Source organism: Streptomyces sp. NPDC098781, assembly GCF_044759995.1.
Taxonomy (GTDB): Bacteria; Actinomycetota; Actinomycetes; order Streptomycetales; family Streptomycetaceae; genus Streptomyces.
The window spans coordinates 994,572-1,051,230 of the sequence record NZ_JBIWAK010000001.1 but is presented as its reverse complement, the minus strand read 5'-3'; the positions used below and the strand labels follow the sequence as shown (position 1 = coordinate 1,051,230).

Here is a 56,659-nt window from a genome sequence, read left to right as displayed (position 1 = left end):
GTTCGGCGGCCGGGAGGACCTGGCCGCGAAGGGGTTCCTCCAGGAGATGAACGCGACCGTGTACCGGCGCAACCCCGGGGTCGTCACGATCGCGGAGGAGTCGACCGCGTGGGAGGGGGTGACCCGGCCGACCGACAGCGGCGGGCTGGGCTTCGGGCTGAAGTGGAACATGGGCTGGATGCACGACTCGCTCCAGTACATCGCCAAGGAGCCGGTGCACCGCAAGTACCACCACAACGAGATGACGTTCTCGATGGTGTACGCGTACAGCGAGAACTACGTCCTGCCCATCTCCCACGACGAGGTGGTGCACGGCAAGCAGGCGCTGGTCTCCAAGATGCCCGGCGACTGGTGGCAGCGCCGCGCCAACCACCGCGCCTACCTGGGCTTCATGTGGGCCCACCCGGGCAAGCAACTGCTCTTCATGGGGCAAGAGTTCGCGCAGGGCGCCGAATGGTCGGAGGCGCACGGCCCGGAGTGGTGGCTGATGGACGCCGGGTACGCGTCGGCGGGCGACCATCGGGGAGTGCAGGACCTGGTGGGCGACCTCAACATGCACTACCGGGCCACCCCGGCCCTGTGGGAGCGCGACACCGACCCCGGCGGTTTCCGGTGGGTGCTCGGGGACGCGGCCGAGGACAACGTGTTCGCCTTCCTGCGGTTCGGCGCCGAGGGCACCCCGCTGCTCTCCGTCAGCAACTTCTCCCCCGTGGTCCGCCACGACTACCGTCTCGCCGTCCCGGACCACGTCATCGCCTGGCAGGAGACCCTCAACACCGACGCCGCGCGGTACGGCGGCAGCGATGTGGTCAATGTCGATCCGGTCGCGCCGGTGGACGGGCACATCCACCTGACGCTGCCTCCGCTGGCGACGGTGTGGCTCCAGCCGTACACGATGTGACGGTCGAGTTCTCTGTTCCGGACACCATCCGGTCTCAGCTGGGCTAGATTCGGGCAGCGCCGATAACGGAACTCGTCGGTGACGTCACACCCGGTACACATCTGGAGCAGCGCATGCGCGACCACGGCCTCGCTCCCCCGACCGTCAGGCCCCTGACCGGCGGGCTCGCCGACAGTGTCTTCGAGACGGCGGCCGTCAACCCTACGCTGCCCATGCTCGCGCGCCGCCCCGGCCCCTCCTCCCTCACCTGGGAGGAGGTCACCGCCGTGGAACTGCGCGACGAGGTGACGGAACTGGCCAAGGGTCTGATCGCGTCCGGCATCTCACCCGGCCATCGCGTCGCCATCATGGCGCGCACCCGCTACGAGTGGACGGTGCTCAGCCACGCGCTGTGGGCGGTGGGCGCCGAGGTGGTCCCGATCTACCCGACGTCCTCGCGGGACCAGGTCGAGTGGATCCTGCGGGACGCCGAGTGCGTGGCCGTGGTGGTCGAGGACGAGCAGACGATCATGACGGTCGGCTCGGTGTGCGGGTCGCTGCCGCGGCTGCGCCATGTCTGGCAGCTGGACGCGGGCGGGCTCCAGCAGCTGGTGGAGCGGGGCGAGTTCGTGCCGTTGGCCACGGTGGACTCGCTGCGGCGGATCGTGTTGCCGGACTCCACCGCGGTGGTCGCCTACACGTCGGGCACGACCGGCCGGCCCCTGGGCTGCGCGCTGAGTCACCGAAACCTGGCGAGCTCCTGCGACACACTGCTCGCGGGCTGGGGCCACACGGTGGTGCCACCGGGAGGGCAGGCGAGCGTCCTCGCCTTCCTGCCCCTGTCCCATGTGTACGGCCTTCTGCTTCAGACCCTCTGCATCCGCGGCGGCATGGTGATGGGTCACGAACCCGACCTGCGCGAGGAGGCCCTGTCGGCTGCCCTGCGCACGTTCAGGCCCACCTATTTCTGCGCCGTGCCGTCGATCTTCGAGAAGATCTACAAGAACGCCCTGCGCTTCGCCCAACAGGCCGGCCGGGGTGCGCTGTTCGAGCGGGCCGCCGACACCGCGCGGGACTTCGCGGCGGCGCTGGAGCGGCAGCGGCTGGGCGGCGGACCTGGGCCCGGTTTCGATCTGCGGCTGCAACACGCCCTGTACGAACGGACGGTGTACCGCAAGTTCCGCGCCGCGCTCGGCGGCAGGGTGCTGCTCGGGACGTCCGGCGGCTCGTCCCTGAACCGTGAGCTCTCCCTGTTCTACGAGGGCGCCGGCATCTACGTGAACGACGGGTACGGCCTGACGGAGACCGGCGGCGGGGTCACGGCGCAGCCGTTGGGCCGGGAGATGTCGGGGACGGTCGGGCAGGCCCTGCCGGGCATGGACATCCGGGTGGCCGACGACGGGGAGATCCTGGTCCGCGGGCCGTCGGTGTTCCAGGGCTATGTCCACGACGAGGCGGCGACGCGGGCCGCGCTGCGCGGCGGGTGGCTGGCCACCGGGGATCTGGGGCGGCTGGACTCGGAGGGCTATCTGACGATCACCGGACGGAAGAAGGACGTGATCGTCACGAGCAGCGGCAAGAACGTCTCGCCGGCGCTGCTGGAGCAGCGGCTCAGGATGCATCCGCTGGTGCATCAGGCGGTCGTGGTGGGCGACAACCGGCCCTGTGTCGGGGCGCTGATCACCCTGGACCCCGAGTTCCTGGCCTTCTGGCGGGACTCCCTGGCGGCACGCAGCGACGCGCGCATGCGGGAGGCACGGGAGGAGAACGCGCTGCGGGAGGAGATCTCCCGGGCGGTGGCCGCCGCCAACAGCGCGGTGTCTCGGGCGGAGTCGATCCGGGTGTTCCGGGTGCTGCCGGAGGCGTTCGACATGGCCCGCGGTCTGCTGACGCCGTCGATGAAGCTGCGCCGGGACGAGATCGTGCGGCACTACGCCCTCCAGATCGACGCGATGTACCAGGCCCGGTCGCGCGCGCCGCGGGAGCAGTTGTCGGAGGAGTTCGCGCACTGGGAGGACGCGGACAACGTCTTCCGCTGACCGCGTCTACTCGCCCGTGGTGAGCCGTGCGGTGTTCGACCGCTCCCCGAGGACGAACGCGCGGACCCGGTAGACGGCGTGCCGTTCGTCGGGCAGCGGGACGAAGTCGGTGGCCTCGGTGTTCGAGGGGAGGACGGCGACGGGTTCGTAGCGGTCACCGTCCCGCTCGCGGAGCTCCAGGAGGAAGCCGTCCTCCTGGGAGGAGCGGTCGGTCCAGGTGAACCGGAGGCCGTCCGGCCGGTCGGCCCGGTGGGGACGCAGGGTGGGGCCCCGGTAGGAGCACAGCCGGTAGTAGAAGGTGGTGTGCGGCATGAGGTCGGGGTGCCGGTAGCTCGTCACCTGGGGTGCGAGGTACTTCAGGACGGTGTAGGGGCCGGCCTCCTCGGTGGCGAACTCCAGGACGTGGCCGGCGATCCCGGGCCGCTCGTCCCGCCAGTCCAGGTCGATGTCGGTGGGCGTCGTGAGGGCGCCTCGCAGCGGCTGTTCCGGCTCGGCCGAACAGGCCGGCAGCGCCAGGATCAGCGCTGCCGACACCGCGATGCGCGCCTTCCCTCGCATACGGCGGCCGCTACTTGCGCCAGAAGCGGATGTCGCTCCACTCCACGGTGGCCGTCCCGTTGCCGCTGTTGGTGCGATAGGCGCCGAACTTGTCGTAGAAGCTGCCGCCGGGGCTCGCGTAGGTGTGCTTGAGCGAGCCGTTGATGTAGGTGCGGTGCTCGGCGCCGACCTGGTGCACGGTGTTGACGCGGACCCTCGCTCCGACGGTTCCGGCGTTGGAGAGCGTGGTGCCGCCGTGCACCGCGTACAGCCTGCCGCCGCGTTCGACGGCGAGCATGAAGTAGGGGCCCGAACCGGACTCGTGGAAGGTCTGCTTGAGGCTGATCCGGGTGCCGCTGAGGCTGGTGATGCGGAAGTAGCCCTCGAACTGGCGCGTTCCGCCGGTGTAGGTGGCGTAGCGGCGTTCAGCCCGTTGGTCGCCGCTGGCGGTGGAGCAGGTGAGCCGGAAGGTCAGGCCGTCGATCTGGCCGCAGCCCCGCTCCTGCTCGGTGAAGGTGGGTGACACCGACTGCCAGCCGCCGGGCTCGACTTCGGCCAAGGCGTGCGGGGCGGCGAGCAAGGACGTGGCGCACAGCGCCGTGGTGACGGTGAGGGTGCGCAGGCCTGGGTGCATCCTGCCTCCTGTCGGATGTGGGGGGTGAATCGCGGTGGACCACACCTCACGCAGGTCATATATGTGAACTGTGGTCTCTCATATGGATGAGCGTTACGGACGTTAGGTTCAGACCAACCACCCGTCAAGAGACCGTGCGGACATGTCTTTCACTCCCGAACCGGTGTGCCCGGGCGCCGGTTGGGGCAGGGTGGCTGACGACGGGTTCATCTGCCTGCCGCGCCCGGCTGGCGGAACGACCGGTGGCGCGGTGGGATCGAGGCGTGCGAAGCAGCGATCCAGGGGCAGACGAACGTCGTCGAGGCAGACCACCTGGAGCCGCAGAAGGGATGATCACCGTGACACGACCCAGGATCCTGGTGGTTGGAGCAGGCTTCGCCGGAGTCGGATGCGTGCGCCGGCTGGAACGCAAACTCTCCCCCGACGAGGCCGAGATCACCTTGGTGACACCGTCCTCCTACCAGCTCTATCTGCCGCTGCTGCCCCAGGTCGCCTCCGGCGTCCTGACCCCCCAGTCGATCGCCGTGTCCCTGCGCCGCAGCCGCCGGTACCGCACCCGGATCATCCCGGGCGGCGCCATCGGCGTGGACCTCGCGCGCAAGGTCTGCGTGGTGCGCACCATCACCGACAAGGTCGTCAACGAGCCGTACGACTACATCGTGCTGGCCCCCGGCAGCATCACCCGCACCTTCGACATCCCGGGGCTGACCGACAACGCCTTCGGCATGAAGACGCTCGCGGAGGCCGCCTACCTGCGCGACCACGTCATCTCCCAGCTGGACCTCGCCGACGCCAGCCAGGACCCGGACGAGCGCGCCGCCCGGCTCCAGTTCGTGGTGGTGGGCGGCGGGTACGCCGGCACCGAGACGGCCGCGTGTCTACAGATGCTGACCCACAACGCGGTCAAGCGCTATCCGCGGCTCGACCCGCGTCTGATCAAGTGGCATCTGATCGACATCGCGCCGAAGCTGATGCCCGAGCTCGGCGAGAAGCTCGGCCTGGACGCCCAGGAGATCCTGCGCAAGCGCGGCATCGACATCTCCCTCGGCGTGTCCATCGCGAAGGCCGGCCCCGAGGAGGTCACCTTCACCGACGGCCGGGTGGTGCCCACCCGCACGCTGATCTGGACCGCCGGCGTGGTCGCCAGCCCCCTGATCGGCACGCTGGGCGCGGAGACGGTGCGGGGCCGGCTCGCGGTCACGGCCGAGATGAACCTGCCCGGACACGACGGTGTGTTCGCGCTCGGCGACGCCGCCGCGGTACCGGATATGGCCAAGGACGAGGAGAACGCCGTCTGCCCGCCCACCGCCCAGCACGCGATGCGGCAGGGCAAGGTCGTGGCCGACAACGTCATCTCCGCGTTGCGGGGGCAGCCGATGCGGCCGTACCGGCACAAGGACCTCGGCCTGGTCGTCGACCTCGGCGGGCGCGACGCCGTCTCCAAACCGGTCGGCGTCGAGCTGAAGGGCCTGCCCGCCGTGGCCGTCGCCCGCGGCTACCACTGGTCGGCGCTGCGCACCAACGTCGCCAAGACCCGCGTCATGACGAACTGGCTGCTCAACGCCGTGGCCGGTGACGACTTCGTGCGGACCGGGTTCCTGTCCCGCAGCCCGGCCAAGCTGAAGGACTTCGAGTTCGTCCACGCGTATCTGACACCGGAGCAGCTGCGGGCACAGATCGGCGCGAAGGCCGCGGCTGAAGCCGGCGAGGGGACGGATGGCTGAGGTGACGGCCCCGGCCGCGCCGGGGCTCAGGTCGTGAGCACGAAGAGAGCGGGAGAGAGTACGACGGCGTGAGCGCAGCGGGAGGTCCGGTCCGGCCGCGGTTGCGTGACCGCGTCGCCGCGTCCGACCCCGGGCTGCTGAGGCTGACGGCGGGCCTGCGCACGGCGGGCTCGATCGCGCTCTCCGTCGCCGTGCTCGCCCTGCTGGGCACCGACCTGACCCATCTCGTGGCGGGGGCGCTGGCGGCGATGGTCTCCACCTTCGCCATCCGGGAGAAGCAGCGCGGACGGCAGGCGGTCACGCTGGCCCTGGGTCTCCCGGTGGCGCTGGCCTCCATGACCCTGGCGGCGGCGCTGCACCGCAATGTCATCGCCGGGGACCTGGCCTTCGTCGCGCTCATCTTCTGTGCCGTCTACAGCCGACGGTTCGGCGAGCGGGGCACCACGCTCGGCCTGATCGGCTTCCAGATCTACTTCATGTCGCTCTTCGTCGGCGCCACCGTCAGCGGTCTGCCCGAACTGTTCCGCTCGGTCGCCGTGGCCTTCGGGTGCAGCGCGGTGGTGCGGTTCCTGCTCCTGCCGGAGACGCCGACGGGCGTGCTCCAGCGGCTGCGCGAGGCCTTCCGTGCCCGGCTGGCCCAGCTGCTGTCCGCCCAGTTGGACCTGCTCGACGCCGGTCCCGGGGAAGCGGACCGGGCGCTGGAGCAGGTGCGCGAGGGGACCGCGCGCCTGCATGAGACGGCGCTGCTGATCCAGGGCCGGCTCGACATCGGGGCCGCCGACGAGGCCGAGGCCCGGCTCGTCCAACGGCGCGTCGCGGACGCCGAGATCGCCGCCGAGCGGCTGGGTCTGTCGGTGCTGCGGGCACGCGGCGCCGAGCGGGTGGACACGCTGGCCATGCATCTGCCGGGCGCGCCCGTCCCGTCCGGCGGGCGGCAACCCGTACGGGACGCGGCGAGCGAGACCCTGCGCCGTGACCTCCAGGCGCTGCGCCTGCTCGTTGTGCGCCCCGTCGACCAGGCCGCCGGAGCCTCGGTGGCCCATGTGCGCAACCGGCTGCTCGGCTACCGCGACGAGGAGAACCTGCCCGCCGCCGCACCCCCCGTGCAGGATGTCTTCCGGGCCGTCGGCGAGGCCACGCGTGCCGTGCTCGGGCTGCGTATCGCGCTGGGCGGAGCCCAGGACGAGGCGGACGACTCCCCGGCGACGGCCCGCTCCCGCGAGGAGCTGGACGCGGAGGACGCGGTGCTCGACGCCGAGGAGGAGACCCCCGCCGAGGAGGCCACCGGACTGCGGCGGCCCACCACCCGGGCCGCCGTCCAGGTGGCCGTGGGGTCGGCGCTGGCCATGGTGGGCGGCGAGCTGCTGTCCAGCGACCGCTGGTACTGGGCGGTGCTGACCTGCTGGATCGTCTTCCTCAACACCGCATCCACGGGCGAGATCCTGGTCAAGGGCTACCGCCGGCTGCTCGGTACCGTGCTCGGCGTGCTGGCCGGCATCTTGCTGGCGGGCGCCGTCGGGCAGCACACCTTGACGGCGTTCGCGCTGGTGCTGCTGTTCGTCTTCGCGATGTTCTACTCGGCACCGCTGTCCTACACCCTGATGTCGTTCTTCGTGACCGCGGCCCTGGGCCTGCTGTACACGATGCTGCACACCTACAGCCTCTCGGTGCTCGTGCTGCGCATCGAGGAGACGGCGCTCGGCGCGGCGTGCGGGGTGATCGCGGCGGCCTTCGTGCTGCCGGTGCACACCGACCGCCGCACGAACGAGCTGCTCGCCACCGTGCTGGAGCGGCTCGGCGACGTCACCCGCAGCGCCGTCGACCAGCTGAGCGGCGGGCCGCCCGTCGAGCTGCTCGACGAGGCGCGTGATCTGGACAAGGCGCTGGCCGACCTGCGGGCCGCCACGCAGCCGCTCACGCATCCGGGCACACCGCTGCGGGCCCGCCGGGAGAACGCCCGCTATGTGGTGGCGCTGCTGGAGACGTGCGCGTACCACGCGCGGACCCTGGGGGCGACCGCCGAGCTGCTGCCCACGCACCCCTCGATCGCCGCGGACCCCCGGCTGCGCGGGGCCGCGGGGCGCATCGCGCACAACATCGACGCGATCGCCGCGCATGTGACCGACGAGCACGCCAAGGATGAGATCGAGACCGGCCCCAGCATCGCCTCCCTGCTGGGACCGAGCGGGCCGGGGACCCCGCGCTACGGCCGGATCACCGATCGGGTTCTGCGGCATCTGCAACGCCTGGACGAGGGCGTGACCGGTCTGGCCCGTCCCCTGGGCGTCCCGCTGCGGGCGACGGACGGCTGACCGCACGTCGGGGCGATTACTGGGTACGCGTATCTCATGACCGAAGTCGTGGACTCAGACGAACTGCTGCGGCGGATGCAGCGCGCCAGGGCCTCAGCCCGGCAGGAGGAGCGGACGTGGCGGGCACGGAGCGAGACGCTGAGGTCGACCGACCCGGAGGCGGCCCGTGACGCCGGTGTGCGGACCCTGGCCTACGAGACCGTGATCGCGGTGCTGGACGAGATCCTCACCCCGGGCAGGCACACCGGGCACCCTTGAAACCCGTGGCCGAGTGAAACCGGTCACTTACCCCGCTCTCGGTTACGCGGAACCTCCGAAAATGGTTTACGGTTCATCCATACGTGGTCTCGGGGTAGACAGTGATCGTCCCCCCTGCGCCACCACCTACGGCCCTGGCTGGCCTCCCCCGTCCAGCCAGGGCTTTTTAATGCCCAGGCGGACCCGCCGGGCGGGATTTCCCGAGGGAATCCCCCGCCGCCGAGGTGCTCAGGGCGGCGTCGGGCGCTGAAATGGACGCAGGGAACGCACCGGAACCTCAGTCGTCGGCGAGGAGCCCCGTGTCATGACCAAAGCGATCAAACTGCTCACCGCCCTTCCTCCGCCGCAACGGGGGAAACTGATGTCGCTGGCCCGGGAGGTCTCCTTCCCGGAGGACACCCGGATCTTCGAGGCGGGCGGCACGGCCGACCGCTTCTGGGTCATCCGCTCCGGCGCCGTCTCCCTCGACCAGCGCGTGTCGTCCCTTCAGCGGGTCACCGTGGCGAGCCTCGGCGCGGGCGACCTGCTCGGCTGGTCCTGGCTCTTCCCGCCCTTCGAGTGGGACTTCGGCGCGGAGGCCTTCAGCCAGGTGCGCGCCGACGAGTTCGAGGCGGCGGCGGTGCTGCGGCTGTGCGAGGAGGAGCCCGAACTGGGGATGACCCTGGTGCGCAACATCGCCGAAATCCTCGCGTACCGGCTGGAGATGACCCGGGGCAAGCTGATGGAGCAGTACCGGCAGCACCGGCGCAGTGTGCTCTGAGGGTCAGACGCGGTAGCGCCGCAGGGCGGGCACCGCGGCGGCCAAGCCCAGCATGAGGACGACGACCAGCAGGCCGCCGCCCACCGTCGCCGTGCGCGCGCCGAAGGCGGAGCCCGCCGTGCCGTGCAGGACGTCGGCGAGCCGTGGGCCGCCCGCGACGACGACCGTGAAGACGCCCTGCATCCGACCGCGCATGTCGTCGTCGGCGGCGGACAGCAGGATCGCCCCGCGGAAGACCATGGAGACCATGTCGGCGACGCCGGCGAGGGCCAGGAACGCCACCGCGAGCCACAGACTGTCGCTCAGGCCGAACCCGGTGACGGCGACGCCCCAGGCGACGACCGCGCCGATCACCATCCAGCCGTGCCGACGGGCCCGGGAGAAGGTGCCGGAGAACAGCCCGCCGGCCACGGCGCCGATCGGGATCGCCGCGAACAGCAAGCCGAGGGCGAGCCCTTCGCCGTACGACGCGTAGGTCTGGTTGGCCAGTTGGGGGAAGAGCGCGCGGGGCATGCCGAAGACCATCGCGATGATGTCGGCCAGGAAGGACAGCAACAGCACCTTGTGCAGGGCGATGTAGCGGAAGCCCGCCGCGATCTCCCGGACGCCCGCCCGGCGTCGGACGGTGGCCGCCGACGGCGGCAGGGCGGGCAGCCGCAGGACCGCCCACACCGTGACGCACAGGGCCAGCGCGTCGAGGAGGTACAGCTCGGCCAGGCCGATCACGGGGATGAGGACACCCGCCAGCAGCGGGCCCACCACCTGGCCGGTCTGCATGACGGTCGAGCCGAGCGCGTTGGCGGCGGGCAGTTCGTCGGCCGGCACCAGGCGGGCGATGGAGGCGCTTCGGGCGGGGGCGTTGATCCCCCAGAACGCCTGCTGCACGGCGAGCAGCACCATCAGCACCGGCACCGACTCCAGTCCGGTGACGGCCTGGAGCCAGAACAGCAGCGAGGTCACCGCTATGCCGCCGTTGGTGATCAGCAGCAGCTTGCGGCGGTCCATGGTGTCGGCGATGGCCCCGCCCCACAGCGCGAACACCGCGAGCGGCAGCAGTCCCGCGAGGCTCGCGGCGCCGACCCATGCCGAGGAGCCGGTGATGTCGTAGACCTGCTTGGGCACGGCGACCGCGGTGAGCTGGCTGCCGACGGCGGTGACGATGGTCGAGGACCACAGGCGCCGGTAGGCCGGGCGGCGCAGCGGCCGGGTGTCCATGGCCCAGCGGCGCCAGCCGTGGCGCGCGGGTGCCACCGCGGACGGGGTCTTCTCCTGGGACTCGGTACTGCTCTCGCTGGTGTCCACGCGCTTCCTGGATGCTCGTTACATCTTTCTCGTCGGGGATCACTATGGCAGGACCGGACGGGCGTTCGGACCGGCGTCTCAGCTTCCGGCGATGAGGGAGGCGCCGAGGGCGATCATCGTCGCGGCGATCACTCCGTCGAGCACACGCCAGGCGCCGGGCCTCGCGAGATGGCGGCTCAGCAGCCGCGCCCCGAAGCCGAGCGCGGCGAACCAGCACAGGCTGGCGAGCGCGGCGCCCAGGCCGAACGTCCAGCGCAGCGGTCCGCGGTCGGCGGCGATCGTGCCGAGCAGGAAGACGGTGTCCAGGTAGACGTGCGGGTTGAGCCAGGTCATCGCCAGGCAGGTCAGCACCGCCCGCCGGCGTGATCCCGCCGCGTCGCCGTCCGTCAGCAGCGCACCGGCCGGCTTGAACACCCGCCGTGCGGCGAGGGCGCCGTAGCAGAGCAGGAACGCCCCGCCGATCCAGGCGACCGCGGTCAGCACTCCGGGCCAGGCCACGACCACCGCGCCGACGCCGGCCACGCCCAGGGTGATCAGGAGGGCGTCGGACAGGGCGCAGATGCCGACGACGGCGAGGACCGCGTCACGGCGGATGCCCTGGCGCAGCACGAAGGCGTTCTGGGCGCCGATGGCGACGATCAGGGAGAGGCCGGTGCCGAATCCGGCGGCGGCGGTGGTCAACGCGTTTGTCATGCCATTGACGCTAGGGAAACGATCTCTTGGCGTACAGCTAAAGATTCTTACGTATCCTTAGCTGTCGTGAAGACCGAGCTGACCGAGCTTCCCCTGGACCAGGTGCGGACGCTGCTCGCGGTGGTGGACGAGGGCACCTTCGACGCGGCCGCGGCGGCGCTGCATGTGACGCCGTCGGCGGTGAGCCAGCGGGTGAAGGCGCTGGAGCAGCGCACCGGGCGGGTGCTGCTGGTGCGGACGAAACCGGTGCGGCCGACCGAGTCGGGCGCGGTCGTGGTCCGGTTCGCGCGTCAGCTGGCCCGGCTGGAGCGCGACGCGCGGGCCGAGCTGGGGCTGAGCGCGGAGGGGGAGGCGACCCGGGTGTCGATCGCGGTCAACGCCGACTCGCTGGCGACGTGGTTCATGGCGGCGCTCACCCGGGTTCCCGAGGAGCCGCGGCTCTGTTTCGAGCTGCGCCGTGAGGACGAGAGCCGTACGGCGACGCTGCTGCGGGAGGGGCTGGTGATGGCCGCGGTGACCTCCTCACCGGACGCGGTGGCGGGCTGTTCGGTGCGTCCGCTGGGCCGGATCCGCTATCTGGCGGCCGCGAGCCCGGAGTTCGCCGAGCGGCATCTCGGCGGCTCGCTGGGGGACGCGCTCGCGCGGGCGCCGGTGATGACCTTCGACCGCAGCGACGATCTCCAGGACGCCTTCGTCCGCAGGCTGAGGCACACCCGCACGGGCGCGAGTGCCGTACGGCACCACGTCCCCACCTCGGAGGGCTTCCTGTCGGCCGTGACCGCCGGCCTGGGCTGGGGTCTGATCCCCGAGACGCAGGCGGCACCGCTGCTGGAGGCGGGCCGATTGGTCCGGCTGGCGCCGGACCGGCCGGTGGACGTGCCGCTGTACTGGCAGCAATGGAAGCTGGACTCGCCGGCGCTGGTGGCGGTGACCGAGGCGGTGACGTCGGCGGCGGCGCAGGCGCTGCGCGGCTGAGTCCCGGGGCGGCGCGACGGGACCCGGGCGTCACGGCCCCGACACGGCACGGCGAGGTCAGCAGTCCAGCCGGCCGGCGACGCTGTCCAGCAGCATCTCCAGAGCGGTCGGATAGGCGCTGGTCACCATCCGGGTCGCCAGCAAGGGCGCCGCCTCGGCGATCCGGGGGTGACTGGCGCGGGGCAGCCGGGCATACGTGGAGCGCCACATGTCCTCGTCGGCGCGCAGCGACTCGCTGGGCAGCGCGAGCGACGCCGCGTCGAGCGCCGCGAAGGCCAGGGTCTGGTCGATGAAGGCGTGGTAGACGCGCACGGTGTCCGGCAGCGGGAGTCCGGCGGTGCGCAGGATCTCCAGCACGGCCTCGTCCGCGGCGAGTTCGTTGGCCCGGCCGGTGACCCGGCTGGTGGTCAGCACGGCGGCCTGCGGATGGTCCAGGTACGCGGCATGGATGCGCAGTCCGACGGCGCGCAGGTCCTGTCGCCACTCCCCCGTCGGCCGCCAGCCCTGAAGGGCCTGGCCCATGAGGGCGTCGCCGATGGCGAGGGTCAGGTCGTCCATGCCGCGGAAGTACCGGTACAGCGTGCTCGGGTCGGCGTCCAGGGCCAGCCCGAGGCGGCGGGCGGTGAGTCCGGCGCTGCCGTGTTCGCGCAGCATGCGCAGCGCCGTGTCGACTATCAGCCGCTCGGACAGCACGGTGCCGCTCTTGGTGGGGCGACGCCGACGCCGCTTTTCCTCCGGTACAACCGGTTTCGGCATCGCGTCCTCCATCCTTATGCCAACGCCATTGACCTTATGTGACGGGGCGGCGTTGTATCTCCGGCGGGGCCCCATCACGTCGTAGACCTTCAACCGAGGGAGTCTTGTCATGCGTGTACTGCTCGTGGGCGCCGGCGGGGTGGGTACCGCCGTCACCCGGATCGCCGCCCGGCGTCCGTTCTTCGAGGCGATGGTGGTCGCCGACTACGACACCGCGCGCGCCGAGGGAGCCGTGGCGGCCCTCGGCGGTGACGCCCGGTTCCGGGCGGAGCGCGTCGACGCGAACGACCGGGCGGCGGTGGCCTCGCTGCTGGAGCGGCACGCGTGCGACGTGCTCCTCAACGCCACCGACCCGCGCTTCGTGATGCCGCTGTTCGAGGCCGCGCGCTCGGCCGGGGCCACCTATGTGGACATGGCGATGTCGCTGTCGCGCCCGCATCCGGAGCGGCCGTACGAGGAGTGCGGGGTCAAGCTCGGCGACGGCCAGTTCGAGCAGGCGGCCGACTGGGAGAAGGCGGGCGCGCTGGCGCTGGTCGGCATGGGCGTGGAGCCGGGTCTGTCGGACGTCTTCGCCCGGTACGCGGCCGACGAACTGTTCGACGAGATCGAGGAGATCGGCGTCCGGGACGGAGCGAACCTCACCGTCGACGGCTACGACTTCGCGCCGTCCTTCAGCATCTGGACCACGATCGAGGAGTGCCTCAACCCGCCGGTGGTCTACGAGTCCGGGCGCGGCTGGTTCACCACGGAACCCTTCAGCGAGCCCGAGGTGTTCGACTTCCCCGAGGGCATCGGGCCGGTGGAGTGCGTGAACGTGGAGCACGAGGAGGTGCTGCTGGTCCCCCGCTGGGTCGACGCACGCCGGGTGACGTTCAAGTACGGCCTGGGCGAGGAGTTCATCGGCACCCTGAAGACGCTGCACCTGCTCGGCCTGGACAGCACCGAGCCGGTGACCGTGCCGAGCGCCGACGGGCCGGTGCGGGTCTCGCCCCGGGACGTCGTCGCCGCGTGTCTGCCCGACCCGGCGACGCTGGGCGAGCGGATGCACGGCAAGACCTGCGCGGGCACCTGGGTGCGGGGCGTGAAGGACGGGAAGCCGCGGGAGGTGTACCTGTACCACGTGGTCGACAACCAGTGGTCCATGAAGGAGTACGGCAGCCAGGCCGTGGTGTGGCAGACCGCCGTCAACCCCGTCGTCGCCCTCGAACTCCTCGCCACCGGTGCCTGGTCGGGTGCGGGCGTGCTGGGCCCGGAGGCCTTCCCGGCCCGTCCCTTCCTGGATCTGCTGACCGCCTACGGCTCCCCGTGGGGCATGCGGGAACAGTGACCGGATTCGCCGGGTTTCACTCGCGCATCGACAGGCGACTCGAAAACGAGTAATGCATCCACCGAGGGCATGTCGACGATCGCAGGTGACTTTGATGGACAACTGGCGAAACCACGCCGCCTGCCGCCATGAGGACCCCGACCTCTTCTACCCGATAGGCACGTCCGGACCGACGGTGCTACAGACGGAGCAGGCGAAGGCCGTCTGCCGGCGCTGCTCGGTCCGGGAACAGTGTCTGCGCTGGGCGCTGGAGATGGAGCAGTCCATCGGGATCTGGGGCGGCACGAGCGAGGCCGAGCGAAGGGCGCTGCGGCAGCGGGCCGGATGACCCGTGGATCAACCACTCGCGCCGCTCGGCGAGTTCGTCGGGCATCCCTGAGCCGTTCGGGGGAGGTCAGTGGGCCAACGACTCGGCGTCGCCCATGACGATGACGGGATGCCGCTCGGGATCCAGGGCCAGCAGCAGCCGCCTCATGTGCTCCCGCGCGAGACCGACACAGGCCTGGGTGGGCGCTTCGTGGTCCACGTGGAGCCAGATCCCGCCGCCCCGTCCGATGCCGAGCGGACGGGTCCGGTCCAGCGGCGAAGTGCCGGTCCTGCGGTTGTAGTCGATGGCGATCACATAGTCGAAGGAACCTGCGAGGGGTTCGCCCTCGAAGCCGGTACCACTGGCGGTGAATCCATCGGTGTAGTGGTACGACAGCCTGGTCCCGGGGTCATCGAGCAGGCCGCCGGCGTCCGTCAGGGTGAAGACCCCGATCGGTGAGCGCAGGTCGCCGGCGAGGTGGTGGTCGGTCCAGCCGCGCAGCGCGTTGCGGGCGGCCCAGCTGCCGCCCGCCTTCCAGCCGGTCACCGTGCGCTCGTACAGGACGGCGGTGGAGTGTGAGGAGTTCCGGTCACGTCCGGTCACGACGACGGCCTGCCGGGTCTGCGACGGCACCTTGGCCCAGGTCACCGGGCCCAGTCCGGGCAGCCTGCGCGCAGCGGCCCGGGCGGCGGCTTCGCTGGAGGCTCGGGCGGCGGCTCCGGCGGCGTGGGCGGCCCTGGGGGCGCGGGCGACAGCGGGCTCCCCGTCCGGCGTCGCGGCGGAACCGGCGCCGCAGCCGGTCAGCAGCAAGGAGGCGACCAGCAGTGCGACACGGGACTCTAGCGTGAACATGCATCGACCTTGACCGACACTTGTAAGGAACTTATAAGGATCCGTCGGACTCGGCGGGTCGTCACACGCTTCCGAGGAGCTCGCTCGCGGGCGTGAGCGTCCGAGAAAGGCCCGGTCATGAGCGTTCGAATCCGCCGCGTCTACGAGGCACCCGAATCCGAGGACGGCGTGCGCGTCCTGGTCGACCGGCTGTGGCCGCGGGGGGTGTCGAAGGAGGCCGCCCATGTGGACGAGTGGCCCAAGGGGCTCACCCCGTCGACCGAGCTGCGGCGCTGGTATCACGCCGACGAGGGGTCGTACGAGGAGTTCGCGCGCCGCTACGAGGCGGAGCTGGACGAACCCGAGGCGGCGGAACTCGTCGATCATGTGCGGCAGCTGGCGAGCAAGGGCGGTGTGACGCTGCTGACCGCCTCGAAGCATCCCGAGAAGAGCCACGCCGCCGTGCTGGCCCACCTCCTCGAGGCGTGAGGAGGCGGGCCGCTCGCTGCCGTCAGGCCGTCTGCCGTGCCGCCGCCCGCCCGGCGGCCCGGCCGGAGAACAGACAGCCGCCGAGGAAGGTGCCCTCCAGGGCGTTGTAGCCATGGACGCCACCGCCGCCGAACCCGGCGACCTCGCCCGCAGCGTACAGCCCGTCGACGGGCGTGCCGTCGGCATCGAGGGCGCGGGAGTCGAGGTCCGTCTGGATGCCGCCGAGCGTCTTACGGGTCAGGACGTGCAGCTTGACGCCGATCAGGGGGCCGGCCGCCGGGTCGAGGATGCGGTGCGGGGTGGCCACCCGGCCGAGGCGGTCACCGATGTAGCGGCGGGCGTTGCGGATGCCCTGCACCTGGGCGTCCTTGCTGTAGGGGTTGGCGATCTGTAGGTCGCGGGCCTCTATCTGGCGCCGGATGAACTCCGCGTCGAGGAGCGGCTTGTCCGTCGACTGGTTCATCTTGCCGACCAGTTGCTCCAGATTGGAGGCGGTCACGAAGTCCGCGCCGTTGCGCAGGAACGCCGCCACCGGTCCGGGGGCGCCCTTGCCGAGCACCCTCTCCTTGAGGAACCCGGCGCGGTCCTTGGCGGTGATGTCGGGGTTCTGCTCGGAGCCCGAGAGCGCGAACTCCTTCTCGATGATCTTCTGGGTGAGGATGAACCAGGAATGGTCGTAGCCCGCGATGTCGGCGTCGGTACGCAGGTACTTGAGGGTGCCGAGGGTGTCGTAGCCGGGCAGGCAGGGGTCGGGCAGACGGCGGCCGATGGCGTCGAACCACATGGACGACGGTCCCGGCAGGATGCGGATGCCGTGGCCGGGCCAGATCGGGTCCCAGTTCCGCAGGCCCTCGGTGTAGTGCCACATACGGTCGCGGTTGACCAGCCGTACGCCCGCCCGGTCGCTGATGTCCAGCATCCGCCCGTCGACGTAGGCGGGGACGCCGGTGACCATCTCGGCGGGCGGGGTGCCCAGGCGCTCGGGCCAGTAGCGGCGGACGATCTCGTGGTCGGCGCCGATGCCGCCGCTGGTGACGATGACGGCCTGGGCGGTCAGCTCGAACTCGCCGACGCGGTCGCGGTTGGAGGAGACGCCCCGGGGCGAGTGGTCGTCGGCCAGGACCGTGCCGCGCACGCCGCGCGCGGAGCCGTCCTCGATGACCAGCTCGTCGACCTGGTGCCGGTGGTAGAAGGTGAGCAGCCCGTCGCGCTGGGCCTGCTTGGCGTACCGCACGAACGGCTCCACCACGCCGGTGCCGGTGCCCCAGGCGATGTGGAACCGGGGCACGGAGTTGCCGTGGCCGTCGGCACGCAGGTCGCCGCGCTCGGCCCAGCCGACCGTCGGCAGGAACTTGATGCCGTGCGTGTCCAGCCAGGCCCGCTTCTCGCCGGCCGCGAACTCGACGTACGCGCGCGCCCAGCGCACCGCCCAGGAGTCCTCGTCGTCGATCCGGTCGAACCCGGCGCTGCCCTGCCAGTCGTTCCAGGCCAGGTCGAGGGAGTCCTTGATGCCCAGGCGCCGCTGCTCCGGGGAGTCGACAAGGAACAGCCCGCCGAAGGACCAGAACGCCTGCCCGCCGAGGTTGGCCGCGTTCTCCTGGTCCACCAGTGCGACCCTGCGGCCCCGGCTGGTCAGTTCGCTCGCGGCGACCAGGCCCGCGAGTCCCGCTCCGACGACGATGACGTCGGCATCCATGGCGACCGTCCCTTCCTCAAGTCCTCATCGGGTGGTGTCGCTGCCGTCGGTGAGCAGCGCGGTGAGCAGTTGACCCAGCCATTCCCGGGCGTGCTCGACGTCCTCGTCCAGCAGCAGTTGGGTGGTGACTCCGTCGTAGGCGGCGACGACCGCGTGGGCGGCGCCGTCGATGTCGCCGAGCACAGCGGGCAGTTCGGTGTGGCCCCGCGCGCGGGCGAGCCGTTCGGCGATGGCGCCGCGCAGCCGGGCGCGGTGTTCCAGCAGGGTGTGGGCGACGGCCGGGTGGCGGGCGGCGTGCACCAGGAAGTCGGTCTTGACCAGCAGCCAGTCGCGGTCCAGGAGCAGGACGTCGGTCACCCGGTCCACGGCGGCCGGCACGTCCAGGTCCGGTCCGTCGAGGGCGAGCGCGCCGGACACCTGGTCCGCGATCAGGTCCGCGCGTTGCCGGTAGAGGGCGAAGAACAGCTCGTCCAGGCTGTCGAAGTTGGAGTAGAAGGCGCCCCTGCTGTAGCCGGCCGCCTCGCAGACCTCCTCGATGGAGACGCGGCCGAACCCCTTGGCGGCGAACACGGCGAACGCGGCGTCGAGGAGGTTGGCCCGCGTGCGGACGCGGCGCTTGGTGACGCGCTTGGTCGTTTCCCGCACCGTCATGCCGGCACCTCCGTTCGATACGGGAATGTATCCGATACAGGAATGTATCCATAGGGCCGATCCGAGATTCGTGCGGAACGGACCGCGCATCGCCACGCCGGGTATCGCATCACCTCGAAGGGGAACAGATTTTCGATTAAGGGGTACGCTGGAACCATGGCCACGCACCTCCAGGGCTCCCTGTTCGACCAGACCGACGAGCTGCGGCTCGGTTCCCTCGCCGGGATCCGCCGCACCGGGCTCGCCCATGACGCCTGGATCGACGTCCTGCCCGGCTGGCTCAGCGGGGCGGACGCGCTGTTCGAACAGCTCGCCACCGAGGTCCCGTGGCGTGCCGAGCGACGCACGATGTACGACCACGTCGTCGACGTACCGCGACTGCTCTGCTTCTACGGCGCCGACGACGCGCTGCCGCACCCGGTCCTCACCGAGGCACGGGACACCCTGTCCGCGCACTATGCAGCGGAACTCGGCGAGCCCTTCACCACGGCCGGGCTCTGCTACTACCGCGACGGACGGGACAGCGTCGCCTGGCACGGGGACCGGATCGGGCGGGGTGCCCGCGAGAACACCATGGTCGCGATCCTCTCCGTGGGAGCGCCCCGGGACCTGTTGCTGCGCCCGATGCGGGGCGGCGGCGAGACGATTCGGCGTCCGCTGGGGCACGGCGACCTGATCGTGATGGGTGGCTCCTGCCAAAGGACCTGGGAACACTCGATCCCCAAGACCACACGCGCCGCGGGACCGCGCATCAGCGTGCAGTTCCGTCCGCACGGCGTGCACTGAGGCGGAGAGGCGGCCGCTTCGGGCGCACGCGGGGGCTGCCTCCGGCGGACGGTGCCGGAGGCAGCCCGTTCTCCGGACGGTGCCCCAGGTGCGACGACACACAGGTGATCTGCTTTGCTGTGTCCGACGGGCACGGACCTCACCACGCGGGACGATCATGCGGGCAGATGTGCAGCAAGTCGCGGACGGCATCCATCTGGTGCACGGCAGCAACACGAACTGGGTGATCCTCACCGACGGGGACGCGATCACGCTGATCGACACGGGATACCCCGGGGACCGGGCGAAGCTGCTCGCGTCGCTGGCGGAGGTGGGCGGTTCACCGGAGGCGGTCCAGGCCGTACTGATCACCCACGCGCACACCGACCACCTGGGCAACGCCGAGTACCTGCGCGACAAGTACGGCACGCCGGTCCATCTCCACGAGGCCGAAGTGCCGCACGCCCGGCGTGAGTTCCTGCACCAGGTGAGCGTCGGGACGGTCCTGCGGAACGGCTGGCGTCCCGGTGTGCTGCCCTGGGCGCTGCACGCCGTGCGTTCCGGAGGCACCGCGCACGTTCCGGTGACCTCCCCCGAGCCGTTCCCGTCGGCGGGCCCGCTGGACCTGCCCGGCCGCCCCGTCCCCGTGCACACGCCCGGCCACACCGACGGCCACTGCGCCTACCATCTGCCGGACGCCGGCGTGGTGATCGCGGGCGACGCCCTGGTCAGCGGGCACCCCACCTCGCGGATCAAGGGGCCGCAGCTGCTGCCGGACATGTTCCACCACGAGCGGGCCCGGGCCGTGGCCTCGCTGGCCGTACTCGAAGGACTCAAGGGCGACGTCCTCCTGCCCGGACACGGACCGCTGCACCGGGGCCCGGTGCGGGAAGCGGCTCTTCAGGCACGGGAACGCGCCCTCTAGTGTGAGCTGACGATCAGCGCGAGGCGAGGACGAACGGCCGATGGCACTCCAGATCAGCGCGACCAATCCGGAGCACCCCGTCCTGTTGCTGGAGCTGCCCTGGCACCTCCCGCTGGAGGAGTGGCCGCAGGAGGTCCTGGTCCCGCTGCCGCGTGGTATCTCCCGGCACATCGTGCGCTACGCGCGGGCCGGCGACGAGGTGATCGCCGTCAAGGAGCTCGCCGAGCGCCCGGCCCTGCGCGAGTACGAGCTGCTGCGCGACCTGGACCGGCTCGGCATCCCCGCGGTCGATCCCCTGGCCGTGGTCACCGGGCGCACGGACGCCGCCGGCGCCCCGCTGGAGTCGGTCCTGGTCACCCGGCACCTGCGCGGCTCGCAGCCGTACCGCTCCATGTTCGAGACGACGATGCGCCCGGCGACCATGCACCGGCTGATGGACGCGCTGGCCGTGCTGCTGGTCCGCCTTCACCTCGCCGGGTTCGCCTGGGGCGACTGCTCGCTGTCCAACACCCTGTTCCGGCGCGACGCGGGCGCCTATGCCGCGTACCTGGTGGACGCGGAGACCGGCGAACTGCACCCACGGCTCAGCGAGGGCCAGCGCGACTACGACCTGGACCTCGCCCGGGTCAACATCAGCGGGGAACTGCTGGACCTGGAGGCCTCCGGGGCCCTGCACCCCTCCGTCGACCCGATCGAGTTCGGCACCGAGATCTGCGCCCGCTACCAGAGCCTGTGGCAGGAGCTGACCCGCACCTCGGTGTACCCGGCGGGCAAGTACCACTACATAGAACGCCGGATACGCCGTCTGAACGAGCTCGGCTTCGACGTGGCCGAGATGCAGATCGAGCACGCCACCAACGGTGACACCGTCACTTTCGTGCCCAAGGTCGTCGACGCCGGTCACCACCAGCGCCAGCTGCTGCGGTTGACCGGCCTGGACACCGAGGAGAACCAGGCCCGGCGGCTGCTGAACGACCTGGAGAGCTGGATGGCCACCCAGGACGACTACGACCCGGGCGACCCCCTCGGCGCCCGCCCGGAGGTGCTCGCGCACCGCTGGGTGCGGGATGTCTTCCGGCCCACCGTGCGGGCCGTGCCGCCGGAACTGCGCGGGACCATGGACCCGGCCGAGATCTACCACGAACTGCTCGAACACCGCTGGTACCTGTCCGAGCGGGCGCAGCACGACATCGGCCTGGACACGGTGGTCGAGGACTACATCAGGAACATCCTGCCCACGGCCCGGGAGACGCTGCGGCCGACCGTGTCCGACTGACTCAGTCGTGCGGGACCACGGCCACCGGGCAGTCCGCGTGGTGCAGCACGCCGTGGGCCACCGAGCCGATCCGGGCGCCCACGGCCGTGCGGTGGACGCGGCGCCCCACGACCATCAGCTGGGCCCGCCCGGCGACCGACAGCAGCACCTGCCCGCCGCTGCCCATCTCGACGTGCTCGACGACGGGGACGTCCGGGAAGCGCTCCCGCCACGGCCGCAAAGCCTCGCCCAGCGCCTTCTTCTCGTAGGGCTCCAGTCCCCCGGCCTCGTCGAGGAGTTTCAGGGAGCCCGGGCTGTAGGCGAACAGCGGCGGCAGCGTCCAGGCCCGTACCGCGCGTACGGTCGCGCCGCGCGCCGCGGCCGTCTCGAACGCGAACCGCAGCACGTCCGCGCTGTCCTCCGGTTCGCCCTGCTGGCCCACGACGATCTCATGTCCGGCGACCTCGGCCGAGGGCTCGTCGCCCGCGCGCACGAGCACGACGGGCCGCGTGGCCCCGGCGATCACCTGCTGTCCGACGGAGCCCAGCAGGAACCCGACGACCCGGCCGTGGCCGCGCGATCCCAGCACCAGCATCTCGGCCTCGGCCGCGGCGGCCGTCAGGGCCTCGGCGGGCGAGTCCTCGACGACGTCGGTGGTCACCCGCAGTCCCGGGTGCTTCTCGGTGACGGTGCGGGCGGCCTGCGCCAGTCCGTCCCGCACCCACTCGGCCTGGCTGTCCGCGTCACCCGCGTCGATCGCGTCGTGCGGCTGGAACTGCCAGGCGTGCACCACCCGCAGCGCGAGCCCCCTGCGCACCGCCTCCCGGGCGGCCCAGGCCAGCCCGGCGAGGCTCTCCTCCGATCCGTCCACCCCTGCCGTGATCGGGCGCGTCATCTCCGGCTTCCTCCTCGTGCCGTGGTCATGTCGTCGCACCCAGTCTTCACTACGCTGCGGGGATGGCACTCGAATGGGAGCAAGTGATCGTGGACGCCGCCGATCCGGTGGCGCTGGGACGCTGGTGGGCCGAGGCGCTCGGCTGGGTCCTGGTGGACGAGTCGGCCGAGGAGTACGAGATCCGGCCCGCGAAGGAGCGTCTGCCGGGCCTGCTCTTCGTCCGGGTGCCGGAGGGCAAGGTCGTCAAGAACCGCCTCCACCTCGATTTCCGGCCCGACGACCAGCAGGCGGAGGTCACCCGCCTCCTCGCCCACGGGGCACGTCACGCGGACATCGGGCAGACCGGCCAGGAGCCGTGGGTCACGCTGGAGGATCCCGAAGGCAACGAGTTCTGCGTGCTCGGACCGCGCCGAGGCTGACACCGACAGGGTCCGGCACACCCGCGCGCATCAGGGCGATCGAACATACGATGGGCAGGACCGGGCCGGTGACGACGGGGACGCCGTGCCCTGACACCGGACTCTCGGGGTGGGAGACGTATGACACAGGCCGCCGAAACAGCGCGGACCGTCATCCTGACCGTGGACGACGACCCGGGAGTGTCCCGGGCGGTCGCCCGGGATCTGCGGCGGCGCTACGGCGAGTCGCACCGGATCGTGCGCGCGGAGTCCGGCCAGTCCGCGCTGGAGGCGCTGCGTGAGCTGAAGCTGCGCGGCGATCTGGTGGCGGTGATCCTGGCCGACTACCGCATGCCGCAGATGAACGGCATCGAGTTCCTCGAAGAGGCCCTCGACGTGTACCCGGGTGCCAGGCGGGTGCTGCTGACCGCGTACGCGGACACGAACGCGGCGATCGACGCGATCAACGTCGTGGACGTCGATCACTATCTGCTCAAGCCGTGGGACCCGCCGGAGGAGAAGCTCTACCCGGTCCTGGACGACCTGCTGGAGGCCTGGCGGCGCAGCGACTACCGGCCGGTGCCCAGCACCAAGGTGGTCGGGCACCGCTGGTCGGCACGCTCCTCGGAGGTGCGCGAGTTCCTGGCGCGCAACCAGGTGCCCTACCGGTGGTACTCCGCGGAGGAACCCGAGGGACAGCGGCTGCTGTCGGCCGCCGGGCACGACGGTCAGCGGCTGCCGCTCGTCGTCACCCCCGACGGCACGCCCCTGGTGGCGCCCGAGGCACCCGAGCTGGCCGCGAAGGTGGGGCTGGCCACGACCCCGACGGCCGACTTCTACGACCTGGTCGTCATCGGTGGCGGACCCGCCGGGCTCGGCGCGGCCGTGTACGGGGCGTCCGAGGGTCTGCGGACGGTGCTGGTGGAACGGTCGGCGACCGGTGGACAGGCCGGGCAGAGCTCCCGGATCGAGAACTACCTCGGCTTCCCGGACGGCGTGTCGGGCGCCCAGCTCACCGAGCGGGCCCGGCGCCAGGCGACGAAGTTCGGCGCCGAGATCCTCACCGCGCGCGAGGTGACGGGACTGGAGGCGAGCGGCGCCGCCCGGATCGTACGGTTCTCGGACGGCTCGGCGGTCGCCGCGCACAGTGTGATCCTGGCGACCGGCGTGTCCTACCGGCAGTTGCAGGCGCCGGGCTGTGCGGACCTGACCGGGGCCGGGGTGTACTACGGGTCGGCGCTGACGGAGGCGCCCGCGTGCCGTGGCCAGGACGTGTACATCGTCGGCGGCGCCAACTCCGCCGGGCAGGCGGCGATGTATCTGGCGCGGGGCGCGAAGTCGGTGACGCTGCTGGTGCGCGGGGAGTCGTTGTCGGCGTCCATGTCGTACTACCTGGTCCAGCAGATCGAGGAGGCGCCGAACATCTCGGTGCGCGCCCGGACGGCCGTCGAGTCGGCGCACGGCTCGGGCCATCTGGAGCAGCTGACGCTGCGTGACGTGGACAGCGGGCGGACCGAACTCGTCGACGCCCAGTGGATGTTCGTGTTCATCGGCGCGGCCCCGCTGACCGACTGGCTGGGCGAGACGGTCCTGCGGGACGAGCGCGGATTCATCCTCGCCGGGCCCGACCTCGCCGCCGACGGACGGCCGCCGGCCGGCTGGGAGCTGGACCGGCCGCCGTACCACCTGGAGACCAATGTGCCCGGAGTGTTCGTGGCGGGCGACGCGCGCTCCGAGTCCGCCAAGCGTGTCGCGTCCGCCGTGGGAGAGGGAGCCATGGCCGTGATGCTGGTCCATCGCTATCTGGAGCAGTCATGAGCGAGCAGTCGATCCCGTGCCGGCCCGCGGAGATCGGGTCGCTGTTCCTGTTCGAGAAGCTCACCCCCGAGCAGCTCGAACGGCTGTGCCGCGAGGGGCGGGTGGAGCAGTACGAGCCCGGTCCGGTGTACACCGAGGGCGAGCCGGCCACCTGCTTCTACGTGATGATCGAGGGCACGGTCGTGCTGTACCGGCGGGTCGCCGGGGACGACGTGGAGGTGACCCGGACCTCCCAGCGCGGGGTGTACGCCGGATCCATGCAGGCGTACCTGGGTGACCGGGTGCGGCAGGTCTACAACAACTCCATGCATGTGACCGAGCCGACGCGGTTCTTCGTGCTGCCCGCCGACACGTTCGCGGCCATCATGCAGGAGTGGTTCCCGATGGCGGTGCATCTGCTGGAAGGCCTCTTCTTCGGTTCGAAGAGCACCCAGCAGGCGGTCGGGCAGCGGGAACGGCTGCTGGCGCTCGGCTCGTTGTCCGCCGGGCTCACACACGAACTCAACAACCCCGCCGCGGCGGCCGTTCGGGCGACCGCGACGCTGCGCGAGCGGGTCGGCAAGATGCGGCACAAGCTGGCCGTCATCGCGCAGGGCTCGTACACCCCAGAGGTGATGGCGAACCTCATCGACCTCCAGGAACGCACCGCCGAGCGGGTCGCCAAGGCACCCACGCTCAGTCCGCTGGAGGCCGCCGACCGGGAGGACTCGGTCACCGACTGGCTCGACGACCACGACATCCAGGAGGGCTGGCGGATCGCGCCCACCTTCGTCCAGGCCGGTCTCGACGTGGACTGGCTGGACCAGGTCGCGGCGGCGGTGGACGAGCAGATCCTGCCGAGCGCGATCGGCTGGCTCAACTACACCGTCGAGACCGAGCTGCTGATGGACGAGATCAACGACTCGACCACCCGCGTCTCCCAACTCGTCGACGCGGCCAAGCAGTACTCCCAGCTCGACCGCGCGCCCTTCCAGAACGCCGACGTCCACGAACTCCTGGACAGCACCCTGCTGATGCTGTCGGGCAAGATCGGCCCGCGGATCGAGGTCGTCAAGGAGTACGACCGTACGCTGCCGAAGATCCCGGCGTACCCGGCGGAGCTCAACCAGGTGTGGACGAACCTGATCGACAACGCGGTCTCGGCGATCAAGAGCGCGGGCGGCGAAGGGACGTTGACCGTGCGGACGGCAGCGGACCACGACCGGCTGCTGGTGGAGTTCCGCGACACCGGGGTCGGTATTCCGGCGGAGAACCGCGGGCGGATCTTCGATCCCTTCTTCACGACCAAGCCGGTGGGCGAGGGCACCGGGCTCGGCCTCGACATCTCCTGGCGGATCGTCACCAACAAGCACCACGGCACCATCAAGGTGGAGTCCGAGCCGGGCGACACGCGTTTCCAGGTGCTGCTCCCGCTCACCTCCGAGGAGGCCTCATGACCGACATCAACGGTATCGATCCGAGCGTGCCGCCGAGCGGCAGCGGGTGCACGGAGTGCGACGCGGCCGGTGGGTGGTGGTTCCACCTGCGGCGGTGCGCGCAGTGCGGTCACGTGGGATGTTGCGACAGCTCGCCGGCGAAGCACGCGACGGCGCACTTCCGCGACACCGGGCATCCGCTGGTGCAGAGCTACGAGCCCGGCGAGGACTGGTACTGGAACTACGACACCAACGAACTGTTCGACTCCGGTCCCGAGCTGACTCCGCCGGCGAGTCATCCGGCGGACCAGCCCACGCCGGGACCGGCGGGGCGGGTCCCGGCGGACTGGGCCAAGACCGTGCGCGCCTAGGGCCTGTCACCCCGACGCGACCGAGTCGCGTATCGACAGGGCCTCACTCCCGTGAGTGCCACAGGACGACCACCGGCACCGTCGGTGCCGAGTGGCAAGATGTCTTCGTGTCGACAGCCTCCTTCAGTACTCCGCTCATCGGGCGGGACAGCGAGTTCGCCCGGCTCTCCGGGGTGCTGGAGCGTGCCCGGGGCGGCGAGGCACGGGCCGTCCTGGTCGCCGGTGACGCCGGGGTCGGCAAGACCCGGGTGCTGGACGAGGTCGCGGGGCGGGCCGGCGCGGACGGGATGACCGTGCTCACCGGGCACTGTGTCGACCTCGGCGATGTGGGGCTGCCGTATCTGCCGTTCACCGAGGTCCTGGGTGTGCTCGCCGGTGACGGGCGGTTCTCCGGCCTGCTCGACGCCCACCCCTTGGTGGGCCGGCTGCTGGGCGGCGGGACGGACGCCGTCGGCGACCGGCTGCGGTTGTTCGAGGGCATCGCGGGACTACTGGCCGACCTGTCCGACATCGCTCCGGTGCTGCTCGTGCTGGAGGACCTGCACTGGGCCGACCAGTCGTCGCGGGATCTGCTGCGGTTCCTGTTGAGCCGGGGGATCCTCCAGCGCTCGGCGAGCGGGGCGCCCACGCATCGGATCGCCGTGTTCGCGTCGTACCGCGCGGACGATCTGCACCGGCGTCATCCGCTGCGGCCGCTGCTCGCCGAGCTGGTGCGGCTGCCCGCCGTGGAGCGGCTGGAGCTGCGGCCCATGGCGGACGCCGAGGTGGCGGAGCTGGTGCGGGCCGTGCAGGAGCAGCCGCTGCCGGACACCACGGTCCGGCGGATCGTCGAGCGTGCCGAGGGCAACGCGTTCTACGCGGAGGAACTCGTCGCGGCCACGGACACCGAGGCCGGCGGGGTGCCCAGCGGGCTGGCCGACGTCCTTCTCATCCGGTTCGAGCAACTGTCCGACACCGCCCAGCAGGTGCTGCGCACGGCGGCGGTCGCGGGGCGCCGCGTCGAGCACGATCTGCTGCGGGATGCCGTGGGCATCCCGGAGGAGGAGCTGGAGTCCGCGCTGCGCGAGGCCGTCGGGCGGCAGCTGCTCGCGCCGGGTGACGGGGACACCTATGCCTTCCGGCACGCCCTCGCGCGTGAGGCGGTGTACGCCGATCTACTGCCGGGGGAACGCGGCCGGCTGCACGGCACGTTCGCCCGGCTGCTCACCGGGCGCGGACGTCCGGACGAGACGGCGGCGGAACGCGCCCACCACTACCGCGAGAGCCATGACCTGGCCGAGGCCCTGGCCGCCTCGCTGGAGGCCGCCGCGCACGCGCACGGGGTCGGCGCGCCGGCCGAGGAGCTACGGCATCTGGAGGCGGCCCTGGACCTGTGGCCGGCGGTGGAGCCGGCGGCGCGGCCCTCGGGCGAGGGCACCCACCGGGTGACCCTCACCCTGCGCGCGTCGGCGGCGGCGGCCCACGCCGGTGAGTCGCACCGGGCGGTCTCCCTCACCCGCTCCGCGCTCGCGGGCGTCGGCCAGGACGCGGACGCCGAGCTCGCGGCCCGGGTCCGCTACACGCTCGCCGGCAATCTGCTCGGCGTGGACAGCCTGACGGCCGCCTTCGCCTACAGCAGCGAGGCCCTCGCCCTGATCCCGGCGGAACCTCCGTCGCGGACCTGGGTGTGGGCGGCGGCCACCCATGTCCTCGCGGCCCGGCAGGTCGGCGAGAACGAGACGGCGCTGCGGGTCGCCCGCGAGGCCCTGCGCACGGCCGAGCGACTCCAGGTGACGGACGCCCGGGCGGATCTCCTGATCTCGCTGGCCGGACTGGAGGGCGGCGGCCGGCGCACCCCGGAGGGCCGGGAAAGGTTGCGTGAGGCACGGGAGTTGGCGCGCAGCTCGGGGAACGCGCCGGTCGAGATGCGCGCCCTGTTCAACCTCGCCGTCGGCTGCTTCGAGTCCGGTGACCTTCAGGGGTGTCTGCCCTGGCTCGCGGAGGGCCTGGACCGGGCCCGGCGTGCGGGGCTGCTGTCGTCGCCGTATCCGCTGGAGATGCGGTATCTGCAACTGCTGGTGCTGTACACGCTGGGCCGCTGGGACGAGTGCCTGACCGCCGCCGAGACCGACGCCGACGTGCTGCCCGCGGCGGGCGGCTACACGGTCGGCCCGGCGCTGTACGTCATGCTCGCGCGCGGGGACTTCGAGGGCGCCGAGCGGGCGCGTGCCCTGCTGCGGGGGCCGTTCGACTGGCTGGGCATGCTCGTCGCGGGCATCGCGCTCACCGACGCCGCCGCGCTGCGCGGTGACGCGGAGGCGGCTGTGGAGCGGATGCGGTCCACGGTCGCGGCCCTCACCGACGACGCGGGACGGCTGCCGGACGCCACGGTCCGGCTCGCCGCCCTCGCGCTGTCCGCGGTCTCCGACCGGGCCGTCGAGCTGCGCCTGGCCGGGGACGAGGCCGGGGCGGGCCGCTGGGTGGACACGGCGACCGAACTGGTCGAGGCGGCGCGGACGGCGGCGGTGCGGGGCGAGGACGCCACACCGCAGGGCCCGGAGGGCATGGCGTGGCTGGCCCGTGCGGAGGCGGAGTGGACGCGGGCCGTCACCGGGCCGGACGTCGACGCGTGGGCGAAGGCGATGGCCGCGTTCGACTACGGCGACGAGTACGAGCGGGCCCGGTGCCGGCTGCGTCACGCCGAGGCCCTGCTGGTGGCCCAGGACCGTGCGGCGGCGGCCTCCGAGGCACGGGCCGCACGGGAGACCGCGGCCCGGCTCGGCGCGACGCCGCTGCTGGAGCGGGTGGACGCCCTGGTCCGCCGTGGCCGGCTCGCGGAGACCGCGGCCGACCGCTCCTCCCCGCTGACCACGCGCGAGCAGGAGGTCCTGCGTCTCCTCGCCGTCGGCCGCAGCAACCGGCAGATCGGCGAGGAGCTGTACATCACGGGCAAGACGGCGAGTGTCCATGTCTCCAACATCCTCGCCAAGCTGGGTGCGGCGAGTCGTACGGAGGCGGTGGCCATCGCCTATCGGCAGGGCCTGATCACCCGCGAGGAGACGGTGGGCTGACGCCCCGTCATCCGCCGGCCTCGCAGTCGAGGGCGGTCAGGTCGACGGCGTCGGCCATCGCCTGCATCCCCTTGTCGTTGGGGTGTATGTGGTCGCCGCCGTCGAGGGCCGGCAGCATCCTGGCCTGGTCGTAGGGGCTGCGCAGGATGCGGTCGAAGTCGGTGACGGCGTCGAACTCGCCGCCGGAGCGGATGAAGGTGTTGACCTCCTGGCGTACGGCTTCGGCGGCCGGGTCCCATTCGTGCCAGCCCTTGAAGGGGCCCACGGTGGCGCCGACGACGCACTTGCCGGCCGCGTGCGCCCGGTCGACGATCTCGCGGTAGCCCTCGATCAGGTCGTCGGCGGTGACGCCCGAATGGGCCTTGATGTCGTTCACTCCTTGGAACAGGAACACCGTGCGCACGCCCGGCTGGGACAGCACGTCCCGGTCCAGCCGGTTCAGGGCGCTCTGGCCGGGGCCGTCCGCGAGGACCTTGTTCCCGGAGATCCCCTCGTTGGCGACGCCCTTCACCCGCGTGTCCGTCTTCTGGAGCCGGCGGGCCAGGTAGTCGGGCCAGCGGCGGTTGAGTTCGGAGGTGGACTGCCAGCCGTCGGTGATGGAGTCGCCGAGGGCGACGACCGCTCCGGTGCGTGCGGGGGCGTGCACGGAGACGGCGTCGAGGTAGAACCAGGAGCCGGTCGGGATGGTCCAGGCCTCCCCGCTGTCCTCGTCGGTGTGGTCGCCCTGGGTGGCGTACGAGGTCTGCATCGCCATCCAGTGGCCGCTCACCGGGCCGCCGGCGTTCGGGCTGTGCACGCTGACGACGAGGTTGGTCGCCGCGGGCAGCCGGCCGGGCAGCGGGTCGCTCCAGACGGTCTCGCCCGCCGGTACGGTGACCGAGCGCTCGCCGCCGAAGGCCAGCCTCCGGTTGCTGCCCGGCCGCAGCTCGGCGCCCTGCTTCTGGATGCCCGCGTAGACGCTGTCGAAGGTGATCGGCCGGTCGCCGAAGGCGTTGGAGAGCCGGACCCGGACGCCGGTGCCGCCGACACTGGTGTGCACGACGAGCCGGTAGCTGCGGCCGGCGACCCCCTCGCTCATGCGGTCTGCACTGGCTCCCCAGGTGATGACACCGCTGGCGTCGCCGGTCGCCTCGGCCGGCGCCGACTGGCAGGCGACGACCGTCAGCAGCAGGGCGGCCAGCGGAAGCGCGGCCCTCACGGGGTGAAGTCCTTCAGCGTGACGGACGTGCCGGGCCGCAGGGTGACCGTGCGGGAGACGTCGCCGTACGCGACGGTCGTGGTGCGGCCGCCGACGCTGCTGATCCGGGCCTCGGTGGGCTTCCCGTCGCGCCAGCGCAGGTCGACCTCGAAGCCGCCTCGCGCGGGGACGCCCTTGACATGGCCGGAATCGGCCCAGGCGGCGGGGAGGGCCGGAAGGAGTTCCAGGTGGCCCGGCCGGGAGTACAGCAGCATCTCCATCATCGCGGCCGGTGTACCGAAGTTGGCGTCGATCTGGAAGATGCCCCGGCCGCGCTCGACCTCGTAGATGTCGAAGAGGTTGAAGGCCGTGCCGTTGCTGCCGTCGGTCGACGGGCGGAGGTTGTTGAGGAAGAGCTGGTAGGCGTTGTCCGCGTCCTTCAGGCGGGCCCAGCACAGGCTGCGCCAGGCGTTCGCCCAGCCGAAGCTCTCCATGCCGCGCGCCTTGAGCAGGGCGGTGGCGCCGGCCACGAGGTCGGCCGGGGTGGAGCCGTCGGGGCGGATCCGGTCGCCGGGGAAGAGGTTGATGAGCGGCGACAGGTGGCGGTGCGTCGTCTCACCCAGGTTGTCGGGCGACATCCACTCCTCCAGCCAGCCGGTGGTCGGGCTGACCTGCGGCAGGTACAGCTTTCTGCGCAGTGAGGCGATCGTATCCGCGTAGTCGGTGTCCCGCCGGAGTTCGGCGGCGGCGGTGCAATAGTTCCCGAACAGTGTCCACACGACTTCCTGAGCATAGGTGATGCCCTTGGCGTCCTGCGGGCCGTGCTCGGGAGACCAGTCGCTGTCGTCCACGAGCACCTCCCTGGAGGTGCCGGGGAGGGTGATCGTGAGCAGCCGCGCCTGCCAGAACTCGCACGCGCCCTTGAGCAGCGGGTAGATCCTCTCCAGGTACTCGCGTGACCCGGTGTACTCGTAGTGCTCCCACAGGGTGGTGCACAGCCAGGCGTTGCCCGCCGGATGCCACCACCAGCCGCTGCCGCCGAAGGGGTTGGTGGAGAAGGCGACGGCCCAGCCGGCGTTCTTTCCGCTGGAGTTGCGGTAGCGGTTGCGCGGGTCGTTGTACAGGCGGCGGGTGAGGTCGTTCCAGGACGGGAGCTGGGCGACGCAGTAGTCCGTGAACGCGTCGAAGCAGGAGGACAGGCCCGTGCGGTCGGCCATCCAGTAGTTCATCTGGATGTTGATGTCGGTGTGGTAGTCGCCCATCCAGTCCGGGTCGTTGCCGTCCAGCCACAGTCCCTGTAGGCCCAGCGGCAGGCTGTCGCGTGAGCCGGAGATCATCAGGTAGCGGCCGAACTGTAGGTAGGCCGCCTCCAGTTCGGGGTCGGGTTCGGGATCGCGGGTGCGGGCGTGCAGGCGCTCCCAGGTGTCCAGGGCGCGCTGGTCGGCCGTGGAGGTGCCGAGGGAGAGGTCGAGTCGTCCGTACAGGGCGCGGTAGTCGGCGACGTGCGTGCGTCGCAGGGCGTCGGCCGGTTCCGCGGCGGCGGCTCGGACCTTCGTACGGGCGAGGCGCTCGGGGTCGAGGGCGGGATCGCGGAAGCCGGCCTCGGCGTCGGGCGCGTAGTTGGTGCCGGCGCTGACCACGACCGTGAGGCTCTTGCAGCCGGCGAAGTCGATGCGGGTGCCGTGGACGGTGACCTTGCCGCCGTCGGCGCGGGCCTTGACGGCGGCGCCGTAGCGCAGGCCGTTGGGGAGGGTCGCGCCGAAGGACTCGGCGGCGGTGGGGTTCTCGCCGTGGGTGCCGGTGAGGGTGATGGCACCGGTGTAGCGGCCGCCGCCGCTCTGGGTGAAGTGCAGGACGATGACGTCGTCGGGGTGGCTGGCGTACATCTCGCGCCGGTAGGTGACGCCGGAGCGGACGTAGGAGCTGGTGACCAGGCCCTGCGCGAGGTCGAGGGTGCGGCGGTAGCCGGTCACGGCGCCGAGGTCGTGGTCGGGGAGGTCGACGGTGAGCTTGGCGAGCAGCGTGAACGAACCGAAGTCGGAGCGGCCGTAGGGGAACTGGCCGTCCTGGTCGAGGGTGTCGTTGAGGCCGCCGGTCCACATGGTGGCGTCCGTGATCAGCAGCAGTTCGCGGCCGGGGTCGTTGCTCGCGAGGGCTCCGATGCGGCCGTTTCCGACGGGCAGGCCCTGTTCGATCAGCGAGCCCTCGTCGCCGGGTGCCTGCCACCACAGCCGGTGCCGGGCGGCGTCGGCGGGCAGCGGGACTTCGGCGGGGCGGGCGGGTGCGGCGGAGGCGGTGAAGGCGGGCAGGGCGCCGAGGGCGGCGGTGAGGCCCGCGGTGGTGGCCAGGGAGAGGACGGATCTTCTGCTCGGGTCGTTGGCGCTGGTGTCCATGTGCGGCTCCGGGTACGTCCGGGTCGGGGGGGGGGGGGGGGGCGGGGGCCCCCCCCCCCCCCGGGGCGGGGGGCGGGGGGGGGGGGGTGGGGGGGGGGGGGGGGTGGGGGGGGGGGGGGGGGGGCGGGGCGCCGCGGGGGGGGGTGTGGCCCGGGGTGGTGGCCTGGGTGTGGACGGATCTTCTGCGGGGGTGGTGGGCGGTGGTGTCCTTGTGCGGCTCGGGGTACGTCCGGGTGGGGGCCCGGCGGTACGCCGGGCCCCGACAGAAGACAGAAGGGGGTCAGAGGGACTTCGGTACGTCGATCCGGTCGATGTCCGGCGCGTATCCGGTGCCGCTGTCGAACGTGATGGTGTTGGTCCCGGCCTTGAGCTTCACCGGTACGTACACGCTGTTGACGGTCCCCCAGTCACCGGTGGACGCGAACTTGTGCGAGGTGGCGCCGCCTCCGTTGGCCGAGACCAGGGCCGAGCGGGAGTCGCCGCTGACGTAGGCGACCTTGATCTGGTAGGTCCCGGCCTTGGGCACCACGACGTCGTTCACGGTGACCTTGCCGCCCGTGTACAGGTTGCCGACCTTGCGGCCGTCGGAGCAGGCGGAGCAGTCGGCCACCGAGGCGTTCCCGCTCAGGCTGCCGGATTCGGCCTCGTGGGCGGTCCAGGCGAGGTCCGTGCCGCGCGGGGTGACGGTGAACAGACGGGAGCCGTGCGCGGGGAGCGCCTGGGTGATCTTGTCGGTGTACGAGCCGAGGTTCTCCTTGTTCCACACGTCCCGCACCGAGGCCTTGCCCTTGAAGCCGAGCGTGGACCAGTTCGCGGTGACCGAGGCGGGGGCGTCGGAGAGGTTGAACAGGGCGACGGTGTAGGTGCCGTCGGGGTTCTTCGCGGCCCAGACCTGCTGCGGGTCGGAGGCGGTGACGGGCTCGGCGGGCGGGGCGCTGCTCTGGTTGATCGCGATGACCTCGCGGTTGGTGAGCAGCGACAGGCCGTAGGAGTCGAGCTTGGTGAGGTCGTCGCCGGTGAACAGCGGGGACTTGGCGATGGCCCACAGCGTGGCGTAGCTCTGCCGCTCGGCCTTGGTGAGGCCGTCCATCTCGCCGTTGCCGACGTTGAGGGAGTCGAGGTCGTTCCAGCCGCCGGGGCCCGCGTGGTCGGTCCAGGCGGGGGTGTCGTCCCAGCGGTCGTCGACCGAGTTCTCCCAGGTGACGAGGGTGTTGCAGTAGCACTCGACGTCGGTGTCGATGCGCCAGCCGTTGGAGTACTTCTTCCAGTCGGCGACGTGTCCGTAGTCGAGGGACCAGGACAGTTCCAGGTGGATGGGGCGGCCCGCGGTGGCGATGGCCTTCTGCCAGGCGGCGACGTCGGCGACGTTGTTGTAGTTGTCGCCGTTCTTGAAGGAGCCGGGGCCGACGCCGTCGAGCTTCAGGAAGTCGTAGCCCCAGTCGGCGAACATCTGCGCCTGGGAGTCGATGTACTTCTGTGCGCAGGGGTCCGAGAAGTCGATCTTGTAGGCGCTGTCCCAGCCGTTGGTGGTGCGCAGGTCGTCGTAGACGATGTCGCCGGTGGTGCAGCCCTCGGCGTTCCAGATCGGGTTCTTCCCGTCGTTGTACGCCCCCTTCTCCAGGCCGACCGGGAGGTAGATGCCGGCCTTGAGGCCCTTGGAGTGGATGCGGTCGGCGACGGCCTTCATGCCGCTGGGGAAGCGCACCGGGTCGGCCTTCTGCCGGCCGTACTCGTCGAACTGCGACTTCCAGGACCAGTCCATCCACCAGCCGGCGTCTATGTTGACGTATTCGTAGCCGTACTTCTTCAGCTTGGCGGCCATGGCGTCGGTCTGCTTGATGACGTTCGCCTCGGACAGATAGCTGTAGTCGCCCTTGGGGTTGAGGCCCGGGTACTTGGACGACTGCATGGTCCAGCTGGTCCAGCCCATGTAGGGCTTGGCCGCCACCGGGGTGGTCGACGGGGACGGTGTCTCGGCCCGCGCGGCGGGGACGGCGGCGGGGACGGCGGCGGTGACACCGGCGGTGAGGGCCAGGACAACCATGGCTCTCAGGGCGCGTGCGGGCATGACGGAGTACGAGGATGACCGCATGGGTCGTACCTCCCTGGGTCGGTTCAGCGGTTCTGGCGCTGGTCGTCGGCTCGGATGAAGGACTGGATCGCGGTGGCGGCGGCCCCGCGCGCCCACTCCTCGAAGGGCAGTGGGCGGGTCTGTACGTCGCACCGGTCGGCGGAGCCGAACGCGGCCGAGGCGAAGGCGTCGCGGATCTGTTCGGCGAACAGGTCGTGGGCGGCGAGGCCCTCGCCGGAGATGATCACCCGCTCGGGGCCGAGCAGGTTGGCCACGGTGGCGATGCCGCGGCCGATCGCCTCGCCCGCGCGGGCGTAGGCCTCGCGGGCGCCGGCGATTCCCTGGTGGGCCAGGGCCACGGCCTCGGCGGTGTCGGCGACTTCGAGGCCGGTGGTCTCGCGGATCCGCCGCAGGATCGCGGCATCCCCGGCGATGGCTTCCACACAGCCGTGGTTGCCGCAGTGGCAGGGCGGCCCGGCCGGGTCGACGGTCACATGGCCGATCTCGCCGGCGACGCCGTGCGCACCGGCGACCACCTGCCCGTGCACCACGAGGCCGCAGCCGATGCCGGCGCCGACGGTCACCACGGCGAAGTCGGACAGTCCCACTCCGGCGCCGAACCACTGCTCGGCGACGGTGAGGGCGCGGACGTCGTTGTCGACTGTGACCGGGAGGCCGGTGGTCGCGGCGGCGAGTTCGGCGAGGGGGACGTCCCGCCACTCCAGGAAGGGCGAGTAGCGGACGACGCCGGCGCCGCGGTCCACGTCGCCGGAGACCGCGATGCCGAGGCCGAGGACCGGTATGCCCAAGTCGCCCGCCTCCGACAGCAGTTCGGCCGTCAGCTCGGCGACCGAGGCCAGCACGACCTTGGGGTCGGGGTCCGGGAGCGGGGTGTGCCGGGCGACGCGGATGCGGCAGCACAGATCGGTGAGCACGCCGATGATCTCGTCGCCGGTCACCTTGACGCCGATGAACAGCGCCCGTCCCCCGTCGACCCGTACGGGGTTGGCGGGCCGCCCCAGCGTGGGCCGGGCGGACTCGTCCACGTCCTCCACCAGGTAGCCGGCCTCGATGAGGGGCCGTACCGCCTTGGTGACGGCGGCCGGTGACAGACCCGCTCGCCGGGCCACCTCCAGACGGGTGAGGGGCCCATGGCTGAGGACCGTGGTGAAGATCTGCGAGGCGGCCGGCGTGTTCGCCGGGAACGTCTCGGTGCGGCGGAGCGAGGACATGTGCGGAACCTATGACCCTTAATTTCCGCCGTCAATAAAAGAAGCAGGATTGATTGAAGGAACACCGAAGCCGTCCCCGAGAGGACTCCCACTCAGTGATGGACGCTTGTCCAACTGTGCGTCGTCTGTGGCGATGTGACGGGATGCGAGAAGGTTGCCCCGCATCAAGCTGATCGTTCTCGTAGCAGCAGCGCATCTCGGCTGCACGTCCCGGCAGCACATCGACTCACGTGGAGGAATCCGGATGGTCTCGACAGCGGTGGTCAGAGGTACGGCGGTGGTGGCGGCCCTGGTGTCGCTCCTGGCGGTCCCCGCCCATGCCGCACCCCAGGAACCCGGCACCATCCCGCTCGCCGCCCGGGCGGACGCGCTGCCCGCCCCGGATGTCACGGGCCTGTGGAACGTCCTGCGCACGGCGAGCCGGCAGGGCGCACCCGGTGCGATGGCACGCCTCGACGACGGCGACGTGGCCCACTGGGCGGCCGTGGGCGTGGCCGACCGCAAGACCAAGAGGGCGCTCAGCAACGCCGACCGGTTCCGCATCGGCAGCGTCACCAAGATCTTCTCGGCCGTCGTCCTGCTGCAACTGGCCGATGAGAACAAGCTGAAGCTCGACACGCCGGTCAACCGCTATCTGCCGGGCCTGCTGCCCGACGACCGCATCACGGTGCGCCATGTGCTCAGCCACCGCAGCGGCCTGCACGACTACACCAACGAGATGTTCGCGCGGACGGTTCCCGGCTTCGAGGCGGTCCGCAAGAAGGTCTTCACCTACCGGCAGTTGGTGAGCCGCTCCCTGAGCAAGCCGCGCACCACCAAGCCGGGCGGCGCGTACACGTACTCCAACACCAACTTCGTGGTCGCCGGCATGCTGATCGAGAAGCTGACCGGGCACTCCGTGGCAACCGAGTACCGCGACCGGATCATCGAGCCGCTGCGGCTGGGCGACACCTTCTACGTGCACCCCGGCACGAAGATCCCCGGCCGCCATGCCCGTGGCTATCTCACCCCGGACACCGCGGGCGCGGCGCTGGTCGACGCCACCGAGCAGACGGTGTCCTGGGCGCAGAGCGCGGGCGCGGTCATCTCCAGCACGCGGGACCTCAACACCTTCCTGTCGGCCCTGCTCGGCGGCCGGCTGACCTCCCGCGCGCAGCTGACCCAGATGCAGCGGTGGGTACCGGCGGGCAGCACGCAGGCGTACGGGCTCGGGCTCAGGCGCCGTGATCTGTCGTGCGGGATCTCCGTCTACGGCCACACGGGCGCCGTACAGGGCTACTACTCCTACGCGTTCGCTTCCAAGGACGGCGGGCGCAGCCTCGCCGCGCTCGCCAACGCCTCCAACAACGGCTCGGTGCACGCCACGATGCTGAGCACGCTGGAGTCGGCGTTCTGCGGCAAGCAGACGAAGAAGTCGCGCGGTGCCGCCGGGCCCGCCGACCCGCGCGAGGACGCCGAGTCGGGGAAGGCGTCGGCCGCCGACCTGGGCTGAGGGCCGTACGACGGGTGGGAACCCCCGGGATCCGGTGGGCGTTCTCCGGATGTCCGGCCATCACGGACATCCCCACCGGATCTCGAACCACCCACCAGGACGGCGCGATGAGCGAGTTGGTCCCCGGCGGCAATCTGCCCCTTCCGGGCGGCAGCGTGACCGTCCGGGTGCCCGGCCCTTTCGACGTGTCCGCGCTCGTCACCGACGACAGCGGCAAGGTCCGGGGCGACGCCGACTTCGTGTTCTACAACCAGCCGTCCGCGCCGGGCGCCCGGCTCCAGGGCGACACCCTGACCGTCGACCCGCCACGCCTGCGCCCCGGGGCGACCCGGGTGACGGTCGTCGTCAGCCCGGCCGACCCCGGCACCCCGCTGGGCCGACTGCCCGCACCCGCGCTGCACGTCACCGACTCGGGCGGCCGCCCGATAGCCCGGTTCGCCCCGCCGCGCCCACGCGAGGAGACGGTGCTGCTGCTCCCGGAGCTCTACCGGCGGGGCGGCGGCTGGAAGCTGCGGGCCCTGGGCCAGGGGTACGCGGACGGGCTGGCGGGACTGGCCCGGGACTTCGGGGTGGACGTGATCGAGGACGCGACACCGGCTCCGGCCCACCGCACACCGGTCACGCCCACGCCCACCGTGCCCTCGATGCCCGCCGCCCGGCCGACGATGCACACCCTGGCGGGCGTCGGCGTCCCGCACATCCCCTCCCCCGATCCCGACGGCTTCCTCGGCCTGGTCAACTCCGCCCGCGCGGGCGCCGGTTCGCCGCCCGTCACCCTCGACGCACGGCTCGCCTCCGCCGCGAGGGCGCACGCCGGCGCCATGGCCTCGGCGGGACGGCTCGGCGTCGAGGGGCCGGACGGCGTCTCCGTGTACCAGCGGATCAGCGCCGCCGGATACGTCTACGTCACCGTCGGCGAGCACCTGGTGTCCGGTCCCCGCACGCCGAGCGAGTTCGTCTCGTACTGTCTGCGCACCGACCGCCCCCGCCGCATCCTGCACGATTCGTCCTTCACCCACGCCGCGCTGGCCCACGTCACGAGCGGCCGCTCGGGCGACACGTTCTGGACGGCGCTGTGGGCGAGGCCGCTCACGCCGGGCGATCTGGCCCGGACCGCCACCGAGGTCGTCGACCTGACCAACCGGGAGCGAGTGCGGGCCGGGCTGCGCCCGCTGGCCGTCGACACCGCGCTCGGCACCGCCGCACAGGCCTACAGCGCCGACATGGCGAGCCGCGCCTTCTACTCCCACACCTCGCCCGAGGGGACCCAGCCCTGGGACCGGGCGGCGGCCGCGGGCTCCCGGATGCGCACGATCGGCGAGAACATCGCGTGCGGCCAGCGCTCCCCGGCCGAGGTCATGGAGGGCTGGATGAACAGTCCGGGACATCGCGCCAACATCCTCAAACGGGACTTCACGCACATCGGCATCGGCTTCGCGGGCGGCGGCCCGGCGGGAACCTACTGGACCCAACTCTTCGGCGGCTGACGGCCCGAGAGCGCCGACACGCCGCGATCTAGGCGGAAGGGTCCCGTCCGGGACAGGATGCACGTATGAAGGGTGACCTCTTTTCCAGCGAGCACATGGTCCAGCCGGCCACGGCGCCGGGCATGACGACAGAGAACGCCAAGTGCATCAAGTACGCGGTGAACGGCGAGATGCACGCCCGTCAGGGTGCGATGGTCGCCTACCGCGGCAACCTCCAGTTCGAGCGCAAGGGCCAGGGCGTGGGCGGGATGCTCAAGCGGGCGGTGACCGGTGAGGGGCTGCCGCTGATGGCGGTGCGCGGGCAGGGCGAGGCCTGGTTCGCGCACGAGGCGCAGAACTGCTTCATCGTCGACGTCGACCCCGGCGACGAGTTCACGGTCAACGGACGCAACGTCCTGTGCTTCGACGCGACTTTGTCGTACCGGATAGCGACGGTGAAGGGGTCGGGCATCGCCGGTGGCGGTCTGTTCAACAGTGTCTTCACGGGCCAGGGCAGGCTCGGGCTGGTCTGTGACGGCAATCCGCTGGTCATCCCGGTGTCCCCCGAGTACCCGGTGTACGTCGACACGGACGCGGTGGTCGGCTGGACCGCCGGGCTCCAGACCTCGCTGCATCGCTCGCAGTCCCTCGGCTCGATGCTGCGCGGCGGTTCCGGCGAGGCCGTCCAACTGATGCTGCAAGGTCAGGGATATGTCGTCGTCCGCCCGAGCGAGGCGACACCGCAGAAGCCTCAGCAGCACTGAATCGCCGCCGTGAGGTGATCTGTGCCTCACAGGCAACCCCGTCCGCCCTGCCGACGTCTTGATCGACAACAAGTGGAGCCCTGGCCACCCCTTCCGGCCAGGGCCGGTTTTCAACGCTCTATACACGCCATGTATACCCGTCACGTATACGCACTGCGTATACACAGCGAGTAGACACGGGGTGCATATCGATCGAAAGGCTTCGATGTACGGCAAGGCATTCGCCCCGGAGTACCAGGGGGCCCTCACCACCCTGTCCGTGAACTCGTCGCTCACCGACGTACTGGCCGCCGGCACCGAGCAGTTGAGAGCTGCCGAGCGGGCCGGGCAGCACGGCGAGGCGGCGCGCTCGGGGCTCGCGGTCGCGGAGGCGCACCGCCGGCTGGGGCAGATCGGTGACGCGGACCGGGCGTGGAAGGCGAGCTATCGGGCCGCCCGGGAGGCCGACGACACCGGGGCGATGGCCTGGGCGCTGTGGAGCGGCGGCACGCTCGCCCGGCAGCGCGGGGCGTTCCCGCTGGCCCGGCGGCTCCTCCAGCTCGCGGCGGATCTCGGCGAGCGCGGCGGCGACATCGTCGTACGTGGCTATTCGCTCGCCGGTCTGGCGGAGACCGGCCGCATCCAGGGGGACTACGAGGCCGTCCACCGGCTGCACGAGCAGTTGCTGGCCGAGGCCCGGCGGCGTGGCGAGGCCCGGCACACCGTGTGGGCGCTGGAGGGCATCGCCCAGATCCATCGCAACACCGGCTCGTACGACACGGCGTTCGCGCTGTTCGAGGAGGCGGCCGAGATCGCCGCGCGGGCCGAGGACCGGCGCGGTCACGCCTGGGCGCTGCGCGGGCTCGCGGACATCGTCTCGGTGCGCGACGGCGACGTGGAGCGGGCCCTGGCCCTGCTGTCCGAGGCGGAGGCCTCCTGCCGGGCGATGAAGCTCTCCAGCGCGCTGGCGTACAACCACAAGATGCGCGGCAATGTCCTCTACCGCGCGGGGCGCTACGCCGAGGCCCGCGACCTCTACGAGCAGGCCCTCGCGGAGTTCCGTGAGATGAGCGAGCCGCGCGGGGAGGCACTCTCCCGGCTGGGGCTGGCGAAGTCGCTGGCACAGCTGGGGCGCGACCGCTCCGAGACCGCCGCCGAACTGGCCGAGCTGGCCGGGGTGCTGGAGCGGATCGGGCTGCGGCACGCGCGGGAGATGGTGGCCCGGGCGCAGCAGGAGTTCGGTGTCGACGAGAGCGCGATGGCCGGCGCCGGGGCGGTGGGCGTACGGTGACGGCGCTCCCTTCGGCGCTCCGGACTCCGTCCGACGCCCACCAGCGCGCTTCCACGGCCGCGGCTTCGAGCGACGGCCACCGGCCATCCGCCCCGGTGCGGGCCCACCCCTCGTCGCCTCACGCCCCGGGGGACGCCCGCCAAGTCCTCGAACGCTGCCGCGCCTTGGTGCGGCCCGCGCTGCGGGAGGCGGTCGGGCGGACCCATCCCTGGGTCGCGGAGATGGCCGCGTACTCCTTCGGCTGGTGCGAGGTGGGCGGCACACCGGCCGCCGGCTCCGGCGGCAAGGGTGTACGGCAGGCGCTGGCCGTGCTCGGCGCCGAGGCGGCCGGCGCCCCCGGCCGGGTCGCGGTGCCCGGGGCGGTCGCGGTGGAGCTGGTGCACGCCTTCTCCCTGCTGCACGACGACATCATGGACGGCGACGAGGCACGGCGCCGCCGCCCCACGGTGTGGAAGGCGTACGGCACCGGACCGGCCGTCCTGGCGGGCGACGCGCTCTTCGCCCTCGCCGTGGAGACGCTGGCGGCGGCTCCGAGAGGCCCCGAGGCCGTACGGCTGCTGTCGGTGGCGTTGGGGGACCTGGTGCGCGGGCAGGCGGACGACCTGCTGTTCACCACGCGTCCCTGGACGGGACCGGAGCGGGTGCGTCCGGACGCGTACCGGACCATGGCCGAGCACAAGACGGGCGCCCTGCTGGGGTGCGCCGCCGCGCTGGGCGCCCTGCTCGGCGGCGCGCCGCCCGCGACCGTGGCCGCCCTGGACCGCGCGGGCCGGCATCTGGGCGTCGCCTTCCAGATCGTGGACGACCTGCTGGGCATCTGGGGCGACCCGGCCGTCACCGGCAAGCCCGTGCACGGCGATCTGCGGGAGCGCAAGAAGACCTATCCGGTGCTGGCCGCGCTCGACTCCCCCGCCGCCGGACGGCTCTCCGCTCTCCTGACGTCATCCGCCGACCCCGGCGAGGTGGCCGCGCTGATCGAGCGGGCGGGCGGCCGCACGGCCGCGCTCGCCGAGGCACGGCGGCATCTGGGCGCCGTGGAGGAGGTTCTGGCGGACGTGGGGTTGGATCAGGGGCCGGCCGACGAGTTGCGGTCGCTGCTGGACTTCCTCGTGCGGCGCGATCTGTGAGACCGCGCCGCACGCGCACGGCAATGCCTTTCGCCGCACTCGGGTGACCGGCTTGACCGGGGACGTCTCCCGCGTCAGGGTGCCGAACGGCGCGGAACCCCGCCCCCGCGCCGGAAAGGTGACTGCCTTGATCGGGATCTCCGACGTCGAAGCCGCGGCCGGTCTCATCGCCGGACACGTGGTGCGCACCCCGACCGTGCCCAGCCCGGGCCTCACGGCCCTGCTCGGCGTTCCGGTCACCGCGAAGCTCGAACTGCTCCAGCGCACCGGGTCGTTCAAGGCCCGGGGTGCCACGGCGAAGCTGCTGTCGCTGACCGAGGCCCAGCGGGCCGCGGGGGTCGTGGCGGTCAGCGGGGGCAACCACGGGATCGCGCTGGCCATGACGGCCGCCGCCCTCGATGTGAAGGCCACGGTGGTGATGCCGCGGTCGGCGCCCGCCGGCTCCGTCCGGATCGTCGAGGACGCCGGGGCGGCGGTGCGGCTGACGGACGACATGGACGGCGCGTTCTCGCTCGTCAACCGGCTGCGGGACGAGGGTCTGACGCTCGTCCATCCCTTCGACGACGCCTTGGTGATCGCGGGGCAGGGCACCGTCGGGCTGGAGCTGGCCGAGGACGCCGGTGAGCTCACGGACGTGATCGTCAGCGTCGGGGGCGGCGGGCTCATCGCCGGTGTCGCCGTGGCGCTGAGGGCCCGCCGTCCGGGCGTGCGGATCTGGGGAGTGGAGACCGAGGGCGCCGAAGCCATGTCGCGGGCCCTGGCGGCGGGCGGGCCGGTGCCCGTGGAGCTGTCGTCCATCGTGTCCACGCTGAGCGCGCCGGCCGTGTCGCGGCTGACGTACGACCATGTGGCCGAGTTGGTCGACGAGGTGCTCGTGGTGCCGGACCGGGAGGCCGTGCGGGGCGTGCTCGACCTCGCCGAGCACGCCAAGGTGTGGACCGAACCGGCCGCCGGCTCGCTGCTGCCCGCCGCCCGCCGGGTCCTGGAGCGGGTCGGCGAGGGCGCCCGGCTCGGGCTGGTCGTGTGCGGGGGCAACGCGGCGACTTCGGATGTGCAGCGCTGGGCAGCCGATTTCGACCTTCGCTGAAGGATTCACACTCAATTTCCCTGCGCTTTTCCCGAACTTACTCCGGCGTCAGAATGCAAATGGAAAGTGGCGTCCTTTGGTTGAGGTTTTCGTTGAACACTTCCCGTCGCGCCTCTCGTACTTCCTGTGAGAAATGAGAGCCCGGTGTTCAGCGAGGGATGGCCATGGTCAAGGCGCGCGTCTCCACAGTCGAGTTGGTCGCCGGAAGGTATCGGCTCGTCGATGTCGTCCATCGCGAGACGAACCGCGTCAGCTACTACGGCGAGGACACCGAGACCCAACGCCCGTGCCTCCTCACCCAGATCGGACTGCCCGACGATCCGAGCCCGGACGACCGCCGTCGGGCCACCTCGCGGATCCTGCGCACGTCCGAACGGATCGGGCTGCTGCGGCCCGGCCGGGTGGCCACCGTGCTGGACGCCTTCGAGGAGTCCGAGAGCCTGTGGATCGTCACCGAGTGGCTCGAGGGCACGCCGCTGGGCGAACTCATTGCCCAGCAGGGCTCGTTCAACTACGTACGGGCCGCGCGGATCGGTCTCGAACTGCTCGACGTGCTGGAGGCCGCGCACGTCGCCGGCATCACGCACGGCGAACTGAGCCCCGGGCAGGTGTTCGTGGGCGACGACGGATCGGTCGTGGTCACCGGCTTCGGGCTGGCCGGCGCGACCCTCGCGGCCCGCGTTGCCGCGCCCTCGTACGCCTCGCCGGAGCAGGCCCGCGACGAGCGCATCGGGCCCGCGTCCGATCTGTGGGCGCTCGGCGCGATCCTCTACACGATGGTCGAGGGACGACCGCCGTATCGCGAACGGGACAGTCCGGAGACCACGTTGAAGGGGGTGGACCGGCTTCCGCTGCGCGCTCCGGTGCGGGCCGGCCCGCTCACCCAGGCCGTGCAGGGGCTGCTGCGCAAGGACTCCCGCGAACGCCTGAGCAGACCGGTGGTCCGTGAGGCGTTCGCGCGTGTCCTCAACGAGGACCCCGAAGCGGCCACCCAGGCGATGGATCGGCCCCGGCTGCGCGGACGTTGCGCGGTGGGACCCGCTTGGGGCAGACGCGCCATGGTCTTCGGCACGGCCCTGGCGGTGGTCACCGTCGCGGCCGCCGTCCTGGTCGTGACCACCAGCCGCGACGACGATCCGGGCCCGGCGCCGGGTGCGGCGCCCGCTCCTTCCACCTCGGCCGGGGCGTCCAACGGTGCCGCCCCCTCGGTGACGCCGAGCACGTCCCCCACCCAGGAGAGGACGGAGCCCGCGACGCCCCCCGCCTCGCCCTCGAACACGGCGCTGCCCGCCGGATACCGGACGTACAAGTCACCGGAGGGCTTCTCCGTGGCGCTGCCCGAGGGATGGAAGCCGCTGGCCACCACGCGTGCCGGGGACGTGGCGTACCGCGTCTTCCTCGGCACCGACGGCGACGACCGCCGGCTGGCGGTCACCTACAGCGAGGCGCTCGGCCCGGACCCCGTCGCCGTCTGGCGCGACGACGTCCAGCCCGACTTGGAGGAGCGCACCGGATTCCAGCGGATCGGCGACATCGAGGCGACCACGTACCAGGGATACAAGGCCGCCGACATGGAGTGGCTCTCCGACAAGGACGACGGCACCCGGTTCCGCACCTTCGGCCGCGGTTTCCTCATCGCCGAACACCGCGGCTACTCGCTGCGCTGGACGACCCCGGAGGACGACTGGAACGACGCGGCGAACCAGCAGACCCTGGACGTGTTGCTGCGGACCTTCCGGGTGCCCGGGGACTGAGTCCGGCCGGCGTGAGGGCAAGGGAATCCTGGGACGCGGTCCGCGAAGTCCGTTTCCCCCGCGGTGTTCGAGGCACTCGGTTCACCGGTGAGTACGCACCCGTCGGGGGTGATCACCAACGGTGAGATCGGGACTCCGGCGACGGGGCGGAACAGAAGGCGGCCGATGACGACGCTCGGTGTGGAAGAGGAGTACCTCCTGCTCGACCCGGTCACGGGCCTGCCCGTCCCGCTGGCCGAGAAGGTGCGCGCCGCCGTGGGACTGGCGCCGTTCGTGGCGGACGAGGAAGTGCAGAGCGAGCTGCTCCAGGCGCAGGTCGAGGTGGCCACGCCGGTGTGCGACTCGCTGGAGGAGGTCGAGGGGCATCTGCTGCGGCTGCGGCACGCCGTCGCGGCGGCCGCGGAACGGCACGGGTGCAGGCTGGCGCCCTGCGGGACGTCCCCGCTGCGTCGCAGCCGCCCCGTGGCCGTCACGGACAAGGCCCGCTACCGGGCCATGCGCTCCCAGGCACCGCAGCTGGTGGCCGAGCAGCTGGTCAACGGCATGCACATCCATGTCGCCGTGCCCGGCCGCGAGGAGGGCCTCCAGGTCATGAACCGGCTCCGTGTCTGGCTGCCGACCCTGACGGCCATGTCGGCGAATTCCCCGCTGTGGGACGGCCACGACACCGGTTTCGCCAGCTGGCGCACCGTGGTGTTCGGCCGGTGGCCGGTCAGTGGCATGCCTCCCTACTTCCAGGACGTGCCCGACTACGACCGGCGTGTGCAGCGGCTGCTGAAGAGCGGGCTGATCTCGGACATCGGGCAGTTGTACTGGTTGGCCCGGCTCTCGGCCCGGTATCCGACCATCGAGGTGCGCTGCATGGACGTCCAGCTGCGCGTCGACGACGCGGTGATGTTCGCGGGCCTGGTACGGGCCCTGGTGCGGACGGAGCTCGACGCGGTCGCGGCCGGTACCCCCGCCCCCGAATGCGCTCCCGAGCTGCTCCGGGCAGGCCTGTGGCACGCCGCCCGGCACGGTCTGAGCGACACCCTGGTCGACCTGGACGGCAACACGCGGCCCGTCGGCGAGGTGCTGGACCAGCTCATGCGGCACGTCGCTCCCGCGCTCGACGCGTTCGGAGACACCGGGCGGGTGACGTCGCTGATCCAGCGTCTCCGGCAGGAGGGAACCGGGGCGGACCGACAGCGCGCCGCCGTGGCCGAGGGTGGCTTCGGGGCGCTGAGCGACCTCATCGCGGCGAACTGAGACCGCAAGAGGCCACGCGGGACGGCCTCGACCGGAGCCCTGCGACGCCGTCCCGTTTCGCATCCGCCCCTTCCGTCCCGTTTTCACCGCCTGCCCCCGGGGACTCGGCCCGCATGGTGCAGATCGGATACACGATGATGACCGAGCAGGCCGGTCCCCGGGCACTGGTGGACCACCTGGTCCGCGCCGAGGAGGTCGGTTTCGACTTCTCCGTGACCTCGGACCACTACTTTCCGTGGCTGGACTCGCAGGGTCACGCGCCCTACGCGTGGAGTGTGCTGGGCGCGGCCGCCCAGGCGACCTCACGGATTCCGCTGATGACCTATGTGACGTGTCCGACGTTCCGCTACCACCCCGCGGTGGTGGCACAGAAGGCGGCCACGATGCAGTTGCTGTCCGAGGGCCGGTTCCGGCTGGGGCTCGGCTCGGGCGAGAACCTCAACGAGCATGTCGTGGGCGGTGGTTGGCCTTCGGTGGACGTGCGGCACGAGCGGTTCGAGGAGGCGGTGGAGATCATCCGGGCGCTGTTCGAGGGCGGCCATGTGAACCACCGCGGCACGCACTTCGACGTGGAGTCGGCCCGCCTGTGGGATCTGCCGGACCACCCGCCGCCCATCGGCATCGCCGTCTCCGGCGACCAGTCCTGCGAACTCGCGGGCCGGCTCGGCGACCTGGTGATCGCCACGGAGCCGAAGGCGGACCTGCTGGCGGCGTTCGACCGGCACGGCGGCGAGGGCAAGCCGCGCGTGGGGCAACTGCCCGTCTGCTACGACCCCGACCGGGACACCGCGATCAAGCGCGCCCACTCCCAGTTCCGCTGGTTCGGCAGCGGCTGGAAGGTCAACTCCGAGCTGCCGCACCCGGATTCCTTCGACGCGGCGACCCAGTTCGTCACGCCGGACGACGTCGCCGAGTCGATCCCGTGCGGCGCCGACCCGGACGCCTTCGTCGAGGCGGTACGCCCGTACGCCGAGGCGGGCTTCACCGAGATCGCACTGGTGCAGATCGGCGGCGAGGAGCAGCTGCCCTATCTCGACTGGGCGCAGTCCGCGATGCTGCCGGCGCTGCGGGACGCTCTGGGCTGACCGGGCGCCTGCCGGGGTGCCATAAGCTGCCGGTCGGCACTTCTGCCGTCCGAGCAGCCCTACAGGAGAGTCATCCGTGACACTGGCGTACGTCCCGTCCGAGACGTCCCCCGCGCCCCAGGCCCCGCTGTCCGATCTCGTCGCGCGGGACGCGCGTGAGTTCGGGGTCTACGCGCGGACCGGAGGCTGGGCCTTCGGTCTGATGGTGGCGCGCAGCGTGCGGCCCGGCGGCCAGGGCGCGGGTGACACACCGAAGGTGTCCGCGAAGGAGTTCGCGGAGCTCGCCGGGTGCTCCCCCGACCGTGTCATGCGCTACTACAAGGCCTGGGACCGGGCCGCGGACGACGGGCTCGTCCCGCACTTCGAGGCGCTCGCCCCGGGCCAGGAGGTGGAGCTGCCGGACGCCGACGTGTGGCTCGGCTACTACGTCTCCCGCAGCAGCGCCGGCTCCGAGCGCGGCACCGCCATCGCCGAGGCCGCCGAGGCCGAGGGCATCCGCCCGACCAAGGCCCTGGAGGTCGCCGAGAACCCCACGGCGCTGCGCGCGGCGATCCTCGCCGACCCCTCGACCGCCCGCGCCGCCCGCCAGGCCCTCCTCGACCGGGTGCGCGAGGACCCGGAGCTCCAGTCCGAGTTGGCGCGGGACGTCGTACGCACCGACGACCTGAAGAAGGCCGTCGCCTCCGAGAGCCGGGCGGCCGACCGGATCGGTTACGTCCGTCAGATCGCCGAGTCGGGCCAGATCAAGACGCCTGCCGGACAGACCGTCGACGCGCCCGTCGACCTGCGTCAGGAGGCCGAGCGGCATTTGTCGCTCATCGACGAGCTGGAGGAGGACGAGGACACCGGCGAGTGGGCGACCGACGCCTACGACAGCATGAAGTCCCTGGTCGCCGAGGCGGTGGAGGCCGACCCCGAACTGCGGGTGCAAGAACGGCGGACGAAGTTCTACAACAGCCTCCAGCGGGCGACGAAGGTCTTCGAGGAGCTGACCTTCGACGATGTGCAGGAGTTCGTCGAGGACGACATGGTCCAGCAGCTGGAGGAACTCCAGCAGGCCATCGCCACGTGCATCACGGCACTGCGCGGGGCTCGGGGAGACGAGGGTCGAGCGCAGTAAGGGAGTTCCTTCTTGACTCGTGCCGTCACCGGCCCTGGTGTGGCAGGCGGATGGCACGCTCGCCGGTGCCTGTGTGCCGCGGGGTACGGCCGCCCGAGAGTCGGGCACATACGCCGCCGACGTCTCGCCCGTGACTACGGGACGCTGTAGCCGCCGTCGACAGGCAGGGCGATGCCTGTGACGAAGCTGGACTTGTCGGAGGCGAGCCAGACGACGGCGTCGGCGATCTCCTCCGGGCGGGCGATCCGGCCCAGGGGGTGGGCGGCGCCGAACGCCTTCCGGTCCTCCGCCGGCATGTCCGCGATCATCGGGGTTTCCACCAGGCCGGGGCACACGGCGTTGATACGGATGCCCCGGGCCGCGACCTCGAGGGCCGAGCTCTTGGTCATGGCGACCTCGGCGGCCTTGGTGGCCGCGTAACCGGAGAACCCGGGGACACCCACCAGTGCCGCGCCGGAGGACATGTTCACGATCGCGCCGGAACCCTGCGCCGTCATGTGCCGCAGCTCGTACTTCATCGACAGGAACACACCGCGCACATTGAGGGCGAGCATGTGGTCGAGCATCTCGGTGGAGTAGTCCTTGGTGAGCTGGTACTCGCCGTCGTAGCCCGCGTTGTTCAGGGCGACGTCCAAGCGGCCGGTGCCCGCGGTCGCGTCCCGGACGGCGCGCTCGATCTGGGCCTCGTCGGTCATGTCCGCCACCACATGGCGGGCGGAGCCGCCGGCCGCCTCGATCAGGCGCGCCGTCTCCTTCAGGGTCTTCGCGGTGCGGCCGATGAGCGTCACCAGCGCCCCTTCCGCGGCCAGGGCCAGGGCGGATGCCCGACCGATACCGGATCCGCCGCCGGTGACCAGTGCGGTCTTGCCTGCGAACTGCTGGGTCATCTGCGTCTCATTCATTCGTCGTGTCGCGTCGCGTGCGGGTGGCGACGTGTGGTCAGTAGCGGGTGGGACTGGTCTGAAGCAGGGGCGAGACGATGGTTTCCTGGCCGTCGACCGTCGCGCCGGCGAACGCGAGCATGGCGGCGAGCGTCCTGTTGTTCTCGGCGGGGAAGTTCAAGGTGGGGGCGGAGACCTCGTCGAGGGTCGCGCGCTGGGCATCGGTGAGGGTGACGGCGAACGCGTCGAGGTTGGTCTCCAGCTGTGCCAGGCGCCGGACCCCCACCAGGGTCGAGGTGATGCCGGGGCGGTTGTTCACCCAGTTCAGGGCGACAGCGGCCGGGCTGGCGCCGACCTCGGCGGCGATCTCGTTGAGCGCGTCGATGACGACGTAGTCGTTCTGGCTAGGAGTGCCCACCAGGGCCGAGCGCGCGGTGTCGACCGGTCCGGTCCGTGCGCTGGAGTACTTGCCGGACAGGAAGCCGCTCTTGAGCGGACTCCACGGCAGCACACCCATTCCCTTGGACTGGGCCAGCGGAATCAGCTCTCCCTCCGAGGTGCGCTCGAGCAGGGAGTACTCCAGCTGAAGCGCGACGACGGGAGCCCAGCCCCGGAACTGTGCGAGGGTGACCGCCTCGGCGGTCCTCCACGCCGGCACGTCGGAGAATCCGATGTAGCGGACCTTGCCGCTCGCCACGAGATCGTCCAAGGCACGCATGGTCTCCTCGACCGGCGTCGCGGGATCGAAGTTGTGCAGCCAGTAGATGTCGACGTAGTCCGTCATCAGGCGCCGCAGCGAGTTCTCGAGCTGCTGCACGATTCCCTTGCGGCCGGCCCCGCCACCGTTGGGGTCCTTCGCGTAGAGGTTCCCGAAGAATTTGGTGCCGATCACGACGCGGTCGCGCAGCGATCCCTTCCCGGCGATGTAGTCGCCGATGATCTTCTCGGAGTGCCCGTTGGTGTAGATGTTGGCCGTGTCGATGGAATTGCCACCGCGTTCCAGATAGGCCGCGAGGATGTCCTTCGACTCCGCCGGGCTGGTGCCCCAGCCGTGGTCCTCGCCGAAGGTCATGGTGCCGAGGGTGAACGGACTGATCCTCAGCCCCGAGCGGCCGAGCGTGACGTACGAGTCCAGCGCCATGGTGCAACTCCCGATGTGTCGGATAAGGGGAACCGGCGGAACGGATCGGCCCCGCCACCAGCACTTCCATCCGAACACCGACCGCGTCCCAGCCCTAGGCCAATACGCTCAAAGCGATGCACGATCCGCTCAGGTTCGCCGGGATCGTTCGCCGCCCCGGTGTGGGCGCGTGGTGGAATGGGACGGTGGACAAGCTCGCCGAACTCTGCGCACAGATCACCCGGCTCGCGCCGCGCAACGCCCCGCCGACACGGATCGACGGAGTGCAGGTGTTCGCCACCGACCGGGTGACGGAACCGCTGGGCTCGGTCACCGAGCCGAGCCTGGTCATGGTCGCCCAGGGGGCGAAACGCTCCGTCCTCGGAGAGCGGATCTTCGACTACCGTGCCGGCCAGTACCTGGTGGTCACCCTCGACCTCCCCCTGACCTCACAGATCACGCGCGCCGACGCGGCCGAGCCCGCCCTCTTCTTCGGGCTTCGGCTCAAGCCCGCGGTCATCGCACAGCTCCTGCTCGACGCCGGCACCGCTCCCGGCACGGGAAGGGGAGACGCGGGCGGAGCCATTGCCACGAGCGACGCCGACGACGATCTGATCGACGCAGCAGTCCGACGCCTCCGGCTCATCGGCAACCCCGTCGACCAACGCGTCCTCGCACCGGCGATCGAGCGTGAGATCCATTGGCGCCTCCTGACCGGCCCCCAAGCGGCCATCGTCAGGCAGATCGGACTCGCCGACAGCAGGCACTCCCTCATTGCCCGCGCCATCCGCTGGCTCCAGGCGCACTATGCCGAAGTCATCCGCATCGACGACCTCGCCGCCGACGTCGGGCTGAGCGTTTCCTCACTCAACCGGCACTTTCGCGCCGTCACAGCCATGAGCCCGCTGCAATACCAGAAGCAGCTGCGCCTCCAAAAGGCGCGCATCCAACTCATCGCCGACTCCCACGACATCGCCGCGATCGGGCACGCCGTCGGCTACGACAGTCCGTCCCAATTCAGCCGCGAGTACAAGCGCATGTTCGGCGCACCGCCCGCCCAGGACGCGGCCAGACTCCAGGGAGTGAGCGTCGATGTGATCTGAAGAGCGTCATCGAACTATGTGGCATCAATCAGGGAGGTCCGGCTCGGCGTCATTCCGGCCGGGCGATGGCGGTAGCCGGCCCCGGCCCCCTCGGCGTGGTCCGACCGTCTCCTGCGGACGGTCGTGGACACCCACGGCCCTCACGCGTTCACGGTCACCGACGACCACCCGGGCGCTCTCATCCGGCCGGCGCGCCACCGTTCACTCCGTGTGGTGGCGGCGTGCCCACAGCGGCAGGGCGAACCAGCAGATCAGGTACCAGATGACCACGCCCGTGACCAGCCAGGGCACGAAGTCGTCGTGCGTGGCGACCCGCAGGATCAGCAGAAGCGAGCACGCCGTCGTGGCGAGCAGCAGGATCAGCCCGACGAAGGTCAGCCGGGAGGCCCACTCCACGGCCTTGGGCTTGATGCGCCGCCCGGCCACCAGACGGTGCAGCGACACGGGACCGATCAGTGCGCCGGTGGCGACGGCCCCGAGGACGACGGTCACGATGTAGATCGTCTGGTTCGTGTCGTCGAGGGTGTCGTACTTCGGCGTGAACACGACGGTGAGCAGGAAGGCGAACAGGATCTGGACGCCCATCTGGGCCACCCGGACCTCCTGGATGAGCTCGCCCCACATGCGGTCGGCCCGCTCGTCGGCGGTCTCGTCGCGTCCCGTCCGGCTTTCCACCTCGGTCATGAAGCCCCGAGTAACCCGAAGCCCGAGATCTCAAACGACGACGCTCCGGGAGCCACCTTTCGGCCACCCCCGGAGCGGTCGGCCGCTACCAGCGGCTTTCCACCTGTTCCTTGATCCGCCGGTCATAGAGGTCACGGATGGCCGTGAGCGTGTCCTCGGACAGCTCCGGCAGCGCCGCCGCGGACGCGTTGGCGCGGGCCTGCTCGGGCGAGCGGGCACCGGGGATCACCGTGGTCACGCCCGGCTGCTGGATGATCCAGCGCAGGGCCAGCTGGGCCGGAGTGAAGTCCTCGGGAGCGAGGGCGGCGAATTCGACGGCCGCCTCCACACCGGACTCGTAGTCGACGCCGGAGAAGGTCTCGCCCTGGTCGAAGGACTCGCCGTGCCGGTTGTAGGTGCGGTGGTCGTTCGCGGGGAAGACGGTGTCCTTGGTGTACTTGCCCGACAGCAGACCGGAGGCCAGCGGAACCCGGGCGATGATGCCCACGCCCGCCTCCCGGGCCGCGGGCAGCACCTCCAGGAGGGGCTTCATACGGAACGGGTTGAGGATGATCTGCACACTGGCCACACCCGGCCGGGCGATGGCGGTGAGTGCCTCGGCGCAGGTCTCCACGCTGACGCCGTAGGCCGCGATGCGCTCCTCCTCGACCAGGGTGTCCAGGGCGTCGAACACCTCGTCCGTCGAGTACACGGGCGTCGGCGGGCAGTGCAGCTGGACCAGGTCGAGCCGGTCCACCCCGAGGTTGCGCCGCGAACGGTCGTTCCAGGCGCGGAAGTTGTCCAGGACGTAGTTCTCGGGCAGCTGGTCGACGCGACGGCCCATCTTGGTGGCCACGAGGATGTCCAGCTCGGGCCGGCCGCGCAGGAAGCCGGCGATGGTCTGCTCGCTGCGCCCGTCGCCGTACACGTCGGCCGTGTCGAAGAAGGTCACCCCCGACTCGACCGCGGCGTCCAGTACCGAAAGGGCTTCCTTGTCGTCCACGTCTCCCCAGTCGGCGCCCAGCTGCCATGTACCGAGACCGACGACGGACACCCGCTGACCCGACCTACCGATTGCACGCTCGTCCATGGCGTCAGTGTGTCATTCGCCGGCGGCGGGTGCGGACCGGGCCCCCGAGCACCGCCACCTGTGAATCCTTCACTCACACGGGTGAATCGACCCCGGGGGCAAGCGGTTGCCGTCGGGCAGGTCCCTAGCTTGGGCCTGTGATCGACAGGTTCACCCGCAGGGGCTTCCTCCGCACCGCCGCCCTGGCCGCCGTACCGACGCTTCTCCCGGCGGACCCGGCCGTGGCCGCGCAGGAGTTGCCGGACTTCCCGCCGGCCGTCGCGCTGTACCGCTCGGCCTACCGCAACTGGGTGGGCGAGATCACCGCCGACGGCCTGTGGGCGTGTGCTCCGGCCGGCCCGGACCAGGTCGTCGCGGTCGTCAACTGGGCCTGGCGGCACGGCTGGAGAGTGCGCGCCCGGGGTGCCTCGCACGGCTGGTCGCCGCTGACGATCACACCGGGCACACCGTCGGACGCACCGGTCCTGCTCGTCGACACGACCGCTCATCTCACCGGCGTGTCCCTGGAGTCGCCGACTGCCGTACGCGCCGGAGCGGGCGTCACCCTGGAGGCCCTGCTCACCCACCTCGAGGAACACGGCCTCGGGGTCACGGCCTCGCCGGCGCCCGGCAACCTGACCCTGGGCGGCGCCCTGGCCATCGACGCGCACGGCACCGCAGTTCCCGCACGGGGCGAGGAGCGGCTGCCCGGTCACACGTACGGCTCACTGAGCAATCTCGTGCTGTCGCTGACGGCCGTCGTCTGGGACGAGGGCAGCGGCGCGTATGTGCTGCGCACCTATGGCCGTGACGAGGCGGACTGCGCCGCGCTGCTCACCCATCTCGGCCGGTCCTTCGTCACCGAGGTCGTGCTGCGCGTGGGCGCCGACACCAGCCTGCGGTGCGTCAGCCGTACGGACATCCCGGCCGGCGAGCTGTTCGCCGCGCCCGGCGGTGACGGCCGGACCTTGGCGAGTTTCCTGGACCGGGCGGGACGCGTGGAGGCGATCTGGTTCGCCTTCACCAAGCACCCGTGGCTGAAGGTGTGGAGCGTCTCCCCCACCCGTCCCCTGACCTCGCGGCGGGTGACGACGCCGTACAACTACCCGTTCTCCGACAACGTCCCGCCGCTGGTGGCGGACCTCGTCGGGCGCATCGTGGCGGACGGGGCCTGGTATCTGGCGCCGGTGCTCGGCAACGCGCAGTACGACGCGGCGGCACTGGGGCTGCTGGCGACGCTGTCGGCGGACATCTGGGGGCCGTCCAAGAACACGCTGCTCTATCTGCGGCCGACGACGTTGCGGATCGCCACCAACGGATACGCGGTGCTCACCGGCCGGGACCAGGTGCAGCGCGTCGTCGCGGAGTTCGCCGCCTTCTACCGGGAGCGGCTCACGGCCTACGCCGACCGGGGCCGGTTCCCGGTCAACGGGTCGGTCGAGATCCGGGTGACGGGCCTCGACGAGCCGGGTGACGTCGGGGTGGCGGGGTCGCGGGCGCCGCTGCTGTCGGCGCTCCGGCCGCGCGAGGACCGCCCCGAGTGGGACACCGCCGTGTGGCTGAACATCCTGACGCTGCCCGGGACCCCGTACGCGGAGGAGTTCCTCTGCCAGATCGAGCGGTTCCTGCTGCGTACGTTCGACGGTGAGTACGCCATGACGAGGGTCGAGTGGTCGAAGGGCTGGGCCTACACGAAGGACGCCGCCTGGGCGGACGGCGAGGTGCTGGGGCATGTCGTGCCCGGCGGCTTCGGGCACGACATGTGGGGGCAGGCCGACGCGACGCTGGAGCGGCTCGACCCGCACCGGGTGTTCGGCAACACCTTTCTGGACCGGTTGTTCGAGTGAGGTCCGCTCACTCGCCGGACGTCCTGGCGTGCACGGCGCGCGCAACCCTCGGTCCGAGCCAGCGCTTGACCCGGAGCAGCGTCTGCGAGCGCGTGGCGGCCCGGTCGACGCGGTAGTACAGCTGGGGCGGTACGTGGGGCAGCAGCGGCGAGTGGCGCTGGCCGAGCAGGGCGAACATCTGTTGCGGGGGCAGCTGGATGTAGCGGGGCAGGTTCTCGTACCAGCGGGCGCTGTGGCGGGCCGCGCTCTGGACGGACAACAGGGCCCGTCTGCGCTCGTGTTCGTAGCGGGCGAGGGCCCGCGGGAGGGCGGGTTCCTCGTGCAGGGCGCCGGCCAGCGCGATGGCGTCCTCCAGGGCGAGCGTCGTGCCGGCGCCGATGGAGTAGTGGGTGGTGTGCGCGGCGTCGCCGATCAGGACCAGGTTGCCGTGGTGCCAGGTGCGGTTGGTGAGGGTGCGGAAGTTCCGCCACTGGGCGCCGCCGCCGGCGGAGGAGTGGCCGAGGAGGGGGTGGCCGTCCAGGACACCGGCGAAGAGCTTCTCCAGCAGGGCGAGTCCGTCGGCCTCGTTCGCGGTGTCGAGGCCGAGACCGGTCCAGGTCTCGGGGGCGCATTCGACGACGCAGGTGCTCGACTCGGGGCCGTAGCCATAGCCGTAGCACCAGATCCAGCCGTGGTCGGTCTCGACGAAGGCGAAGGTGAAGGCGTCGAAGACCTTGCTGGTACCGAGCCAGATGTAGCGGTTGCGGCCGGTGTCGATCCGGGTGCCGAAGTGGTCGGCGTGCCGGGTGCGCAGGGCGCTGTGCACGCCGTCGGCCGCCACGACCAGGTCGGCGGCGGGCAGGTCGTCCGGTGTGACGCCGTGCTCGAACGCCAGGCGGACGCCCAGTGAGCGGGCCCGTTCGGCGAGGATCTCCAGCAGCCGGTGGCGGCCGATGCCGTGGCCCTCGTCGCCCGCCTGGCGGGTCGTCAGTTCTCGTACGTGCGCGACGCCTTCGCTCCAGCGGACCGAGCCGGACTCGACGGCGCGCGCCGACTCGGGGTCGTGCTCGTGCAGTCTGTCGAGCAGTGCGCGCCAGTACGTGACGCCCCAGCCGTAGGTGGACCCCTCGGGATCGCGTTCGTGGACGGTGATGTCGTGGGACGGGTCCCGCAGCTTGAGCAGGATCGACAGATACAGACCGGCGGGCCCGCCGCCGACGCAGACGACCTTCACGCAAACCCCTATGAATTACCCGATCCAGGTTATTTCGGATCCGCAGATTAGCAGGGCGCGGCCGCCCCTACGTGGTGTTCGTGATCGCGCCAGTTTCGCCGGGTGAGACACACCACTGGTGACGCGCCCGCCCGCGAAGGATCACCGGAAAAGCCGCCTCCGGGAGAAGGAACTCCCTGTTCCGGCGATAAGGGGACACCAACCGAGCAAGATCGTCTTTGTTCAACTCTGCATGACATGTGGCTACTTGTCCGGATCGCGGCCAACCACTCCGGATCGATTTCGCCCGCTCTCGGCGGGCCCGGTAGGCATACGGAGCCAGCAACCGAACAAACCACCGAAGAGACCCAGGAGGTCCGTATGCCGGAACTCACTCGACGCCGCGCGCTCACCGCCGCGGCAGCCCTCGCCACC

Annotated in this window: 49 protein-coding genes (2 of these 49 only partly in view); 31 read left to right on the top strand and 18 right to left on the bottom strand. The window is 71.4% G+C overall.

Translation table 11 applies throughout. The annotated features are described in order from the left end of the window. Window positions 1–901: the 3' portion of a 1,4-alpha-glucan branching enzyme gene (gene glgB, locus ACIQWG_RS04515; RefSeq protein WP_404090080.1), read on the top strand. Its footprint begins 1,316 nt before the window's first position; the window shows 901 of its 2,217 coding nt (coding positions 1,317–2,217); its start codon lies beyond the left edge, outside the window; the stop codon is at window positions 899–901. A 113-nt stretch (window positions 902–1,014) separates the two neighbouring features. Next, window positions 1,015–2,919: an AMP-dependent synthetase/ligase gene (locus tag ACIQWG_RS04510; protein ID WP_404090078.1), complete on the top strand. Its 1,905-nt coding sequence runs from the start codon at window positions 1,015–1,017 to the stop codon at window positions 2,917–2,919. 6 nt (window positions 2,920–2,925) lie between these two features. Here the strand turns inward: ACIQWG_RS04510 and ACIQWG_RS04505 are convergent, their stop codons facing one another. Together ACIQWG_RS04505 and ACIQWG_RS04500 are read right to left on the bottom strand one after the other, a co-directional pair. Next, window positions 2,926–3,477, bottom strand: coding sequence for a hypothetical protein (locus tag ACIQWG_RS04505; RefSeq protein ID WP_404090076.1), 552 nt, complete (start codon window positions 3,475–3,477; stop codon window positions 2,926–2,928). 10 nt (window positions 3,478–3,487) lie between these two features. Beyond that, window positions 3,488–4,090, bottom strand: a complete 603-nt coding sequence (locus ACIQWG_RS04500; RefSeq protein WP_404090074.1) for a hypothetical protein — start codon at window positions 4,088–4,090, stop codon at window positions 3,488–3,490. Window positions 4,091–4,419: 329 nt separating this feature from the next. Here ACIQWG_RS04500 and ACIQWG_RS04495 point away from each other — a divergent pair, with 329 nt between their 5' ends. The 4 genes from ACIQWG_RS04495 (at window position 4,420) to ACIQWG_RS04480 (ending at window position 9,144) form a co-directional block, all read left to right on the top strand. Further along, complete coding sequence (locus ACIQWG_RS04495; RefSeq protein WP_404090072.1) at window positions 4,420–5,814, top strand: NAD(P)/FAD-dependent oxidoreductase; 1,395 nt, start codon at window positions 4,420–4,422, stop codon at window positions 5,812–5,814. Between the two features lie 68 nt (window positions 5,815–5,882). Then, window positions 5,883–8,126 (top strand): FUSC family protein, encoded by a 2,244-nt coding sequence (locus ACIQWG_RS04490; RefSeq protein ID WP_404090070.1) that lies wholly within the window; start codon window positions 5,883–5,885, stop codon window positions 8,124–8,126. A gap of 36 nt (window positions 8,127–8,162) precedes the next feature. Continuing rightward, window positions 8,163–8,384: a hypothetical protein gene (locus ACIQWG_RS04485; protein ID WP_404090068.1), complete on the top strand. Its 222-nt coding sequence runs from the start codon at window positions 8,163–8,165 to the stop codon at window positions 8,382–8,384. Window positions 8,385–8,688: 304 nt separating this feature from the next. Next, the gene (locus tag ACIQWG_RS04480; protein WP_404090066.1) at window positions 8,689–9,144 is read left to right on the top strand and encodes a cyclic nucleotide-binding domain-containing protein; all 456 of its coding nucleotides are present in this window, start codon (window positions 8,689–8,691) and stop codon (window positions 9,142–9,144) included. A gap of 3 nt (window positions 9,145–9,147) precedes the next feature. Here the strand turns inward: ACIQWG_RS04480 and ACIQWG_RS04475 are convergent, their stop codons facing one another. Then, window positions 9,148–10,446, bottom strand: a complete 1,299-nt coding sequence (locus tag ACIQWG_RS04475) for an MFS transporter (protein WP_404090064.1) — start codon at window positions 10,444–10,446, stop codon at window positions 9,148–9,150. A gap of 78 nt (window positions 10,447–10,524) precedes the next feature. Then, the gene (locus ACIQWG_RS04470) at window positions 10,525–11,139 is read right to left on the bottom strand and encodes a LysE/ArgO family amino acid transporter (RefSeq protein WP_404090062.1); all 615 of its coding nucleotides are present in this window, start codon (window positions 11,137–11,139) and stop codon (window positions 10,525–10,527) included. Window positions 11,140–11,205: 66 nt separating this feature from the next. Between ACIQWG_RS04470 and ACIQWG_RS04465 the strand changes: the two genes are divergently transcribed. Beyond that, window positions 11,206–12,114, top strand: coding sequence for a LysR family transcriptional regulator ArgP (locus tag ACIQWG_RS04465; RefSeq protein WP_404090060.1), 909 nt, complete (start codon window positions 11,206–11,208; stop codon window positions 12,112–12,114). A gap of 57 nt (window positions 12,115–12,171) precedes the next feature. Here ACIQWG_RS04465 and ACIQWG_RS04460 read toward each other — a convergent pair whose 3' ends face one another. Then, entirely contained in the window at window positions 12,172–12,870 is a 699-nt protein-coding gene (locus ACIQWG_RS04460) for a TetR/AcrR family transcriptional regulator (protein ID WP_404090058.1), read from the bottom strand. A gap of 109 nt (window positions 12,871–12,979) precedes the next feature. On the opposite strand from ACIQWG_RS04460, the gene ACIQWG_RS04455 reads away from it, so the two are divergent. Both ACIQWG_RS04455 and ACIQWG_RS04450 read left to right on the top strand, forming a co-directional pair. Further along, window positions 12,980–14,197 (top strand): saccharopine dehydrogenase family protein, encoded by a 1,218-nt coding sequence (locus tag ACIQWG_RS04455; protein ID WP_404090056.1) that lies wholly within the window; start codon window positions 12,980–12,982, stop codon window positions 14,195–14,197. Window positions 14,198–14,291: 94 nt separating this feature from the next. Beyond that, the gene (locus ACIQWG_RS04450; RefSeq protein ID WP_404090054.1) at window positions 14,292–14,525 is read left to right on the top strand and encodes a WhiB family transcriptional regulator; all 234 of its coding nucleotides are present in this window, start codon (window positions 14,292–14,294) and stop codon (window positions 14,523–14,525) included. Between the two features lie 66 nt (window positions 14,526–14,591). Here ACIQWG_RS04450 and ACIQWG_RS04445 read toward each other — a convergent pair whose 3' ends face one another. After that, entirely contained in the window at window positions 14,592–15,356 is a 765-nt protein-coding gene (locus ACIQWG_RS04445; protein WP_404090053.1) for a hypothetical protein, read from the bottom strand. Between the two features lie 117 nt (window positions 15,357–15,473). Here ACIQWG_RS04445 and ACIQWG_RS04440 point away from each other — a divergent pair, with 117 nt between their 5' ends. Further along, entirely contained in the window at window positions 15,474–15,824 is a 351-nt protein-coding gene (locus tag ACIQWG_RS04440) for a DUF488 domain-containing protein (protein WP_404090051.1), read from the top strand. A 22-nt stretch (window positions 15,825–15,846) separates the two neighbouring features. On the opposite strand, the gene ACIQWG_RS04435 is transcribed toward ACIQWG_RS04440, so the two are convergent. Further along, complete coding sequence (locus ACIQWG_RS04435) at window positions 15,847–17,520, bottom strand: FAD-binding dehydrogenase (protein ID WP_404090049.1); 1,674 nt, start codon at window positions 17,518–17,520, stop codon at window positions 15,847–15,849. A 24-nt stretch (window positions 17,521–17,544) separates the two neighbouring features. Then, window positions 17,545–18,171: a TetR/AcrR family transcriptional regulator gene (locus tag ACIQWG_RS04430; protein WP_404090047.1), complete on the bottom strand. Its 627-nt coding sequence runs from the start codon at window positions 18,169–18,171 to the stop codon at window positions 17,545–17,547. A gap of 156 nt (window positions 18,172–18,327) precedes the next feature. Here ACIQWG_RS04430 and ACIQWG_RS04425 point away from each other — a divergent pair, with 156 nt between their 5' ends. From ACIQWG_RS04425 to ACIQWG_RS04415, 3 genes are all read left to right on the top strand, one after another. Next, the gene (locus ACIQWG_RS04425) at window positions 18,328–18,957 is read left to right on the top strand and encodes an alpha-ketoglutarate-dependent dioxygenase AlkB family protein (protein WP_404090045.1); all 630 of its coding nucleotides are present in this window, start codon (window positions 18,328–18,330) and stop codon (window positions 18,955–18,957) included. Window positions 18,958–19,114: 157 nt separating this feature from the next. Further along, window positions 19,115–19,861 (top strand): MBL fold metallo-hydrolase, encoded by a 747-nt coding sequence (locus ACIQWG_RS04420; RefSeq protein WP_404090043.1) that lies wholly within the window; start codon window positions 19,115–19,117, stop codon window positions 19,859–19,861. Between the two features lie 40 nt (window positions 19,862–19,901). Continuing rightward, the gene (locus ACIQWG_RS04415; RefSeq protein WP_404090042.1) at window positions 19,902–21,137 is read left to right on the top strand and encodes a DUF4032 domain-containing protein; all 1,236 of its coding nucleotides are present in this window, start codon (window positions 19,902–19,904) and stop codon (window positions 21,135–21,137) included. Between the two features lies 1 nt (window position 21,138). On the opposite strand, the gene ACIQWG_RS04410 is transcribed toward ACIQWG_RS04415, so the two are convergent. Beyond that, window positions 21,139–22,011 (bottom strand): universal stress protein, encoded by an 873-nt coding sequence (locus ACIQWG_RS04410; protein ID WP_404090040.1) that lies wholly within the window; start codon window positions 22,009–22,011, stop codon window positions 21,139–21,141. A 62-nt stretch (window positions 22,012–22,073) separates the two neighbouring features. Between ACIQWG_RS04410 and ACIQWG_RS04405 the strand changes: the two genes are divergently transcribed. From ACIQWG_RS04405 to ACIQWG_RS04385, 5 genes are all read left to right on the top strand, one after another. Further along, window positions 22,074–22,430: a VOC family protein gene (locus ACIQWG_RS04405; RefSeq protein WP_404090038.1), complete on the top strand. Its 357-nt coding sequence runs from the start codon at window positions 22,074–22,076 to the stop codon at window positions 22,428–22,430. A gap of 120 nt (window positions 22,431–22,550) precedes the next feature. After that, window positions 22,551–24,227 (top strand): FAD-dependent oxidoreductase, encoded by a 1,677-nt coding sequence (locus ACIQWG_RS04400; protein ID WP_404090036.1) that lies wholly within the window; start codon window positions 22,551–22,553, stop codon window positions 24,225–24,227. Beyond that, entirely contained in the window at window positions 24,224–25,663 is a 1,440-nt protein-coding gene (locus ACIQWG_RS04395; protein ID WP_404090034.1) for an ATP-binding protein, read from the top strand. Before ACIQWG_RS04400 ends, ACIQWG_RS04395 begins: the two co-directional genes overlap by 4 nt. Then, entirely contained in the window at window positions 25,660–26,013 is a 354-nt protein-coding gene (locus ACIQWG_RS04390; RefSeq protein ID WP_404090032.1) for a UBP-type zinc finger domain-containing protein, read from the top strand. Before ACIQWG_RS04395 ends, ACIQWG_RS04390 begins: the two co-directional genes overlap by 4 nt. A gap of 107 nt (window positions 26,014–26,120) precedes the next feature. Further along, window positions 26,121–29,063, top strand: a complete 2,943-nt coding sequence (locus tag ACIQWG_RS04385; protein WP_404090030.1) for an ATP-binding protein — start codon at window positions 26,121–26,123, stop codon at window positions 29,061–29,063. 7 nt (window positions 29,064–29,070) lie between these two features. Here the strand turns inward: ACIQWG_RS04385 and ACIQWG_RS04380 are convergent, their stop codons facing one another. The 4 genes from ACIQWG_RS04380 to ACIQWG_RS04365 form a co-directional block, all read right to left on the bottom strand. After that, window positions 29,071–30,261, bottom strand: a complete 1,191-nt coding sequence (locus ACIQWG_RS04380; RefSeq protein WP_404090028.1) for an SGNH/GDSL hydrolase family protein — start codon at window positions 30,259–30,261, stop codon at window positions 29,071–29,073. Continuing rightward, a complete protein-coding gene (locus ACIQWG_RS04375; RefSeq protein WP_404090026.1) occupies window positions 30,258–32,633 on the bottom strand; it encodes a glycosyl hydrolase family 95 catalytic domain-containing protein in 2,376 nt (791 codons plus the stop codon). The genes ACIQWG_RS04380 and ACIQWG_RS04375 overlap by 4 nt, the downstream gene beginning before the upstream one ends. Window positions 32,634–32,913: 280 nt before the next feature. Next, a complete protein-coding gene (locus tag ACIQWG_RS04370; RefSeq protein ID WP_404090024.1) occupies window positions 32,914–34,725 on the bottom strand; it encodes an alpha-galactosidase D in 1,812 nt (603 codons plus the stop codon). Between the two features lie 23 nt (window positions 34,726–34,748). Then, complete coding sequence (locus ACIQWG_RS04365; protein WP_404090022.1) at window positions 34,749–35,936, bottom strand: ROK family protein; 1,188 nt, start codon at window positions 35,934–35,936, stop codon at window positions 34,749–34,751. Window positions 35,937–36,180: 244 nt separating this feature from the next. Here ACIQWG_RS04365 and ACIQWG_RS04360 point away from each other — a divergent pair, with 244 nt between their 5' ends. The 10 genes from ACIQWG_RS04360 (at window position 36,181) to ACIQWG_RS04315 (ending at window position 48,349) form a co-directional block, all read left to right on the top strand. Further along, complete coding sequence (locus tag ACIQWG_RS04360) at window positions 36,181–37,428, top strand: serine hydrolase domain-containing protein (protein ID WP_404090020.1); 1,248 nt, start codon at window positions 36,181–36,183, stop codon at window positions 37,426–37,428. Between the two features lie 107 nt (window positions 37,429–37,535). Then, window positions 37,536–38,915, top strand: a complete 1,380-nt coding sequence (locus tag ACIQWG_RS04355; protein ID WP_404090018.1) for a CAP domain-containing protein — start codon at window positions 37,536–37,538, stop codon at window positions 38,913–38,915. Between the two features lie 65 nt (window positions 38,916–38,980). Further along, entirely contained in the window at window positions 38,981–39,658 is a 678-nt protein-coding gene (locus tag ACIQWG_RS04350; protein ID WP_404090016.1) for an AIM24 family protein, read from the top strand. A 205-nt stretch (window positions 39,659–39,863) separates the two neighbouring features. Continuing rightward, the gene (locus ACIQWG_RS04345; protein WP_404090014.1) at window positions 39,864–40,928 is read left to right on the top strand and encodes a tetratricopeptide repeat protein; all 1,065 of its coding nucleotides are present in this window, start codon (window positions 39,864–39,866) and stop codon (window positions 40,926–40,928) included. A 95-nt stretch (window positions 40,929–41,023) separates the two neighbouring features. Then, window positions 41,024–42,055, top strand: coding sequence for a polyprenyl synthetase family protein (locus tag ACIQWG_RS04340; RefSeq protein ID WP_404090801.1), 1,032 nt, complete (start codon window positions 41,024–41,026; stop codon window positions 42,053–42,055). A gap of 127 nt (window positions 42,056–42,182) precedes the next feature. Beyond that, entirely contained in the window at window positions 42,183–43,142 is a 960-nt protein-coding gene (locus ACIQWG_RS04335) for a threonine/serine dehydratase (protein WP_404090013.1), read from the top strand. 158 nt (window positions 43,143–43,300) lie between these two features. After that, the gene (locus ACIQWG_RS04330; RefSeq protein ID WP_404090011.1) at window positions 43,301–44,896 is read left to right on the top strand and encodes a serine/threonine protein kinase; all 1,596 of its coding nucleotides are present in this window, start codon (window positions 43,301–43,303) and stop codon (window positions 44,894–44,896) included. 165 nt (window positions 44,897–45,061) lie between these two features. Next, window positions 45,062–46,144, top strand: a complete 1,083-nt coding sequence (locus ACIQWG_RS04325; protein ID WP_404090009.1) for a glutamate--cysteine ligase — start codon at window positions 45,062–45,064, stop codon at window positions 46,142–46,144. 113 nt (window positions 46,145–46,257) lie between these two features. After that, the gene (locus ACIQWG_RS04320; RefSeq protein ID WP_404090007.1) at window positions 46,258–47,229 is read left to right on the top strand and encodes an LLM class F420-dependent oxidoreductase; all 972 of its coding nucleotides are present in this window, start codon (window positions 46,258–46,260) and stop codon (window positions 47,227–47,229) included. 76 nt (window positions 47,230–47,305) lie between these two features. Next, window positions 47,306–48,349 carry a hypothetical protein gene (locus ACIQWG_RS04315; protein ID WP_404090005.1) on the top strand — a complete coding sequence of 348 codons (1,044 nt, stop codon included), beginning with the start codon at window positions 47,306–47,308 and terminating at the stop codon, window positions 48,347–48,349. Between the two features lie 134 nt (window positions 48,350–48,483). On the opposite strand, the gene ACIQWG_RS04310 is transcribed toward ACIQWG_RS04315, so the two are convergent. Together ACIQWG_RS04310 and ACIQWG_RS04305 are read right to left on the bottom strand one after the other, a co-directional pair. After that, a complete protein-coding gene (locus ACIQWG_RS04310) occupies window positions 48,484–49,236 on the bottom strand; it encodes an SDR family NAD(P)-dependent oxidoreductase (RefSeq protein ID WP_404090003.1) in 753 nt (250 codons plus the stop codon). 52 nt (window positions 49,237–49,288) lie between these two features. Then, complete coding sequence (locus ACIQWG_RS04305) at window positions 49,289–50,371, bottom strand: aldo/keto reductase (RefSeq protein WP_404090002.1); 1,083 nt, start codon at window positions 50,369–50,371, stop codon at window positions 49,289–49,291. 263 nt (window positions 50,372–50,634) lie between these two features. On the opposite strand from ACIQWG_RS04305, the gene ACIQWG_RS04300 reads away from it, so the two are divergent. Further along, complete coding sequence (locus ACIQWG_RS04300; RefSeq protein ID WP_404090799.1) at window positions 50,635–51,453, top strand: AraC family transcriptional regulator N-terminal domain-containing protein; 819 nt, start codon at window positions 50,635–50,637, stop codon at window positions 51,451–51,453. 201 nt (window positions 51,454–51,654) lie between these two features. Here the strand turns inward: ACIQWG_RS04300 and ACIQWG_RS04295 are convergent, their stop codons facing one another. Both ACIQWG_RS04295 and ACIQWG_RS04290 read right to left on the bottom strand, forming a co-directional pair. After that, window positions 51,655–52,137 (bottom strand): DUF6328 family protein, encoded by a 483-nt coding sequence (locus tag ACIQWG_RS04295; RefSeq protein WP_404090000.1) that lies wholly within the window; start codon window positions 52,135–52,137, stop codon window positions 51,655–51,657. A gap of 85 nt (window positions 52,138–52,222) precedes the next feature. Next, window positions 52,223–53,206: an aldo/keto reductase gene (locus ACIQWG_RS04290; RefSeq protein WP_404089998.1), complete on the bottom strand. Its 984-nt coding sequence runs from the start codon at window positions 53,204–53,206 to the stop codon at window positions 52,223–52,225. A 137-nt stretch (window positions 53,207–53,343) separates the two neighbouring features. On the opposite strand from ACIQWG_RS04290, the gene ACIQWG_RS04285 reads away from it, so the two are divergent. Further along, complete coding sequence (locus ACIQWG_RS04285) at window positions 53,344–55,032, top strand: cholesterol oxidase substrate-binding domain-containing protein (protein WP_404089997.1); 1,689 nt, start codon at window positions 53,344–53,346, stop codon at window positions 55,030–55,032. Between the two features lie 7 nt (window positions 55,033–55,039). On the opposite strand, the gene ACIQWG_RS04280 is transcribed toward ACIQWG_RS04285, so the two are convergent. Further along, window positions 55,040–56,245 (bottom strand): FAD-dependent monooxygenase, encoded by a 1,206-nt coding sequence (locus tag ACIQWG_RS04280; protein WP_404089995.1) that lies wholly within the window; start codon window positions 56,243–56,245, stop codon window positions 55,040–55,042. 360 nt (window positions 56,246–56,605) lie between these two features. Between ACIQWG_RS04280 and ACIQWG_RS04275 the strand changes: the two genes are divergently transcribed. Next, window positions 56,606–56,659 carry the start of a tyrosinase cofactor gene (locus tag ACIQWG_RS04275; RefSeq protein ID WP_404089993.1) on the top strand. 318 nt of this gene lie beyond the right edge of the window, so only the first 54 of its 372 coding nucleotides appear in the window; its start codon is at window positions 56,606–56,608; its stop codon lies beyond the right edge, outside the window.

What these genes read in the sequence shown, in the direction of transcription:
- ACIQWG_RS04455 (WP_404090056.1), top strand. Translation starts at nt 12,980, where the DNA reads ATGCGTGTACTGCTCGTGGGCGCCGGCGGGGTGGGTACCGCCGTCACC.
- ACIQWG_RS04425 (WP_404090045.1), top strand. Translation starts at nt 18,328, where the DNA reads ATGGCCACGCACCTCCAGGGCTCCCTGTTCGACCAGACCGACGAGCTG.
- ACIQWG_RS04295 (WP_404090000.1), bottom strand. Translation starts at nt 52,137, where the DNA reads ATGACCGAGGTGGAAAGCCGGACGGGACGCGACGAGACCGCCGACGAG.
- ACIQWG_RS04440 (WP_404090051.1), top strand. Translation starts at nt 15,474, where the DNA reads ATGAGCGTTCGAATCCGCCGCGTCTACGAGGCACCCGAATCCGAGGAC.
- ACIQWG_RS04390 (WP_404090032.1), top strand. Translation starts at nt 25,660, where the DNA reads ATGACCGACATCAACGGTATCGATCCGAGCGTGCCGCCGAGCGGCAGC.
- ACIQWG_RS04345 (WP_404090014.1), top strand. Translation starts at nt 39,864, where the DNA reads ATGTACGGCAAGGCATTCGCCCCGGAGTACCAGGGGGCCCTCACCACC.
- ACIQWG_RS04445 (WP_404090053.1), bottom strand. Translation starts at nt 15,356, where the DNA reads ATGTTCACGCTAGAGTCCCGTGTCGCACTGCTGGTCGCCTCCTTGCTG.
- ACIQWG_RS04365 (WP_404090022.1), bottom strand. Translation starts at nt 35,936, where the DNA reads ATGTCCTCGCTCCGCCGCACCGAGACGTTCCCGGCGAACACGCCGGCC.
- ACIQWG_RS04370 (WP_404090024.1), bottom strand. Translation starts at nt 34,725, where the DNA reads ATGCGGTCATCCTCGTACTCCGTCATGCCCGCACGCGCCCTGAGAGCC.
- ACIQWG_RS04350 (WP_404090016.1), top strand. Translation starts at nt 38,981, where the DNA reads ATGAAGGGTGACCTCTTTTCCAGCGAGCACATGGTCCAGCCGGCCACG.
- ACIQWG_RS04400 (WP_404090036.1), top strand. Translation starts at nt 22,551, where the DNA reads ATGACACAGGCCGCCGAAACAGCGCGGACCGTCATCCTGACCGTGGAC.
- ACIQWG_RS04375 (WP_404090026.1), bottom strand. Translation starts at nt 32,633, where the DNA reads ATGGACACCAGCGCCAACGACCCGAGCAGAAGATCCGTCCTCTCCCTG.
- ACIQWG_RS04410 (WP_404090040.1), bottom strand. Translation starts at nt 22,011, where the DNA reads ATGACGCGCCCGATCACGGCAGGGGTGGACGGATCGGAGGAGAGCCTC.
- ACIQWG_RS04395 (WP_404090034.1), top strand. Translation starts at nt 24,224, where the DNA reads ATGAGCGAGCAGTCGATCCCGTGCCGGCCCGCGGAGATCGGGTCGCTG.
- ACIQWG_RS04470 (WP_404090062.1), bottom strand. Translation starts at nt 11,139, where the DNA reads ATGACAAACGCGTTGACCACCGCCGCCGCCGGATTCGGCACCGGCCTC.
- ACIQWG_RS04305 (WP_404090002.1), bottom strand. Translation starts at nt 50,371, where the DNA reads ATGGCGCTGGACTCGTACGTCACGCTCGGCCGCTCGGGGCTGAGGATC.
- ACIQWG_RS04430 (WP_404090047.1), bottom strand. Translation starts at nt 18,171, where the DNA reads ATGACGGTGCGGGAAACGACCAAGCGCGTCACCAAGCGCCGCGTCCGC.
- ACIQWG_RS04330 (WP_404090011.1), top strand. Translation starts at nt 43,301, where the DNA reads ATGGCCATGGTCAAGGCGCGCGTCTCCACAGTCGAGTTGGTCGCCGGA.
- ACIQWG_RS04495 (WP_404090072.1), top strand. Translation starts at nt 4,420, where the DNA reads ATGATCACCGTGACACGACCCAGGATCCTGGTGGTTGGAGCAGGCTTC.
- ACIQWG_RS04485 (WP_404090068.1), top strand. Translation starts at nt 8,163, where the DNA reads ATGACCGAAGTCGTGGACTCAGACGAACTGCTGCGGCGGATGCAGCGC.
- ACIQWG_RS04360 (WP_404090020.1), top strand. Translation starts at nt 36,181, where the DNA reads ATGGTCTCGACAGCGGTGGTCAGAGGTACGGCGGTGGTGGCGGCCCTG.
- ACIQWG_RS04460 (WP_404090058.1), bottom strand. Translation starts at nt 12,870, where the DNA reads ATGCCGAAACCGGTTGTACCGGAGGAAAAGCGGCGTCGGCGTCGCCCC.
- ACIQWG_RS04450 (WP_404090054.1), top strand. Translation starts at nt 14,292, where the DNA reads ATGGACAACTGGCGAAACCACGCCGCCTGCCGCCATGAGGACCCCGAC.
- ACIQWG_RS04415 (WP_404090042.1), top strand. Translation starts at nt 19,902, where the DNA reads ATGGCACTCCAGATCAGCGCGACCAATCCGGAGCACCCCGTCCTGTTG.
- ACIQWG_RS04405 (WP_404090038.1), top strand. Translation starts at nt 22,074, where the DNA reads ATGGCACTCGAATGGGAGCAAGTGATCGTGGACGCCGCCGATCCGGTG.
- ACIQWG_RS04435 (WP_404090049.1), bottom strand. Translation starts at nt 17,520, where the DNA reads ATGGATGCCGACGTCATCGTCGTCGGAGCGGGACTCGCGGGCCTGGTC.
- ACIQWG_RS04420 (WP_404090043.1), top strand. Translation starts at nt 19,115, where the DNA reads ATGCGGGCAGATGTGCAGCAAGTCGCGGACGGCATCCATCTGGTGCAC.
- ACIQWG_RS04510 (WP_404090078.1), top strand. Translation starts at nt 1,015, where the DNA reads ATGCGCGACCACGGCCTCGCTCCCCCGACCGTCAGGCCCCTGACCGGC.
- ACIQWG_RS04325 (WP_404090009.1), top strand. Translation starts at nt 45,062, where the DNA reads ATGACGACGCTCGGTGTGGAAGAGGAGTACCTCCTGCTCGACCCGGTC.
- ACIQWG_RS04500 (WP_404090074.1), bottom strand. Translation starts at nt 4,090, where the DNA reads ATGCACCCAGGCCTGCGCACCCTCACCGTCACCACGGCGCTGTGCGCC.
- ACIQWG_RS04320 (WP_404090007.1), top strand. Translation starts at nt 46,258, where the DNA reads ATGGTGCAGATCGGATACACGATGATGACCGAGCAGGCCGGTCCCCGG.
- ACIQWG_RS04310 (WP_404090003.1), bottom strand. Translation starts at nt 49,236, where the DNA reads ATGACCCAGCAGTTCGCAGGCAAGACCGCACTGGTCACCGGCGGCGGA.
- ACIQWG_RS04355 (WP_404090018.1), top strand. Translation starts at nt 37,536, where the DNA reads ATGAGCGAGTTGGTCCCCGGCGGCAATCTGCCCCTTCCGGGCGGCAGC.
- ACIQWG_RS04290 (WP_404089998.1), bottom strand. Translation starts at nt 53,206, where the DNA reads ATGGACGAGCGTGCAATCGGTAGGTCGGGTCAGCGGGTGTCCGTCGTC.
- ACIQWG_RS04505 (WP_404090076.1), bottom strand. Translation starts at nt 3,477, where the DNA reads ATGCGAGGGAAGGCGCGCATCGCGGTGTCGGCAGCGCTGATCCTGGCG.
- ACIQWG_RS04480 (WP_404090066.1), top strand. Translation starts at nt 8,689, where the DNA reads ATGACCAAAGCGATCAAACTGCTCACCGCCCTTCCTCCGCCGCAACGG.